Genomic DNA, 49,795 nt, shown 5'->3' with positions numbered 1-49,795 from the left:
GTACACGCAACTCTTCTTCTGATGCCTGCAACATTTCTGTTTTGTTCATCAGCTCTTCGTTGGTAACACGCATTTCTTCCTGTTGAGCTTCCAGCTCTTCGGCCTGTTGCTGTGTTTCCTCAAACAGATCATGCATAATCGTACGCGCCTGGGCAGTGTTAATGGCAATGCCAATATCATTGGCTACAGTGCGGATATAATCTGTACTGGTAACGGCCAGTTCACCTGCATAAGCTACCTCCATTACGCCTTTCAATTTTTTATCAAAAAAGAAAGGAACTATAAAAGTTTCGGCAAGCACTTCTTTTACTACAGATGATTCCAGATCAAAGCGATCATTCAGTTTTCCCTTAACAACTGTAGCTTTTTGGTCGCGGGCCACCTGCCCTACCCAGCCTTCTGCAAGCTGAATGGTTTTCTTTAAAAAGTCGGGGTTATGAAAAGCATAGGAAGCGTAAAGCTCCAGCACATGTTTGGTATCGTTATATAAATAAAATGTTCCGGCAGCCGCTTTGGTGTAGGTACAAACCTCAGCTAAAATATTGGCCGAAAGTTCTTTTTCACTTTGCTGGCCCTGCATTTTTTCGTTAAGCAAGCCAGTACCGGTAAGCAACCAGTTTTTAGCTTCATTTTCGGCCAGTACCTTGCCCAGTTCAATATTGGCAACCTTAATTTCTTCCTCAATTTTTTTCTGCTTATCAAAAGTGGTTTGTATGTAAAAGAACAAAACCAGAATAATGATCAGGAATATTAACGAACCGCCTATAAGGATAATAACAGTTGTATTTGATGCCGATTGCGAACTTTGCTTACGTACCTGAAGAATGCTGCTTTCTGAATCAATGATACGGGTAACCAGGGTTCTGATCATGTCCATATTTTGCTTGCCGTCAAAAAACATGCGGTTGGCAAGCATAAAATCAAGACCCTTAGCCTCTCGACTATCGATATCGTTTTTAAGGATGATACGCTGAGCGGCAACATAGGTTGTTAACGAATCTATACGTTTTTGCTGTGCCAGGTTATCCTGGGTAAGATCACGTAAAGATTGCAGATCGACACTGATACGAGGTAGCGCCTCATTGTAAGGATCAAGAAACACCTTGTTGTTGGTGGCTCCGTAACCACGCATGCCCGTTTCGGCATCTATCATGTGCTGCAGCAGGTTATTTGATGACCTGATAACATTCTGGGTATGATCAACCCATACATTATCTTCTTCAAACTGGCGAATACTATTGTATGATAATATACCCACCACCAAAACAAGAATAATGGATACAACAAAGCCCGCTAAAACCTGCTGACGAAACGAAAATTTAAACATGCAGACGTATTATATTTGTTAGGGTACAAATATGTTCAAAAAAAACCTTTTTACTATGTAAAAAGGTCAATAAACATTTGAGGAATAATTTTTTAGCTGTTCGGCTCCGTGTTTTGAATGAAATTTTTAGGTTTACTTTTCAGTGCCCCACCAAGTGCAAACGCTACTCCGGAAAACAGCACATACCATCCCCATTTGAATTTAACCTGCTTAGCCAAAAAGGCTTCAAACTTATGAAAAGGAATAAAGCTAAAGGTAAAATGGATTTTCAGGAAAGCCGCAATAAGCAGCATAACCACCAAACCTGCGGAAATCCATGCGGAGGTACGTACAATTTTTGCCTGGTTTAAAAATGATGCCGCAATACCTATAATGGCTGTTAACAACATCACCAATCCATAAGGCTGGTTAAGCTGGTATACATTCCAGTTAAACAACCCAAACGGGCGCAACAAGGGGCAGTACGTGCCCGCAAAGATCAATACAAAGCCAACAAACGATAAAATAGAACTGATACGCATAGGGAGTTATTAGTAGTGAGTTTTGAGTGGTGAGTAATTAGTCTGATGACGAAATACTCAAAACTGAAAACTCAGAACCCAGAACTGAAATTTAATTATTGTTTTATCTCCATTTTATCGGCAAAGTGGGCACAGTAGTCGCGCAGGTCTTCTACAATATTTTTTTCGCCGGTGGCGCGTAAAAAGCTATCGCCCATAGTTTGCAGGGTTTCATAAAAAAAGCGTTTCATTTCATCAACCGGCATATCTTTAGTCCAAAGGTCAATACGCAGGGTGTTTTTATAGCTCGGATCCCAAAGGGCCAGCATAAATGATTTTACCGGTAACGCTTCTTTATTAGCAGCATCGGTTGATTCCCACATAATGGTTTCCGGAACGTTATTATCGTCAAGGTTAACAGTCAGTTTTATTTCAGCAGTTTTCATTATTGAATTTTCTTTTTTATCTAAATTATTTCAGCCCGCAAGTATCTCATTTTTAGTCGAGCGAGTTTATAATGCTTTTGTAATTTTTAACACAGCCTCGTGCAGGCAGTAAGCTTAGGAAGTTTTATCTAACAATCAAAAATATGATAACCACCAGGGCAATAAAGCAAAGCTCCACTATCCATAGTTTTTTCAGCTCGGCAAAAAAGTTGCGGAATATCAGATCCAGAAAAAACACCACAAAAGCAAACAGTATAAATATCCAGCCAATGGTGCCGCTCCAGTTTTCGAGCGGCCTACCCACAGAGTGAGCACCATATATCCAAATGTAAGCTGCAACTATAATAAAAAAGGTAGTAGCAAAATTTAAAGGAGTAATGCGGAGTTTCATCCGGAATAATTATTGATTTAATGATTTATTGAACTATTGTTTTTTATAAGGCAACTTCATCCGCACATCTGAAATCCGCACATCCGCACATTTGCCTGTTACCGCTTTTTTCTTGATGATGATCTGCCTTTAGAAGCGCTTTTCGACCCCGGTTTACCTGCTTTGCCGTAGCGCGCTTTTTCTTTAGCGGCATCAAATTTTTTACGCTGGTTCAGAGTCTTTTTTTCGTGAAAGGCACCCTTAAAATCAGGATCTTCCTTTCGCTTCTGCATATCTATTTCCTTGTTCTGCTCCTGCCTTTCATCGTACCCGGTCTCTTCAATAAACACATCGTCAGGTATTACAGATACGGGTATGCTTTGCTTGATCAGCTTCTCGATTTTTTTCAGGTAATATTCCTCAGCAGGGCCGCAAAAGGTAATGGCCTCGCCAGATTGCAGCGCCCTACCTGTACGACCAATCCGGTGCACGTAATCTTCAATAACCACGGGCACATCAAAGTTGATCACATGGCTTACATCGCTCACATCAATACCCCGGGATGCCACATCGGTAGCCACCAACATTTTCACTTCATCATTCTTAAACGAATTAATAGAGTTGATACGGGTGTTTTGCCCTTTATTGGCGTGCAGCACGCGCACTTCATTTTCGCCAAATTTACGCAGCAAAAATTTGTACACATCTTCGGCCACTATGCGGGTTTTACAAAATACAATAAGCTTGGTAATATCGCCTTCCTGGTCAAGCAGCTTTTTGAGCAGGTTTATTTTGGTTTTATTATTAGGCACATGGTACAAATGCTGATTCACAGTTTGCGCCGGGGTAGCCTGCGGAGTTACCTCAATAATGGTTGGATACTCCAAAAAATTAGTAGACAGCTCATACACCTTATCGCTCATGGTAGCAGAAAACAGCAGGTTTTGCCTTTTAACAGGTACAACCTCGAGTATACGGTTTATCTGGGGCATAAAGCCCATATCCATCATTTTATCGGCCTCGTCCAACACCAATACCTGTAGGGTTTTAGTTACAATATGGCCCGCCAGGTAAATATCCATAAAGCGGCCCGGAGTGGCTACAATAATATCAACCCCTTTATTAATTTGCTCTATTTGTGTTTTGGGGCCTAATCCGCCATAAAGCACCACCACGCGCAAATCGGTATTTGCGGCAAAGGTTTTTACATTTTCCTCGATCTGCATGGCCAGCTCGCGCGTTGGCGAAACAATGAGTGCCCGCGGATTTTCGCCCTGGGCATACTTTAGCTTCATGATAATAGGCAATACATAAGCGGCCGTTTTACCGGTACCTGTTTGCGCTATACCCATCACATCCTGCCCGTTTAAAATTGGCGGGATGGCCTTTTGTTGTATCGGAGTGGCTTCGGTATAACCGGCATCGGCTATAGCGTTCAGTATTTGCCGGTTAAAATTAAAATCTTCAAAAGTTACAGCCATGCCGCAAAGATAGGCTTTTTGTTGAAAGAGATTTGAGATTGGGATATGGGACGTGGGATTTTGTCTGAACCACGATTTTAAGGATTCAAGGATTACCATGATTTTGTATGAAAAAGATTATCAGAATCCTGTAATCCGATCATCTGTTTAATCCTGGTTCAGACAAAATCGCATCGACTCACCCTGGCATCGCTGCGCTTGCCATCCCTCTCTTCGCCTGCGGCGGAAAGAGGGAGCTTGAAAAACTGATTAAGGATAAAAGACAAAGGAGCAAAGAAAGTATTTTTTTCACTCTTTTTACTGCGAAGCTGAAGAGAGGGTGCCCGAGCGAAGCAAAGGGCAGGTGAGTCTTAACTGCCAGATCAATTCTCATTTTTATATCCTAAATTTGCCCCATTACTAAATCGAACATCCGAAATCCAAAATCAACCCTATGTCAACAATACTCATCAAATCAGCAACCGTAGTTAACGAGAATAAACAATATGTTACCGATATTTTGATCAAAGATGGGCTTATTGAACAGATTGATAGCAGTATTGACGCACATGCCGATGAGGTGATCAACGCTGAAGGTCTGCACCTGTTGCCGGGCTGTATTGACGATCAGGTTCACTTTCGCGAACCGGGTTTAACCCATAAGGCCAACATCCATTCAGAATCGCGCGCGGCCGTGGCCGGGGGTATCACCACTTTTATGGAAATGCCCAACACCGTACCCAATACCCTCACCCAGCAATTGCTGCAGGATAAATATGACATAGCGGCCCGCACTTCGCTGGCCAACTACTCGTTTTTTATGGGCGCATCAAACGATAACCTTGATGAGGTACTGCGTACCGATACCGCCAATGTTTGCGGCATTAAAGTGTTCATGGGTTCATCAACCGGGAACATGCTGGTTGATAATCCGCGCACGCTGGATAACCTGTTTGCACAGTCGCCCATGTTGATCGCGGTACATTGTGAGGATGAAGCAACCATTCAAAGTAACCTTGCCCATTACAAACAGTTACTGGGCGATAACATACCGGTAAAGCTGCATCCTAAAATCAGGAGCGCGGAAGCTTGTTATTTGTCATCATCACTGGCGGTTGAACTGGCTAAAAAGCACAATACAAGGTTGCATATTCTGCACATATCAACCGCGCTTGAGCCGCACCTTTTTGACAACAAAACCCCGCTAAAAGATAAGCGTATTACCGCCGAAGCCTGCGTACATCATTTATGGTTTTCTGATGTCGATTATGATACTAAAGGCAACTTTATTAAATGGAACCCGGCAGTGAAAACTGCCGACGATCGCGACGCCGTTTTGCAGGCTGTATTGGATGGCCGCATTGATGTTATTGCCACAGATCATGCCCCCCATACCCTGGCCGAAAAAGAGCAGCCTTACCTGCAGGCACCTTCCGGCGGGCCATTGGTTCAGCACGCGCTGCCGGCCATACTGGAGCTGCATCATCAGGGTAAAATAAGCCTGGAACAAATTGCCGAAAAGATGGCGCATAACGTAGCCACCTGTTTCCAGATAGACAAGCGCGGCTACATCCGTGAAGGCTACTGGGCCGACCTTGTACTGGTGAATTTGAACAAACCCTGGAGCGTAAATAAGAGCAATATTTTATACCACTGTGGCTGGAGCCCGTTTGAAGGAACTACCTTCCGTTCACAAATAGCCTACACTTTGGTATCCGGAAATATCGCCTACGCTAACGGAAGCTTAATTGAAGGTAAAGCTGGCAAACGATTGAATTTTAACAGGTAATAAATTTTTAATTTTCCAATTACAGAAATTTCTGTAAAGAAAAAAAACCGTTTTGTCATTGCTGTAAGGAGGAACGACGAAGCAATCGCGAACTATGCAAATTTCCCTGTAAAGTTCGCGATTGCCACGCTACGCTCGCAATGACAGAATTCCACTTGTCATTGCTGTAAGGAGGAACGACGAAGCAATCGCGAACAATATAGATTCCCTATAAAGTTCGCGATTGCCGCGCTACGTTCGCAATGACAAAAGTTTCAGAGTCTCTATCGAGCCACCCCTACATATATCTCCACCCGGGCACTCTCGGGATTGTGGGCTTTAATTCCATACACATCAAAATCGGCAATGTATTGGCGGTTGCGGCAGGTATCCCAAATGTGCTGCCATGTTTGGCCAACCCGGTTGGGCAGCCAGCTTTTGGCTGTGTATTTAACGTAAGTTCCGGGCGATACCACATGACTTACCAACCCGACCGGAATGTTATCAAGCGAGTTTACCCGGCAGCCCAGTATAGCCGTATAAGGGCCTGTATGGTCTGTTTCATAATCGGTATATACGCAGTACACCTCGTCGCCAGTCCTATCCACAATCCGTGTTAAAATATTGTTATCCATAAAGCGGCACCAAAGCTCTTCAATATCTTTTGCCGCCTGACCATCTTGGTTGGTGGTACGTACAGAGATTCCCAGCAAAAAGAAACCATTTATATGCATTCTGTTCATCATTCTAAAGTTATCACTTTTTGTTATATTGATTTTTAAATAGTTTTATACCAAAAATTTATAACCTTTATATAAATAAATTATTTAGTACAATAATTACTCTATCATTTTTCTTAAGCCAGCAAAAACACCCTGCCAATTTTGTTCCGAATGTTGTTTGGCTTCCTCATTTTTAATGTTATCCTGGGTTATAATCAGGCTGGTTTCTCCCTTATTTTCGGTAAGCGAATAAGTAATGGTTGCATAGTTTTCAGGCTTATCATCCGTTCCCGACATGCTGCTCCAATAGCTATATTTCAAAAATTTTCCCGGATCAATCTCCTGTATCGTGCCATGATCTTCATACTTCTTGCCGTCCCATTCACCGCTGAAAACAATGGGCTCCCCTACCCTCCAGCTTGATTGTAAATTGGTGCCAAAAAAGTACGCTTTTACCATTTCCGGATCAGTAAGGCCTTGCCATACTTTTGAAATCGGGGCTTTAAATTTTAATTCGGTAGTTAATTTGAGCTTTTCCATAGTGCAGTTTATTTGATGGTTTAATTACTAAAACACGAGCAAAAACATGGCCACAAAACCATGCTCTGTTATTCATGTTTAGCAAAGTAAATGCAGGAGAATGACAGCCCTATGTCAGCAGGAAAACCGGGGGTTAATTATTTCTTTGGGTTATGGCTGCGGCTATGGTTTTAACACGGTTTGCCAATTCTTGCGGTTGTTGAATTTCGGCCTGATCGCCAAACATCATGAACCACCGTGCAAACCCTTCTATCGAGGCGCTCAAGAAAGTCATTTCAATTTTATTACCGATAACTTTTTCAGACACAAAACCGCAGTAATATTTTTGATAATCGAGGTGATGGGCTATCTCCTTATCAATCCGGATCACTACTGTTTCCAGTTGTTTTTCCTGGGCTGTTTGGGCTATGTAAGCTTTTAAGGTAGGGTGTTTACTGCCGTTATAAGTTATGTCGCTGATAACGGCTTTTCGCATACGGTCAACCCTGAAATCGCGGTAATCGTTACGCAAACGGCAAAAAGCTATCAGGTGCCAAAAGCTGTCCAGGAAAAACACGCCAACGGGCTCTACATCGCGCTTGGTAAATTCCTGGCTATGGCCTGCGAAATAGTCAATACATAGCAACCGTTTTTGCACTATACTATCCAGTATGGTTTGGATATGATCCGTATTGTTGCCTGCCCGTTTCTGGCTATGGCTTTTTAAAACCTCAATACTGCTGTCCAGGTCTTCCAGGGCATCCTTTTCAGCAGTTTTCAGAATAGCCCGCACCTTATACATGGCCGACTGGTGATGCTTCATCGTGGTGGTATCGGTAAGCTTCTCCACAAACTTTTCAGCGGTTAAAAAGGCCGTGGCTTCCTCACGGGTAAACATTACCGGTGGCAAACGGTAGCCATCCATAATAGAATAACCTACACCGGCCTCGCCTATAAGGGGAATACCGGCCTCCTCAAGTGTTTTTACATCGCGGTATACGGTGCGTAAGCTGATATTAAAACGCTCGGCAATGTCAGAGGCTTTTACTACCCTGCGCGACTGGAGCTGTATCAAAATAGCCGAAATACGGTCGATGCGGTTCATACCATCAAATTAAGTAAAAAACAAGCTACATTTGGTGAAATATTTCATTTACACTATGGCTACCGAAAACAATGACAAGATCATCACATTAGAGACTTACTATGATGTGATGCTGGCCCATATTATGCGCACCAAACTGGAAGACAGTGGTATACCCTGCTTTATTGCCGACGAGAATACCATAGGCGCTAACCCTTTGTATAACCAGGCGGTGGGTGGTGTTAAACTGAAAATATTTGAACGCGATCTGGAAAAATGCCGTGAGATACTGGCCACCCAGGGTGATCTGCACGATCAGGATCATGTAGAAATTGATGAAGAACTGGACCAGGTTGTTATATGCCCATACTGCGCCTCAACCAATATTGGCCCCGCCGATCCGGGCAAATTCTCTATTTTTCTGTCAACCGTTTTTCCTTTTCATAACACCAAAGCCTGGCACTGTTTCAACTGTTTGCAGGATTTTGAATAAACCACTTACTAAATCAGCTTTTATAGCTGATTTTTTTATATTAGCCGTATGTATAACCGCCGTAAGTTCATTAAACTATCAGCCGCCGGGGCCTCGCTGGCAGCACTATCCAATTCAGCTTTAGCCAAAACAATTGCAGCAAAACCCGAAGCCACTTTACCCATCGTGATATCTACATGGGATTTTGGCATGATAGCCAATAAAGGTGCCTGGAAAGTACTTTCGGCCGGTGGTCGTGCGCTTGATGCTATTGAAGCTGGTGCAAGGATACCCGAAGCTGAGGATATCAGCAACCATACTGTTGGCCGCACAGGCCTGCCCGACCGGGATGGCCGGGTAACTTTAGACTCCTGCATTATGGACGAACTGGGCAATTGCGGTTCGGTTGCCGCTATGGAAGATATAGCTCACCCTATATCTGTAGCCCGCCTGGTGATGGAAAAAACCCCGCACGTAATGCTGGTTGGCGATGGCGCTACACAGTTTGCTGTTGAACAGGGCATGAAAAAAGAAAAACTGCTTACCCCCGAATCGGAAAAAATATGGAAAGAATGGCTTAAAAAGGCCAAATACAGTCCGGTTATGAACATTGAAAACGGCGGTAAACCAGGCGACAAATACAATCACGATACTATTGGTATGCTGGCCATTGACGCCAAAGGCAATATCTCGGGCGGGTGTACTACCAGCGGTATGGCTTTTAAACTGCATGGCCGCGTGGGCGATAGCCCTATCATTGGTGCCGGTTTATATGTTGATAATGAAGTTGGGGGCGCCACATCAACCGGTGTAGGAGAAGAGGTGATTCGCAATGTAGGCAGCTTTCTGGTGGTTGAATTGATGCGTCAGGGCTTATCACCAGAGGATGCCTGTAAAGAAGCCGTAAACCGGATCATCAAAAAGAAACCCGAAACCGCTAAACAAATCCAGGTAGGATTCTTAGCCATCAATAAAAAAGGCGAATACGGCGCTTATGCCATACAAAGCGGCTTTTCTTTCGCGGTTTGTAACGAACATCAACAGGACTTACTGATCAAAGGAAAGAGTTTTTATAAATAGAGCGGGGTGTGGGGTGCGGGGAGCGTTAATCCTGAATAGGTATGAAACGGAACTTTTAAGCCATCAAAATAAACCTAAATCAATAAAAAATTAATACTGAATATTTTAAGACTATGACAAACCCTGTTTCTCTTGAAGTTTGCGCCAACTCATTAGCATCCGCACTGGCAGCCCAGGAAGGCGGGGCTGTACGCGTTGAGCTGTGCGAAAATTTGAAAGAAGGCGGTACCACCCCCTCGGCCGGGCAAATATTGCTGGCCCGCAAGCTACTCCACATCAAATTGTATGTACTGATACGCCCACGGGAAGGCGACTTTTTATATAACGATCTGGAATACCAGATCATGCTGGCCGATATACGCTATTGCATTGAGGCTGGCTGCGATGGCGTGGTCATAGGTATGCTTAATGCCGATGGTACCATTGACAAGGAACGTTGCCTTGAGATGGTACGCCTTGCCAAACAATGGGGCTTAGGGGTAACCTTTCACCGGGCATTTGACATGTGTGCCGATCAATTACGGGCCCTTGAAGACATTATTGAGATAGGCTGCGAGCGTATACTCACCTCGGGCGGTAAAAGTACTGCTATGGAGGGCGCTACTACGATTAACCACCTGGTTGAACAAGCGGCAGGCCGCATCAGCATTATGCCCGGTAGTGGCGTGAGCGAAGCCAACGTGGCTGATCTGGTACATTTTACCGGCGTAACCGAAGTACACTCCTCGGCTCGCGGGCATGTAAAAAGCAAAATGGAATATCATAATGATCATATCGTGATGAGCACCGTTCCAGGTGATGAATACAGCATTGATGTAACTGACACCGGCCGGGTAATTGAATTGATCAGGCTGGCAAATAGTTAAAATATAATACCTGCCTTTGCGAAAAGAAGAGAATACTTACGAAGTTTTGAAAACTTCGTAAGTATTAATACAAGCTATGCAAATCTTCTCTGTACAGTTCGCGATTGCCACGCTACGCTCGCAATGACAAGTTTTTCCTTTCCCTTTTAAAAAATCGTAACCGGCAACACCAGCTCAATCCTATTTCGTCCGGTGCCACCGAAAAAGTCATTATCCAACAGGCGGCTGTATCTTATGCCAAAGGAAATGCTATTCTGGTTAAAAAACTTGGTATCAAAAAATACTGCTGCCCCGGTTGAACGGAAGTTTTGCTTAAAGCTGCCGCCGTTGGTAAAAAAGTTATCGGCCGTGGCGTGAGTGTAGTCAAAAAATAAAGCCCCGCGCAAACGCAATAAATAAACCAGGTTACCGAAACCTGCATCGGGATAGGCAAAGGGGAAATGGTAGTTTACACCTATCTTATTCATATCATCCAAATTTTCGGCAGTATAGCCCTTACTGAACGGGAAATTGTTAGAGAAACTGATCACATTGTTTTTCCCCTTTTCCTGATGGGCCACATTGATCACCAGGCTATGGTTGGTTACCAATCCCGGGAAATAAAAAGTACCGGATGCCAGGAATTGGGTAGAACCAACCCCGGTAATAGACGACTTATAATTTAAACTGATGCTTTGCGCCAGCTGGGGATATATATTTTGCTTAGCAGCCTGCGTTTGGTTACTAAACGAAATGTAATTATTGAGATAGGTGTAACTCCGGTCGGCAATTTTCAATGCGTTCCTTTGTTGAAAGCTGGTGCTGTTAAAATAAATATCAGAGCCAAAAGTTAAACCGGTTAAATGTTTGCCTGCACTAAAGCTGAGTGGCACCTGCAAACCGCCATGTACCGAAGTTTCGTTCCAATACACATAGCTTCCCCGGTAAAACTGCCGGCGATCCAAAGTATAATCAGCACCTGCGGATATGTAGGGGAACAGGGAACCATAAATAGCATCAAAACTAAATTGCTTATACCTTTCGTTGGTATTATAATCAAATGCTAACTGCGACTGGAAGGTATTCAGCACGTTTTCGCCGGTAATGGCAAAGGAATAGTTAGGATCGCTGATATTGGGGATGATGCTATGAAAGTTAAAGAGCCCATGTGCCTTGGAGTACGGGGTAACAGGCAGCGGTTTATTAACTACATCGGCCAGCATATTGGCGGATGAATCACGTGCCAATGCCGATATCTTCATATCCGGTAAGCCATGGGGGTACTGCTCGCCTCCATCTATCCATTTCAGTTCTTTTTTATCGGCCTCCGTTATTTGGTAACCAAACGCGGTAAAGCCAACCCATGCCATCTTATTATCGCTTATAGCAGGCTCATAATGCCCTATACCGGCATCATTGCCCGTGGGCAGTAATTCGTAAAAGCGATTATCAGCTTGCTTCAACACAAACAAGCGATCGTTAACGTCTTCAGCTTGCGAAAAGTAAATATCCTGATTTTTAACCTTTGTAAAACCAATAGGCCGGTAGCTAAAAGGGATTAAATATTGGGTACTCCCGCTTGCTATATCTATCAGCGCCAATGTCATTTTACCTTCGTGGTTACGCACAGCAGCTACCAGCTTATCATCGCCATAAAACTGCGGGTAAGTGTAAAACAGTTTTAGCGGGTTAGGCAGCATTTTAATTACCTTACCCTCCAGGTTTAATATGTGTAGCTGGCTTGCTCCTGATGAGGCCACTTGTACAACCACAATACTTTTACCATCGGCGCTAAAGGCGGGCGAAAAATATTTAGTTTTGCGGGTGATGCCGTGTTCTTTACCCGTATTTACATCCAGCAACATTAGTTCACTGTAGTTGCGGTAGCTCCACCTAAGGTCGGGCCGGTAAGCGGCATAAATCACTTTGCCGTCATGATAGTTAAAATAATTATCAAGCGATGATGAACGCGTGCTGATGCGGCGTTCGTGATTGCCAGATTTGATCACAAAAGCCGGGATATGATCATAGGTACTCTTCATGTAAATGAGCGTACTATCATTGATATACTCGGGATATTCCCTATCAGCATCAAAGTGACCGGCCGTTTTCGGAGTAGCCTTTACGTTGGCATCGGTTCCGCTAAACTGGTCTTTGAAATGATCGAGCCCTTCGTTTTTAAAAGTATTAAAATCGGTACCGGTATATTTTTTTATGGCCCTCTGAAAAGGATAAAAACCACCCTTAAAAGCAGCCGCGTCATGCGTAACCTTTTTCCAGAAATCGTCGCCGTATTGCTGCCTGCCATAAGCAACCAGCATATAGCCCAGCGGATAATGATCAGGTGTAAAATCCAGGTACGACCCGTTGCGCAGCTTCATATAGCTGTAGTTTCTGTCGGCTGCCCACAATGCTCTGTAACCATTGAAAAAATAAGGTAACCGCCCCCTGCCCTGTTCGCTTACATGTGTTTCGTTAAATACGGCATCGCCCTCAAAAAACCAGTTAGGTACCGATAAGTCGTTACCCAACGCCTGTCCTCCTTCGCCAAACAGAATCCGTAAAGCACGCGAAAGGCCTACATTAAAGTTATTGTACTGTTGTACGTGCCTAAACTCGTGAATGGCCAATTGCTGTGGCCAGGGCAAGCTGCCAATATCAAAACTATTCTGTTCGGGTGTTAAAAAAAACTCACTTCTGAAGGGTGCCAAACCCACATAGCCATTGGCAACAGTGGTTTGGTTTTGCAAAACAATGTTCACCTGCCTTTGCTTTAAACCGATGGTTGGCTTTATTAACCCGTTCATTTGCTGCACAATGTTGGCCACCCTGATACCGGCAGAATCCATCCCGGCCGGGAAAATAATACGCGCCGGTGGCGTATTTACCTGTTTCCATTTTAATGATGGCGGGTTGCCCCCAAATTCCTGTCCTTTGGCTATGCCAGCGGTTAGGATCAATGCCGGCAGCAGCAGTTTTTTCAGCGTTTTATTAACAAAGGGGTACTTGTTCATTGAGGGCTCAAAATAAGTATAATTTGGGGACTTTTGGATTATAGGACTTTTGGACAAAGGATTAAAAGATAATGGATAAAGGACATAGGAAAAGTTCTTCTTAGGTGTAGTCATATAAGAAGCTTTGTTATCTTTTGTCCTTACTCCAATAGTCCTTTGTCCAAAAGTCCAATAGTCCCAAAAAAATCTCAAAATAATTTAAAATGTTTTAAAAGCTCAATCGTCTATATCTTTATAAGAAGCAAAAAATTGATCACCGCACTAATGCCCGAAGATAAGAACAGTCACATTATACATACTATTAAAGCGTATGGTAAAAGCCTGTTGGGTTTTATTAGGCGGAGGGTAAAAAGCGATGCCGATGCCGAAGACATACTGCAGGATGTTTGGTACCAGTTTAGCTCGGTGATCAACTCGGAGCCTATTGAACAAACCAGCGCCTGGCTTTACCGCGTGGCCCGCAATAAAATAACCGATAAGCATAAAAAGAAAACAGAAACACTGCTTGATGATATGCTTGCTGCTGATACTGACGAGGATGATACCGCCGACCTGAAAGACCTGCTGTTCACCGAAACCAGCACGCCCGAAACCGAATATGTGCGCAACCTGTTTTGGGACCAGTTATTTATTGCACTTGATGAACTGCCCTGTGAACAAAAGGACGTATTTGTGTGGCATGAGCTGGATGATCTGTCGTTCCAGGAAATAGCAGACCTTACCGGCGAAAAGATGCAAACGCTGGTATCGCGTAAAAGATACGCGGTGCTGCACCTGCGTAAACGATTACAACAATTGTATAAAGAAATAACAGAATATTAAAAATTGGTCTCGCCTGAAATCGGGACCACACATTAAAAAATTAGAAAAATGAGAAGGATATTTTTTGAAAGGCCATACAGGTTCATATTCATCCCTGTAATAGCCGTTGCCGTATTATCACTGGTGAGTTTTGTGGTGATGCAGTTATGGAACAATTTGCTGCCCGATATTTTGCATGTAAGCACCATTACTTTTTGGCAGGCAGCGGGCATATTTATTTTATGCAAAATACTGTTTGGTTTTGGCAAAGGCGGCAGGCCCGGATGGGGCGGCGGTGGCGCACCCTGGATGCGCAAACGCATGGAAGAACGCTTCAAAAACCTGAGCCCGGAAGAACAGGAAAAATTCAAAGCCAAAATGCGCGACCGCATGTGCCATTGGGAAAACCGGGGTGGCTTTGGCAAATTTGGCCGTCAGTGGGAAAACGACTTTAAAACCGAGCAGGAAGACAAAGACAAATAACCTATAAAACTATATAACAATGGAAGTGCTGGTATTTTCAACAAGCGTTAAGGAACCACGGCAGATAAACAAGGTAACTGCCCTGCTTACCAAAGTTCCGGCTATTGCACAATGGAACTTTGACCTGGAAGATTGTGATAATATATTACGGATAGTAGCCAAAGGACTCTCGCCACGATATGTAGAAACACTGTTGGGAAAAGCCGGCATCCATTGCCAGGAGCTCAAGTATTAGGAGACAAATAACATTACTTGGCAAAAACCCAGGGATTGGTGCCAGGGTCTGTACCAAACCTAACCGTATTGTTCCGGTTCCAGTCATCAATGTCAATTAATCCCGCGCGGGTTTGATAATGGCCATTATCATTAGGGCATTTAACCACATACAACCCTGTTCTATCTGCCTGAATAACAGGCCGCGCCCCACATATTTTACAAAATTTGCAAAATATAGTTTTCGGTATACTTAAAGAGCTGCTCATTAAATGATTTATACGAATAAAATTCAGATATTGTTACTTAGGTATCGAAATTTAATAAATAAATATAGATTTTGTTTAGTGCAGTTTATTCATTTAATAAGTGATATTATTATCTTTATTAAAAAGATGATATGCTAAAAACACCAATCCAAAACCCTGGCAGATTATCAACTACCATTTTATTTTTTTCGATAGTAACAATATGGTTTGGGTTGATATTGCAGTTTTGTATTTCAATGCCCGACCTGCTTCATAAAGGCTGGAGCCTGCCCGGCGCATTGGTGCAATTTTTTAGCTTTTTTACCATCCAGTGTAATATTTTGGCAGGCTTAAGCTTGATTGCCTTATTGTTAAAACCGCAAAGCTGGCTTCATAACTTTTTCTCCCGCGGATATGTATTTACCGGAATTATACTTTACATTATTATTGTAGGGTTGGTTTACAATATTATCCTGCGTGGCATATGGCAGCCCACCGGTTTATTAAAACTGGCCGATGAATTACTACATGTGGTAAACCCTTTGCTTTTTATTGTTTACTGGCTAATCTTCGTCAGAAAACAAAAACTAAAATGGAGTCAGGCATTAAACTGGCTATGGTATCCTTTCCTGTATCTGTTGTATGTGCTCATCCGCGGAGCGCTTACAAACCTTTACCCATATCCCTTTATTGATGCAGGTAAGTTAGGCTACAACGTTATTATCATCAACTCGCTGGGATTATTGGCGGTTTTCCTCTTACTGGGCCTGTTACTTGTATTTATTACACGGAAGCTGAGCTCAAAAACATCATAAACATCTATACATAAAACAGAGAAGCCTTGCTTTTTACAGCAAGGCTTCTCCTTTATGGTGTATTAACAGTTTTTTTAATTATTATTTATTGCTTAATCATTCCATAAGTAATTATTATGGAGTGATTGACCTAATTTGCTTTTGATAAAAAAATCTTCTTTTTGAAGGCATTCGTTAGTATGAATATCTTCGTCTGCGTTAACTTTTATTACACTGCCTGCTACCTGTTCAATAATGCTTGATAAGGTGTGTACTTCACTGTCCGGGATCTGAATTGTTAATATTGCCATAATGATAGATGTTTTAATAATGATGATAATTCAAAATTACGCAATTACAATAAGTACAATGTTTTAAAAAAGTAAAATTTGGACTATCCAAACATTATATTTTTGCGTTTTTTGCATTTTATAAATCTTAAACGCAAACTTATAGCAGGTATTATTAACCGTATTTAGTTGTTACCCTTCTTTAACAAACTTTAACAGTTATTGCTGCTTTTCATTTTTAGTTACCAGTACCCAATCAACAAGTACCTTGGCGTTACCGGCCTTTATTTTATTCACTGTATTTTCCGATAAACCAAAGTAAGGCTGCTTAATTTTATTATATCCACCGGGATAGCCTCCACCTAAAGCAAAATTCAGGATAATGAATTTTTTATTGTCAAATGCCCACCGGCCATATTTTTCAACCATAGGTTTGGTTACGGTATAAGTTACCTTGCCATCAACTTTAAAAATAAGGCTGGCCGGGCTCCAGTCAACCGAGTAAATATGCCATTGGCTAACATCAATACCTGCAGTAAAATGCGCCCGATAAACGAGTGGTGTATCACCAAAATAATTTGGCCCGTGCAGTGCATGGCTCACCCAGCTCGAGTCGCCAATGGTTTCCATAATATCTATTTCACCGCAATCGGGCCAGTTGCCATTTCCAAGAGCCCAAAACGCTGGCCATAGGCCAGCTCCTGCTGCCATTTTCATGCGTGCCGAAGCCGTGCCATAAGTAAACTCCATTTTAGCGCGGGTATTTATACGGCCCGATATAAAATCGTACTTCTTTTGCTCCTTACTGGTGAAACCAGGTTTATACAGTGCCTTCAAAACCAATGCGCCATTTTTTGCTCCTTCTGCAGCTTTACCTTTTACCATATATATAGTAGCGGCCGAATCAACGTAGGCCTGCTGTTCATCATTGACGGTGTTGCCGGTCACTTCCACATTCCACTTGCTGCGGTCAATGTTTTGCTCGTTAAAATCCTCAAAAAATACGGTATCTGCTTTAGCCCGGTGTTGTGCATTTGCGTGCACGGCTGTTAATAATGCGACTGATAATAAAATGGAATATGGTTTCATGGATATGATAATAAGCTACTAAAATAGTGAATAACGGTTAATAGATCTTCGTCCCCTAATTTTTACATTGATTTTACTACAGCTTTTATAAATTGCAGACTCATAAATCATTATATGCACAACAGCGGTTTTTTCAGGGTGTTCTTAATTATCTCGGCAATAAGTTTACTGTTTGACTGGTACGTATTTTCGGGACTAAAAACCTTAAGTGCCGACTGGCCACAGTTGTGGCGCAACCTGACGCTGTTTGGATACTTACTGGTATCTGTTGGTATAGTCGCCTTATTTTTGATCGGTTTTGGCAGCTTTAGCACTGCCACCGGCATGCGGCCATTTCATGAATGGGTTTTAAGCCTGTTCCTTACCTTTTTTATTACCAAGTTATTTTTCGTGATCATTTTATCACTGGGTGATCTGGGCAGGTTTGTAATAGGCCTGTTTAATATGGCCAGTGGTAACCATAGCCAGCCCGCATTTCCGGGGCGAAGAAAATTTATCAGCGAAATTGCCGTGCTGGTAGCTTCGGTTCCGTTTACGTCGTTAATTTATGCCATGACTAAGGGCAAGTATTCCTATAAATTGCATACCAAAACAATATATTTTAATGATCTGCCCGATGCTTTTGATGGCTTTACCATTACCCAGTTATCAGACATCCACTCAGGAAGTTTTGACAATACCGGAGCCATGCAGCGCGGGATTGATCTGGCTAAAGCGCAGAAAAGTGACCTGTTTGTTTTTACCGGCGACCTGGTCAATAACGTAGCCACTGAAATTGAACCATATATTGATCGCTTTAAACAGATCAAAGCACCTTATGGCCAATTTTCGATATTAGGCAATCATGATTACGGGGATTATATACAATGGAACAGCGAACAGGAAAAAGCTGCAAACCTTGACCTATTAAAACAACACCATCAAGATCTGGGTTACCGGCTGTTACTTGACGAAAACGTGACCATCGAAAAAAACGGTCAAAAAATTTCACTCATAGGCGTACAAAACTGGGGACGCGGCTTTATCCAGATTGGCAATTTGAATAAGGCATTGCAGGGAGTGCCTAAAGATGCCTTTAAGATCCTACTATCACATGATCCTACACATTGGGAAGAGCAGGTGCGCTATCATGATACCACAGTGCACCTTACTTTATCGGGACATACGCATGGCGCGCAATTTGGCGTGGAGGCCGCGGGCATTAAATGGAGTCCGGTAAAATACCGATACCTGGATTGGGCCGGTCTTGTTAATGAAAAAAACCGATACCTATATGTAAACCGCGGTTTCGGCTTCTTGGCTTTTTCAGGCCGTTTAGGTATTTGGCCAGAGGTTACTGTAATTACACTCCGGAAAAAAGCGTAACGGGTAACACGCCTGATTTTGATTTTTGGCAAGGTTTTTATCTTATTAGTATTGAGCAAAAATTTGATACATCACCTAAAAATCAAAATATGGTACCTCATGAATTAAAAAGGGCAGGCAAAACCAATGCAGATGCGCAAACCACGCATAGTAATGTCTGGCAAGTAATGAAACCTTTTGTAAATTTCGGCATAAAAGCAACCGGGCTTATAGCCGGTGCTTTAGTAACTGTTATCAAACACATCCCCAAACCTGAAACAAAAAGTACACATCACCGTAAAAATGATAGTATCATCAAAATTTGAAAAGTTTGTGAACCAATACAATTAGCAGGAACAATCCGTGAAAACACTGTTTTTATACAATTAAAAATACGGTGTTTTCACGGATTGACACGCTATTGTATAATTCAGACTTTAGGCCTCGAATCCCTGATGTACTAACTATGCCCTTACGAATAACAGGAGTAAACAGCAATAATGGCGAGTATGACAACCCATACCTGGCTATTAACTCATTAGTGTGGATTGATGACTACACTCAAAATCGCGGTATTACCACCAGAGATGTCCTTTTTGATTGGATAAACGACAACGGAACAGCGTACGTTTTAGACGAAGAAGGAAACAAAGCCAAATTACTTACCGCAACCACTAAAAACGGCTACAAATATGTTAAAACGGCTTTTGATGAAACAAAGCCCGATAAATTATTAAACCTTTTGGTGATAGGATAACAAAGAAACCTAAACCTTATCTGCTTGCACCTGTCATAATTTTGATGGGTGTTTGTTTTTTATAGCCTTTTTATAATTTCGAACTCAATCGGCCTGATCAATTCTGTCGCCACCTTCCCGTCTATTTTTATTGATTAAACTCATCAGGCCATCGTCTTGCTTGCCTCTTACTTGCTTTTTCTATAACAATAAAAAAATAGATGTTTAAACATAATAAATGCAGTTTTGTCGAATTAAATTCATTTAATTAAATAATCATTGAATTAAATTCACAAAAATCTTAATATTACAGTATGATAAATGAGCCGGAAATAATTTTAGATAAGATAGACCTCCATATTTTACGCCTGATGCAGGAGAATGCCCGTATATCAAATGCCGACCTTGCCCGTGAACTCGGAATGGCACCATCTGGTATATTGGAGCGCGTAAAAAAACTGGAACAGAAAAAAGTGATACAACAGTACACTACCCGCATAAACCCGGTTGCATTACAACAAAAATTATTGGCCTTTATATTCATGAAAGCATCTGACGGGCCGGGCAGCAGCAACGCTACCATTGAGCTGGCCAAGATACCCGAAGTACAGGAAGTACACCATGTTGCCGGCGACGATTGTTACCTGGTGAAAGTACGCACCTACGATTCAGCCTCGTTAATGCATATTATGCGTACACAGTTTAGTAAAATACCTAATATTTTGAGCACCCGCACCACCATCGTGCTTGAAACCGTGAAAGAACAACAACAATTGGTTATACCCGAAAAATAAATAGCATCATGACCTTAACACCTCAAAAATCCGCATCGCCCCTGTTAGTTATCATCGCCTTTGCCACTGTTTACCTGGTTTGGGGCTCTACTTATTTTTTCATAAAAATAGCTGTGGTAGGCTTTCCGCCGCTGTTGCTGGGCGGTCTTCGTTTTATCACAGCCGGTATACTATTATTCATATGGTGTATGATCAAAGGCGAAAAGATCTTTATCAGGCGTAACATGATCCATGCAGCGGTCAGTGGTTTTTTCCTGCTGGTTATTGGTAACGGTGCTGTGATCTGGGCCGAGCAAACGCTACCGAGCGCTATGGTGGCTATTATGGTATCATCTCCCCCTATCTGGTTTGTACTGCTCGACAGACAAAACTGGAGTGTAAACCTGAAAAGCACATCAACCGTGATAGGGCTTATTATTGGCTTTGTTGGAGTAATACTATTATTTAGCGAACAATTAGAGGGCTTGTTCGGAGCATCAACCGGTAATTCAAAACTGCCGGGTATGTTGTTATTGCTTGTAGGTTCGGTATCATGGGCAGGCGGGTCTTTATATTCTAAATATTTTAACACACAGGGTTCGGCATCGGTAAATACAGCCTGGCAAATGTTGTCGGCGGGTTTTATATTTCTACCATCGGCCTTTTTACATCATGAGGTGCAAAGCTTGCAATGGCAAAACATTCCGGCAAGCAGTTGGTACGCTTTACTTTATTTGATAGTTTTTGGTTCCATAGCCGCCTTTAGCGCTTATGTATGGCTTTTGCAGGTGCGCCCGGCAACCCAGGTAAGTACTTATGCTTATGTTAATCCGGTTATCGCGGTTATATTGGGCGTGTTGTTTGCAGGCGAAAACATCAGCATTTTGCAAATAGCAGGACTTGTGATTATATTAGGTAGTGTGCTGCTGATAAACCTGAGCAAGTATCGCAAAGAGAAACAAGCTAAAATGGCGTTGGTTGCAGTTAAGTAAAACCAGCTTTATTCTAAATAGAACACTTACGAAGTTTTAAAAACTTCGTAAGTGTTGCATATTTATTTCAAGTCCTCCCCCTTGGAGAGGATTTAGGTGAGGCCTTCCCATTTACCAAACTCAAAATATTTACCAATACTGATACTGATCTTGCTGCCTTTTGGGTATTTGCCACGTTGGTAATTGGTAACGCGCAGGGTAACATCATCGCGCTCAATGATCAGTTCTTCATAAAAGCCTTTAAACAACACTTGCTTTACCAGCCATTTTAGGCCAAGTCTGTTAATTTTGATATGCTCGGCATAAATAACAACTATCCCCCGCTTGCTTTTTATACCGCATACCCGTGCCTGCGCCGAGGTAAGCCGGCTGCAACTGGCCAGTATTTGCGAGGTGTACAGCAACTTAGGCGAGTGATAAAGCTCCTCCGGGCTGCCATTCTCTACTATTTCGCCTTCCTTTAAAACAATCAACTCATCAGCCATTGATAGTATTTCAGCCGGATCATGCGATACCAGCACCACCGTAACGCCCCACTCCTGCACTATATACCTGATATCCTGCTGCAAGCCTTCACGGTAAGTGGCGTCAACCTGGTTAAAGGGCTCGTCAAGCAGCAGCACTTCGGGACGGCTTATCAGGGCTTTAGCAATGGTTACCCGCTGTTTTTCGCCCCCGCTCAGCTTGCCAAACGGTTGCTCTTTAAGCTGATATATATGAAGCATATTTAATGCTTCGGTCACTTTTTGGATGGTCAGGCTTTTATCTTCTTCGGGTAGCCCATCACTTACGGTATCCCAAACAGATAACTGATTATCTATATCGCTGCCATTCTGGGTAACCATGCGCATTACTTTGTGCGCGTGCTGTATCCCCAGCTCCCGGCTTAAAACCTGTTCTTCCTTAAAAAAAACCTCACCATGATCGGGTTGTAAATTACCATATAACAAATTAAGCAGCGTGGTTTTGCCGCTGCCGCTTTCGCCTACAATGGCTGTTATTTTACCCTTTGGTATAAATATGGTTATGTTATTAACACCGGAAGATTTATCGCCAAAAAAATTCTTGGTTACCGATATGGTTTCCAGTATCAGACTATCATTCATGCAATAAAAAAGTTAATTACCCCAAAAGGCATATGCAGGTACTTTAAACGAGCAAACAAATGATAATGTTAACCCTTATTATATTAATACACTTAAACCACAGACTATGAACAAAACAATTGGAATAGTACTCATTATTATAGGGGCCATTATGCTGGCATGGACCGGCTTTACCTACACCAAAAAAGAAAAAATTATTGATGCCGGCCCCATACAGGTATCGGCCGACAGACAAAAAACCATTAGCTGGCCACCATATTTGGGCGGCATATTACTCGTTGGTGGTATTGTAATTGTGATCACCTCCAAAAAATAAGCTGTTGCTTAATATAGCCTACTTATCCGAAGTTTTAAGTACGCTGATATCTTTGGTTGCCAACAATTGCTGATAATTAATCAGCTTGAATTTTTTACCGATCATGCTTTTAAACTCCGGCGACAGCAGCGCAGCCAGTTCAGTTTGGCGGTGCAGGCTGGTTAGTGGTTTACCATCCTTACCGTTCATCATGTTACTGTTCATATCAACCAGCACATCCATTTCGGGGCTTGGGGTAGCAACGTGCAGCACCATGAGGTTGGGACGTTTAGCATCAAGCTTAGTATTCAGGTAATCTAAAAATGCCGATTTTTTGGTAGCGATAGGTTCGCCCCACATTTCCTTGTAAGTTTCACCAAAGTAGTTAACACTGCTTAATATGGATATGCCTAATTTATACTTATGCGCCAGTTTTTCGGTTAATGCCCGCAGTTCGGGAGTTGATAAGGCAATGCCCATATGCGGATCAATATAGCTGATCTTTAAGCCCGAGGCTAAAGCGCGTTCAATTTGTGCAGATAGTTCTTTTTCAACCTCATCGAGCTTGTAGCCACTTTTGGCAAACGCCCGGGTTGATTGCGGGAAGTATCCGTTATTATCAACCAGGCTCGGTACAGCAGTGCGACCCAATACCGGGCCCCAGCGATAATTTTTCCACTCAGATGTAAGGGTTAAATGCACACCTACGCTTACCTGTGGGTATTTTTTCAGTATTTCTACCGCTTCCTGGTACCAGGGACAGGCAAACTGCAGCGATACGGAAAACGGCATCCCGGTTTCGGCTACTTTTTGGGCCGCCATGTTTACCGAATGGTTCATGCCGATATCATCAAGCCTGATGAGTAATTCAGGAAGTTTGTTTGACGATTGCGCATTGGCCTGCAACGAAACCATAGCCAATAAAAACATACACAAATAAAGGGCAGTAACTTTTTTCATACGTTTTAAATAATTTCAGGATATGTTTTGGTAAATACTTGAGTGGCAAATATTCTGGAGGTTAATATAATAAATTTCCAAAATACAAAAGGCCGGTTATTGTGTAACCGGCCTTTTGTATTAAAAATTATACAATGAAGATTATTTATTAATTCCCTCTCCGAGACAGGATAATAGTCCATGAAAAAACATAATTTTAGAATTTGTATGGCCTACAAGTGACTCACCCGGTCTACGCTTCGCTGGACCACCCTTTCTTCGCCGGTGGCGGAAAGAGGGTAGGAAAAGGGATGATAGATAAAAGACAAAAAGATAATGGAAATTATTGCTTCACCCTCTTTCCAGCGAAGCTGAAGAGAGGGTCGACAAGCGTAGCGATGTCGGGGTGAGTATATCAACAGGGTGAATTGATTAAACCACCTTCATGAGCTATTACCCTCCCAAGGAAGGGAATCGCACAGTCCCGCGCTTTTTACTTTTATTCTTATTGAAACATTAACTATTCCAATAGCAAAGCATCTTCATCATCTGTCAGACTCAACTGTATGGTATCATTGCCCGCGATGCCTTCAATGCTGCCTTTAATATGAGCCGCATTCAACAGTACCTTTTCCAGTTGTTTTTCGCGGGCCTTCCACATTTTCTCCATCGCGTCGCGTTCTTTTTGTATGGACAGGCGCATACTCATGTATCCCTCACGGATGGCTTTCCATTGTTCAGAAAATTCGCTACTGGTTAAATAATCGTACAGCAAGTGCATTTTATCGCCTTTATTTTCCTGCGACCGAGCCTGGTTGGACAGTTTGATCACCCCATCGCGCAAAATATAGGATACCGCCTTTACCTCATCAAAACTGCAAATCCATACCCCGTCTTTTTCGCCAAAGCAATCCATCCCTTTTGGGTAACACTGGGTAACTATCACGGCCACGTCAACGCCAACACCGCGCATATCTTTCTTGAGTTTCTCAATCCAGTCGGCACCAAAGGTCGCGGTGCGCTTACTTTCATATATAATACGACCGCATTCCTGGCCAAACTGGTTACGTACGGTTTGTATACAATCGGCACCGCGTACGCCTTTGCCTACCTCACTGATCACATCAAACGGGAAGTAATTGCGTAGCAGTTCTTCCAGTATCAATTCCTGTGCTTCGCCTTGCAATTGCATGGAGCCCTGCTCGGCTTTACGCTTCATCTCTTCGGCCAATTTTTTCTGGTCGTCAAGCTGTTTTTCAAGCTCCTTAACTTTTAGCTGGTATTCTGTATCTTTTATGCTGTGGCGTTCGTTTTCCTGCTTACGGATCTGCTCGCTCAGCTCGTTACGCTGCTCCTGCAGTTTGCGCTGCACGTCGAGCTCAATTTCTTCTTCCCGCTGCTTTAGTGCCTTTTCGCGTTGTAAACTTTCCAATTCCTTTTGGCGGGCTATCTTCAGTTTCTCCTCATTTTCCTGAGCGGATGTTTTGAGCATGTGTAACTGGTTCTCATAATCCTGGCTGATAGATTTGCGCAGGTTTTGCTCCATCGCCAACTGCAATTGTTTTTTTTCGTCGGTAAGGCGTTGCTCAAAAGCTTCCTTTTGCTGACGTTGTTGAGAAGCAAACTCCTCATCCTTTTTACGGTACTCCTCCTCTTTTTGGCGGGTATAATCCTGCATTTTAACCCGGAGTTCTTTTTTATACTCCTCGGCCATCACCTCCTCTATCGGAAAACCGAAACCACAACTTGGGCACTTAACTTCTGTAGCCATAATGTAAAATATCGCGAAAAAATAGTTCCGCTGACCAAATATAGCTAAATTACTTAGTGTGTATAATACTATAACCTTCGTGGTTGCAGTTATCAATTATATTAGCGAGATTTAAACGATGCAAATTTTACAAATAGGTAAAGCGCTCTGGAGCTTCGATTATGAAATTGCAGGCTACACATTAGCTGATGGGACAGGTGCCTTGTTTTCACTCACCCCACCACCGCATCACCGTGAAGGCGAAATTATTTTAACGGCAGATAGCCTGGTTATTGATGGCTATAACTACCTGCATATTCCCCTTGATAAATTGGAACAGATATATTTGGGTTTCGACGATGTGTATAAACGATCATTCATAAAAAACAACGGTTTGTTTTGCCAGCCCCTAAGGCTCAGGTACAAAACTAAAGAAGGTACAAATACCATATACCTGATTGTTGATCATAAATTTTTTGGCACCAACAACCAGCTGTGGTTTGATACCATTAAACAGCTCCTTTCTGACGAATAAGAAAAGACAAACGATTTAAAAAATAAGCGGCCTGCCCATTTACATGAGCAGGCCGCTTGCATTAATATGTTAATTATAATTATTTAGCTTTAGCAAATTCGCCGTTTGCTTTGATCGCGATTTCATCGCTAACTACGGCAGCAGGAATTGAAGAACCAAAAGTAAAATCAGAACGTTTGATAGTACCTGTTAACTGGAAGCCTGCGTCATCAGCTTTGCTCATTGGGTTAACAATTGTACCGCGGTACCATAAATCAAAAGTAGCCGGTTTAGTTACGCCATGTAGGGTAAGGTTACCGGTAAGTTTGTAGTGTTTGTCAGATGTTTTAGTGATACCGGTGCTGGTGAAAGTAAGGGTTCCGAATTTTGCCACATCGAAAAAGGCATCGCTTTTAAGGTGAGCGTCGCGTTGATCCTGATCAGTAGTTAATGATGCAGTTTGAATGCTGATTTGGAATTTAGCATCGCTAAAATCAGGTTTTGAAGCTACGATAGTTGCATCATAATTTTTGAAAGTACCATCAACGTCTGATACCATTAAGTGAGTAGCAGTAAATTTAACGTTTGAGTGAGCTTTGTCAACAGTCCAGGTAGTTTGTGCTGATGCTGCCGTGTACAAAAATGCAGATGCCAACAGGATAAAGATCTTTTTCATTGTGCTTAAAATTTTTAAATTTCTTTTTGTTTATGGCCCAAAAGTAGAAAATGATTTTGATCTTTTTCAAAAATACATGTTTAAACATCTTTTTATTAAAATCGCATGACAAAGTACTACTATTTTAATAGACTTAAAGAAATAATTGCATAAAAATCACTGATCTTCAGCCGTCCGCTCGTCGATTGCACTACCTATTTGTTCAAGAGGAATTACCGCCGATGATGGCTCATGCTTGATATAAACCCAGTTACCTGCATCTGTTTTACCTATGGTATAATTAATATCACGGTTATAAACATCAAACAGTTTAGGAAATCCGGAATGAAGGCTTACCTGGTAATCTACTTCATTAATGGTTACAGTAAAAGGTTCCACGGTAATATTTTTTATACTAAGCTAAGCAATTGCTAAACAATTTGTGCATGTAAAGAACATGAACCCGACCTATCTTCCTTCCAAATTATCGCGGTATTGTTTTAGGGCTCTGAGTATTGATCGGGCTATTTCATTCTGGCCCGCGCTGGAATTAAGATACGCCTCATCAGACGCGTTGTTGATAAAACCGGTTTCAACCAAAACAGCCGGCATGCCACTTTGGGCCAACACCAGTACTCCCTGTTCTTTAACACCGTGACTGCGGCGGCCATCGGTCTTTTTAAATTCGTTGGCAACCAGGTCGCCAAACTGGATACTTTGTTTACGGTATTTTTGCTGAAACGCATTTAGCACAATGGTATTTACAATGGCATCATCACCATAGCCATTGTATTTATCCTTGTAGTCTTTTTCTATATAGATAGAAGCATTCTCACGTAAAGCCTCGCGTTGTTCCTGGCTGCGGTGAAAACCATATACCAGCAATAAAGGCCCCCGCTCAGTACCACGGCGCTGCGGTGAGGAGTTACAATGGATGGATATGAACAGGTTACCGTGGTTATCATTAGCGATATCGGCACGTTTGTGCAGCTCAACAAAAACATCGGTACTGCGCGTCATCACTACTTTGACACTACCCATTTCATCATTGATCATATCCCTTAGTTTTTTGGCTACACCGAGGGCAACGCTCTTTTCATTAGAATAAGCTCCATGAGCGCCAGGATCTTTACCGCCATGCCCCGCATCAATAATTACTGTTTTAAACTTAAAGGTACTTGAAATGCTTTTGGCTGCGGCATCCTGCTGGGCGATGCAAATAGTAGAGCTAAACAAGCCGGCGATAAAAAAAAGAAATGAAATGAGGTTATTACTTTTTAGGCAAATAGCAGGCATGCAAAATATATTGATACGGATAGCAAAACATATATCTATAATTCCTTTTATGATGATATTGTTTTACGTATGTAGTTAAAAGTGTTTAAGTTAATAACGCAAAGGTAATATTAGTTAGCGTGTTAGTATAAGATTTTTCAAATACGCTTACATTTAACCGTAGCCCGAATTTGAATGCGACTATAACTGTACAATGTTAAAACCATATATTAGCCTTCAATTATCTGCCAGCACGCTTAACCTTTATGCAAATTCAAAAGCTAATATTACCACTTATCATGTTTATGGGGGTTATGATAACCTCATGCAGCCGGCACTCCAAAATTGATTATGGTAATAACCCGGCAGCCGGTAAATATTATAATGTAAGGGGTATTAAATTATATACTGAGGTTTATGGAACCGGTAAACCCTTATTGCTGATACATGGCAATGGCGGCAGCATGAGTGCTTTTAGTAATAATATCCCTTATTTTTCTGAAAAGTATAAAGTTATTGCTGTAGATAGCCGCGCGCATGGTAAATCGGTAGATAACCGCGATTCATTAAGTTTTGAGATGATGGCCGATGACTTTGCCGCCCTGCTGGATACCATGCATATTGATTCGGCCTACGTTATTGGCTGGAGTGATGGCGGTATCAATGCCCTTGAACTGGCTATGCGCCATCCGGAAAAGGTGATCAAACTTGCTTCAACCGGAGCCAACTTATGGCCCGACTCAACAGGCCTTGTTCCGTCATACTGGAAAGACGAGCAAAAAGAATACAATGCCAAAAAGAATACCGTACTTAAAACAGCAAAAGAAAAAAACGACTGGAAGATATTTCTGCTTGATTGGTTTCAGCCTAATATTAAGCTTTCAGAAATAAAAACCATTAAATGCCCATCGCTTATAATCGGTGGCGATCATGACCTGATCCCTACTCCGCACACTATCCTTATTTCGCAAAATATTCCGCTTGCCAAATTATGGATAGTCCCCAATTCGGGTCACGCAACCCTTATTGAACACAGCGCTGAGTTTAACCAAAAAGTGAATGACTTTTTTGAACAGCCTTTTAGGAAAAAATAATAAAATCGCGAAATGGACTTGTAAGCAAATTTAAAACCATTTGTAAGGTTTTTTAAAGCAATTTTAAAGAATTTCGATTGATTGACGGGCCTAAAAATGGCCTTTTTTTGTGCCTAAAAACTGCTTTTTACCTGTCTGGTTTCAAAAATATGATTAAAATGCCTTTAAATATCTGCTGTAAGGCATTATTTTTTTCCCACCTTGCTTAAGTAGCAGAAACCCGCAAAAAACTTTAATAACTATCTATTTAAAAAAGTAATTAACCGTTTCCCTACAGCTTGCAAAGGCAATTCGATTATTCGATAAAAGAGACTGGAAACCATGAAAGAAACGAGCGCAACCATAACGAAACGTACTATAAGATTTACTATCGCGGTAAAAGCTCCAGTCACGTTCAAAAGGCTGATTATATTTAATTTTTCAAACCAATACAGCACAGCGAAGTGCGTTAAATACATACTGTAGCTAACCTTGCCAATATTGGTAACAACTGGATTTAAAAGCAATAAAACATTAAACCTGCTTAAAAAAAGGGCCAGAATAACGAATGCTACACCGAATAGAAACTCCGCTGGAAAAACCGTATTAGGGCTTGCGCAGAGCTGCACAAACATAAGCGCAGTTGCTGTAGCTATAATGCGCGGGTAATTATCAATGTGACCGCGCTCCTTAACTAAGAAAAACAGCACAATGCCTAAAGCGAAAATCGGGAGCTGATTTATAAAATAGTAATACAAAAACTCATTCCAAACATTACTATCATTTACTAAGGGATAATGGCGCAACAAAGTGTTAGCAATAATCCTAATCACTAAGCATATTAGAGCAAAATTGTAAGCCTGCTTTAAACTTTTGATTTTTGCATATAAAAGGGGCACAAAGCAATAAAATATCATTTCTACGCTAGTCGTCCAGCCACCGGGCACCATTGTGGCAATCCAATTAGGGTTTAAACCGTGCACAAAAAATAGATTTGCGACTACATCCTGTGTATGAACATTACTGGAGTTTTGAAAATGATAGTAGAGCATCGCAATGTAGTACATTGGAGCTATCCGAAAAAAACGGCGTATAAAAAAATACAAAGCTCTGTGCTTATCAGTAATAGATCGCGCTTCAAAAGACAAAAACAAAGTGAATGCACTTGCAACAAAAAACAGCTGTACACCGAATGCGCCCTGCCGAACGATGTTGCTAACGGTGGCTGGAATAAAAAGAGGGCTTCCAGCATAGCCGCAATGCACTAACATTACGGCTAATATGGCAAGCCCTCTTAAAGCGTCTATATAGGCTAATTTTCTAATTATCATTGCTTCACAATAATAATCAAAATTTAGCTACACGTTACTTACAAGCAAATAATAGGTGACACCGTTCCAAACAACGGGTATCTTATGAGTAGATTCAACAGCAGCCCCGGCCACTGGAGCTGCACCATTATCAGCAGCCACCTCGAAACCAGCATCAGTGATTTTAATTCTGCGATCACCTTCACCAGTTTGAATAAGAATACTGTCGTTGTTATTACCTAAACTTGCTCCTGAACCTATACAAACGTTACTGTATCCCGTTCCGCCGTAACCCGCATGTCAACCTATGTAAGTATTATTGTTACGTATCGTGTTAGTACCCCCAATAAGTTGTTTATTAAAGAATAAGTCTTTGAACTTAAGCTACCAAATCTATAAACAGCATCCCAGCTTATTCTCAAAGAACCCAGAATAGACTTATTTTGAGAAAGTGCTTGTGCTAAACTATTGATTCCAGATTTTCAAAATATAAATTTATTAACTCTCTCGCGGTTCTGACGATTTCTTTTCTATCCTCCCTTGATTGTCCTTTTATGTCAAAAAGCCGTTCTTTCAATTCCAGTTGAAGTTTTTCACTAAAACTATCATCGGCGGATTTAATATGAAGTTTAGGTATAGATTTAATATGACTTAAACCAACTTGAATAATTTGATTATGCAATAATCTGTCAAATTGTTTATTAAAGAAATCAAGACCGTAATTCTTAAGATCCTTAAACATTTCTTCAACAACCATTGCTGTTGTTTCAAATTTTCCATCATGAAAGTAATAAGCTTCGAGGATATTTATTGCTCCGGTTCCTTTTTTTAAGGAGATTAAATCTACATGTGGGTTGATCATCCCTCCATTATAACTATTATCGTTAATTAGGGCTTTATTGAGTCTGGATGCTACTGAACAGGATAAATTACGGTTACTCAAAGAAAAGTTGATATGGAAAAGCTCATGAACAATTACATCTCCAATATGCCTTTCCCGTTGGTAAGTGTAACAGTGTTTTTTGTAAACTAAGAAGGTAAATTCTGGAATAAATTCGGCAACCCCATCGCTTAAAATCTGTTTTATTTCACCTCTTTTCAGATCGCGCATCTATAAAATATTAATTGCAGCAGCGAAAATTATTGTTGAACCATTTCAAAATTTTCAGAGGCAACTTAAAGTTTAACCACTACCCCAGCCTGCACGGCCATAGACGTATAAAACGTGCCGGAACCTGTATCATACTGAGATTTTGTCATTGGGGTAAAAAAGTTGTATTTGCCATCCAAGGTTAAAGCAATCTGATCACTCAGCATAAAAACAGCACCAAGGCGTGGGGCTACATAAAAATTGCGTAAATGTTGCTCAAGCGGAACAACTGTTTCATCAGAAGTAAAGTACGGGATAATATTTTCAGTATAATAGCCGCCTAAGTTTAAACCACAATTAATTTTTACGCCATCGGCTACATCCACATTATAAACTGCGCTGGCATAACCTTCAAAAACTTTAAACTTGCTAAAAATGCCTGTATAGTCAATCGTCTGCTGATCTACATTTTGGCCGTTATCAACCTCAACACTAATTAATCCATCCTTGGGTTTGTAAGCATGATAACCTACATTCAGGCCTACAGTAAAATCCCCTAAAAAACGCGATACCCCTAAATTATAAGATACCGCAGGTTTATAAATATCTTTTAAATAGCCAAGCGGCAAATCATACCCCAAGCCAAATGTAATACCATAACCTGACTCAAAATCGCCGCCGCCGTTGCTTCCGCCGCCATAAGTTAATGCAGCGGTTGAACGGTGCTGGGCCATTGCAGTGTTAAAAAAACAGGCGAATATTAAAATTAAGATACTTTTTGTATAAAGCTTTTGTTTAGCGAAACAGGCTTTAGAGTAGATAGCAACTAAGTTGCCGGGAGTAAATTGATTAAGGCTCATTTGCGGTAAAAATATAAAAAAACCTTAACTCACAATCATATATTGAATAATATGCCTGTTATATACTATAGGTTAAAGACTAAAATTTAGTGCAATAAAAAGCCTGGTTCTCGCAAACCAGGCATTGGGCATAGGGGTATTAAATATAGGTTTATAAAATTGGACTAAAATGAAAAATATGATATTTATAAGTTTAATTAGTACCCGCCATTTGTATACTACTATTACTACTTTTTCCTTGTTTTTGATGATACCATATACCTCCGGTACAAATAGATACAGCTACCAACAAAAAGCCTTCAATATACAGGTGAGTTGCTGATATACTTTTTGCAGGATAGATAAAGAGAGATGAAATATCTGGTAGCAAAAGGCCAAACAGAGGAAAACTTGCAAAAATTCTAAAAATTACTAATTCTTCCATGTGTTTAACTAAATATAGGCCTAATCTACACCTTTTAGGAATACAATGCAAGTATTTTTTTTCTTTAAAAGTAAAACAATATTTCAATCAGGTTAATTATATTAAGACACACCAAAAAAAATTAAACCATAAAATTGATTTAACAAATCACCAAAACTAAAACGTTTTATCAAAAATATAAGTAAACAACTATATATCATATACTTATAAATAAATTATTAAAAAATTTCTTTTCTTCAAAACAATATTACTTGATGTGGTTATGATAAACCGACACGTTTATCATGATATAAAATAATTTTGATTTTGTGCAAAACTTATTATTACATGATTGAATGATCGAAGTCGAAAACCCGCTGTTAAGTCCCCCCTCCCGGAGGGTTTCTCCTCTTGAAAAAACAAACTCGAAAAAGCCGAAACAATTACCCTCCTCCGTTTGTAGTACCACAGCAGGAACGCCATTTTATTTAAATAGTAAAAAAATCATGCGCGCCTTAGTATTATCATACTAAATGTTAATAATTATGGAAAAATTAACAATATTAAGAATGTTTTTTTGTTTTCCCCTATTTGGTTTATTATTGCCGGATGCCGGTGTTTTACTCTCAAAAAGCCCGGAACACATCCCTATGATCCACTTTTTTATAGAGGTAGCTCTTATTTTTTGTGTGCTTATTTGCACAGCAGCTATTGCCTATAAAAAGCGCCACCAAAGTCAGGTGAGTAAAACCGTTGAAGCTACGCTTTACTAAGCCGTAACATTTTCAATTGTCTATTACATTGTCAAAACATAATAATTGTGGGGTATAAAAGTCCCACAATTAAATTCTCCATAACGGCTAATTATTGTTTTAGTATAAATTTCAATACTTTCACTTTCGGTATAACCTTTGCTGTAATTGATTGATTTTTTGCCGATATTAAAACAACCGTTATTCTTAAATGAAAAAACTCTTATTTTTTATCTTTTTCCCTTTATCCGCGTTTGCTCAAACAGCCGATACGTATATTCAAAACGGGAATGCAAGAGCTGATGCAAAAGATTATAAAGGCGCTATTCAACTTTTTTCCCGGGCCATTGAACTAAACGGTAACAATAGCGAGGCTTATTATTACCGTGCAAATGCATACGGAAACCTTAAAGATTATAATGCCGCTATTGATGATTATGCCAAAACCATCAATCTGAAACCTGATTTCACCAATGCTTACTATTATAAGGCTAATGCCGAAAGCAACATTGGCAACTACAACGATGCCATTAATGATTTTAATAAAGCAATAACCCTTGAGCCCGGCAATCTAAAAATGTATCAATACCGGGGCAATGCCAAATCAAACATAAAGGATTACGCGGGAGCTATTGCTGATTTCACCTTCGCGCTAAAAATAGCGCCAAATAACGCCGAGTTATATGAATACAGGGGCCTGGCTAAAAACGGCCAGGGCAATTTTACAGGTGCCATCAACGATTATAATATGGCTATAAAGCTAAACCCGCAAAAGGCCGATCTGTACCGATACAGGGCTGATACCAAAACAAGCACCAATGACCTGAAAGGCGGCATTGCCGATTATACCATCGCCATAAATTATAACCCACAAAATGCAGAAGCTTATTTTTACCGGGCCAACAACAAAAGTAATTTAGGTGATTATAAAAGCGCGGTAGAAGATTTCAAAAAAGCCGCGGCACTTAATCCCGATCTTAAAAACCTGTTTCTGTACCTGGCCAATGCTCAAAAAAACATGGGCGATAATAAAGGGGCACTTGATTATTTTAATATAGCAGTTACCAAATACCCTGCAAAGGCCAATGTTTACTTATACCGTGGATTGGTAAAAAGCAACCTGAAAGACTATAAAGGAGCAATGGATGATTTAAACCATGCCATTGCGCTTGATGCAGGCAACGCTGAAGCTTACCAAAATCGCTCGGCAGTTAAATTAGAACTAAAAGATTTTCAGGGAGCCAAGCTCGATGCCGACTCGGCTATTATATTAAACCCAAAAGATCTGAAGGGATATGTAAGCCGCAGTAAAGCCAAAATGGAACTGAAAGATACCGCCGGAATTATAGCCGACATGACCCTTGCCATTAACCTCAATAACAACAGCGATGAGGCTTACCTGGTTCGGGGGGATGCTCACCGTAACCTTGGCGACCGGCAAGCCGCCATCCGCGATTATAATACAGCTATACAGATAAACCCCAATTATACTTATGCCTATTTAAACCGCGGCATCGAGAAAGATAAAATAAACGACAAAGCCGGGGCGGTAAAAGATCTGGAAAAACTGATAGCGCTTGCCCCTCAGCGCCAGGATGCTTATGAGCGCCTGGGTAAGGTTGATAAGTTTTATACATACACCAATAAAGGCGTGCAATTATTCACCAGCGCTATTGCGTTAAATCCCACTAATGCCAATTTTTATCTTTTCAGGGGCGAGGCAAAAGCAGCAGCCGGCGATTATAGAGGAGCCACTGCAGATTATGATAGCGGCATTGCCAAAAATCCTAAAAACACTGCGTTGCTGTTAAAGCGCGGTCTTTTCCGGGCTGGTACGGAGGATATCAATGGCGCCCTTGCTGATTTTACTGCGGCCATTAAAGTGGATTCCACTTCAGATAGTTCGGCCGTGTTTTATCAGAACCGGGGGCATATTCAAGCCAGGCTAAAAAATTATAAGGCGGCAATGACCGATCTGGATAAAGCGGTCTCTATCTTCTCAAACGATGAAACCTTTTTATTCAGGGGCGATGTTAAACTTGCCTTGAAAGATTATGCCGGCGCTGCCGATGACTATCATAACGCCACCTATATCAATGCTAATAACGGCAAAGCATACGCGCACAGCAGCATTGCCAAAAAGAAACTGGGCGACGAACAGGGAGCAACAGAAGATATGGATAACGCGCTGAAAGTAAATAACGGTTCGGATATTTACATTGATCTGGCTGCCCTGAAACTTACCCTAAGCGATGCTGGCGGCGCATTAAATGATTGTGTAACGGCTATCTCTTTAAATCCGCAAAATGGCGAAGCCTATCTGCAACGCGGACTGGTAAAAATCACCTTTAATGAAACTACAGGAGCCTGTGCCGATTTTAACAAAGCTATAGAGTTAGGATCAAAAACAGCTGCAGCCATTGCTGCCCATTATTGTAAATAAATTTAAACAGAAACTCATCTTATAAAAAAGGTCATCTTTATAAAGATGACCTTTTTGGTAAAATATTTATCCTGCCTTTTTTTCCAGGTGTAATTGATCGCGCAACTCTTTGATCTCCATTTCATAAGCCCGCATACGGGCATGCAAAATATCCACTTCGGTACGCATCATTTGTATTTCGGTAATTAGTTTAGCCGATTCCGGTTTATCTATCTTTTTTTCGCCGGTTCCTAAAATTAGCCACTCGGGCGAATATTTAAGCTGAAAACAAAGCTTACGGATAAGGTAGTAGCTAATGTCCTGCTTTTGATTGATCACTTTGCTGATAAAGCCCTGGTCAACACCAATTGCTCCGGCAAGGCCCAATTGGCCTCCGTGCTCCTTTACAACCACCTTTAACCGTTTTATTATTGCTTCGTCAGACATATATGACTGCAATAATAAACAATTTGTTCATTTGGCAAATATTTATTTATTTTTTACGATTGTTATTGAACGTCCAGTTAAATATTGATTTTCATTTAAAATGCTATTTACATCGTCTGCAAATCTGTTATATATTCACATACTGCAAATGATTTTTAATTTCCGGTTAAAAAATCGGAAATTTGCATTGTATAAGGCTGGCCATAGCAACCCTCAGCTTTTAGTATTATGAAACCAGGAGATAAAGTAATTTGCATAAATGACAGGATTGACCCTGAAAAAAGCGAAGAAATAAGACGGGATTTTGAGATCTGGATAACTAAAGATAAAGAATATACTATCCGCGAAATATTAGACAACAACGGCATAGTAACCGGTGTGTTACTGGAAGAGGTGCATAATTTTCCGAAGTTTTTTAAGTTGATAAACCGCTTTCAGGAACCGGCATTTGCCCAGTGGCGTTTCCGCAAACTTAACTATGCCAGCCAACCGGCCGAGGCCATTAGTGAAGTTGAAGAATTGGTTGAAGTTGAACATGAAGAAAAACAGCAGGTAAGGGTAAAATAGTTCAGCACAGTATTATCTCCTTCCCTTTTTTAGCCAGCATATGGTAAATAAAACGGCCTGAATAAATTAACCCGTTATTATTTACCATATGCCCAAGTGAAATACAATTCATAATCCTCTATCTTTTTAATAACAACAATCAGAAGTTTCCTGCAAGAGATTCAATAGATAGATTATGCCAATTGGCATAATTGAGATTATAAAAAATGTTGCTCATATATGCCGGCGGCCTCTGTTTCAACAAGTTGGGTAAGTATTGTTCGCAATACAGCTTCACGGGCCCATTGTTGCTCAATAACAGCGGCATCGTTTTGATACCATTTTAAGGGTGTATTTATTTCTATCCTTGCTTTATACACAAAGTTTTTTGTGGGGTGCACTTTGCTGCCTTCATAACTGTTTAAATTCTCTGCTTTGATCACTTTGGCAAATTCACGGGCTTTAATATCCAGTTGCAGGCATTCATCAAGCGAGTTTTTAAAATCGTGTTTATCTTCCAGCCAAAGCGTAAGTATATCATCTGTAAGGTCATGGTCGGCAATAGCTATCCGGCTATAATCATAATCAACAGATATAATAAGCCACCATAGCTGCTGTTTTAATTTTTGAGTAATCTTTATCATTTTATTGGTTTTTAATTTACTTGACTAAGTTTTTATTGAGGAGAGAAAATATTAAGCTATTACCTGAAGTCAGGCATCCAGCCGGGGATGTATTTCTGTATATCAGCAATTTCTTTAGTGTATTTGGCGCATGCTGCCAGATAGGCCTGGTAACGCAAGAGGGGTTCATGCTCTGTTTGAATTTTGATATTTTCCTGATTATCAATACTTGACAATTGCAGGGCGGAATAGGCGATGTACATGATATAAATAAATTTCTGTATTAATAATTCTTAAATTCTGTATTGCAAATTTGTTATTATTAAAATTTACACTACCTTAGCAGAATCAACAGAATAAATATACAGAAATATCTTTATTTATTTCAAGAAATATCTTTAATATTTATCAACAATGGAGAATAATTCAAAACCCGGTAAAATAAAAACCATTCGCCCAGAAACCCTGGAATTTATTATTCTTTATAATCAACTTAAAGGAAAGGCATTTGTAGGAAACGCGCAATTAGCCGAAGCACTTGGTTTCAATTCGCCCAGCTCAATTACCGAAATAGTAAAGAGTCGTCAAAACATCGATCTTGAAAAACTCAGAATTTTCAAAGAAAAATACAGAGATTTCATTAACAACACTCAGTCACCTATTAATACAGAAAATAATCCTGTAAACAGACCAGACGGTATCCCAATGTATGAAATTTCAGCCACTGCTTCGGGCGTAGAAGTTTACAATGATATTAATGATTCGATGCCTGTTGGTCGTATGAACTTTCCGGGTATTGAAGATTGTGATTTCGCGTTACCGGTTTGGGGACATTCCATGTATCCTTATCTTGAAAACGGCTGCTGGGTGGCCGTAAAGGTTATACATGATAAAAAGATATTGCCTGGCGAAGTATATTATATTGAGTGGGGAGAATACAGAATGTATAAACGATTGCTTGCCGGCGACAACCAGGACGAGGTGATAGCCCATTCAGACAATACTACTGAAATGATTGGCAACAGGCTCAAATACGCCCCCTTTGTTATTAAAATTGCCGAGATAAAAAAGTTGTGCATTGTAAAAGACATCCATAAAAAGCATAATCATTAATATACTTAATTACAGCACCGATTTCACAAGCCATCGGTATAACTACACCAATGGTTTGTGAATACAAGCTTACTTATACCACAAAGAAAGAAAATTTAGATATTTATAATATTTAATACATAACTGTTAAATATTGATAAAACAACGACAATAGTCATAATAAATTCATGTTAAAATAAACCTATAACATTATAGTGCTCGTTTTTATATTTTAGAGTTTACTTCATTTGATATGCTTATACGCCAGGCCACAGTAGCCGACATCCCTAATATATTAAATCTCATTGCCGAGGTAGTACCTGCAATGATAGCTTCAGGTAATTTACAATGGGATAATAACTACCCTAATGCTACTGTGTTTACCAACGATATTGAACAAAACCAGCTTTGGGTAGCTGAGGTAAATCATCAAATTGCTGGCGTTAGTGCCATTACAACCGATCAGGATGCCGAATATGCGGAAGTGGGCTGGGATATTTCAGAACCGGCCATTGTTACGCATCGCCTGGCGGTAAGCCCTCGCTTTAGGGGACTGGGCATAGCTGCAGCCTTACTCCAGGAAGCTGAAAAAGAGGCAATTCGCCGAAATATTAAAACCTTACGAATTGATACTAATATTAAAAACCTGGCCACACAAAAACTATTCCCTAAGCTTGGTTATGTTTTAGCCGGCGAAATTGGCCTCGGCTTCCGCCCGGGATTAAGGTTTTATTGTTACGAAAAGCGCCTTTAACTCTCAAAAAGGCCATTTTTATCAAAAAGTTAACATAACTGCAGCCTTCATGGATTCACTTCGTTAAATAGTTATCAACATTTATGGGTTTTATTAACACTGCGCTAAAAAATAAAAAATAATACTCATATATTTAGTTTAATAAAGCGCACAAGCAATCCCCTGGCTGGTGTTTACCTAAGTTACAAATTAAACTATTAAGAAGATGGAACCTATCATGATGCTCGTAATCGCTACCATTTTGGCTGCTATATTTTTAGTTGCCTTTAACAAACAGCAAGAAAACAAAATAAGCAACAACCTGTATACCAATGATGTACAACATCTTTATTTACTTACAGCGGCCGAATATAAAATCAAAGCTTTAGAAAATCAGGAACAGTTTAATGCTAACAGTAACATGAACAGAGCCGATATGCCGAGTATTAACTGCGAGCTAAGCCAGCTTACAACGGCTTTTGAAAAGAATGACATCTCGCTTCATGAACTAAATACAAAGCTTGATTACTTATTAAATACTTTCAATATAAACAATGTCACCGCTCAGTCGTACCAAGTAGTTTAAAGTTCGGAAACTTATATCACAAAAAAGCCGGTCGTGAGGCCGGCTTATATTTTGAAAAGAGTAATCTTATCCCCTATTAGTTACGTCTGAAGTTTCCTTTACCTCCGCCGTTGCCATTAAAGCCCGGCCCTTTGTCTTCGGCCACGTTAACTGTAATCCTACGGCCATAGTAACTCGCGCCGTTCATACATCTTATCGCTTCTTTAGCCTCATCATCATTAACCATCTCCACAAATCCGAAACCCTTACTCTCTTTTGTTTCGCGATCTTTGATAATTCTGAGCGATTTAACCGGCCCAAAGTCACCAAAAACAGCTGTTAATTCGGCCTCACTTACTTCTAAAGGAAGCCCTGCAATAAATACCTTCATCAATGTCCTTAAAATTTGCGTAAAGGTACTAAAAATTAAGCGCTTTTGGGTAAGCTATTCAAATGGTAATGTCTTTTTTACCTTTAAATTACGCAGTCGGAATAATTATTTAAGCTGGAGTTCAAAGCTGCCTTCCACCCTGTAAAATGGAGAGTCGGCCTTATCATCTTTTGCCAGAAAGGTAAAGAAGGTTCCCTTGGCAATAAGGTTATCATTATTATATTTTTCGATACTTATTTTACCGGAATCGTCCTGACCAACGTATTGAGTAAGGGTGTATTGGAGTTCCGGCTTTTTATCATCGGCCTTAAACAAAAACTGGCTTCCTGCCACCTTACTTGTTGTATTAGCTGAGGCAAACCCAATAGAACTAATGCCAAAGCTCATGCTGTGAGCTTTATTAATGGCCGTGATTCCAAAATATTTACTATCACCACTACGCACATTAATAAAAGCCACTGAATCTGTAGATGCATCAAATGTATAGGTAGAATCTTTAATAGTTATTTTTAATGTGCCCTTGCCCGCCAGAAAATTATCGGGATTATTAACAACGTTTGCAGCAGACGCACTATCAATAACAGTATTTAACTGAGGCTTAACCGTATCCATATCCTTTACGCTCTCATCCTTCTGGCATGATGATATCATCGCCATAAGTAGTAAAAGACTGGAAACGAATAATTTATTAAACCGCATATTATCAAAGGCCTATTGATGGTTAAAGCTAATAATAAAAATTCTAAAATCTTATCATCGCAATCGATTTAAATAAAAGTTTAACATTTTTTTACATATGAGAAACACGGTTCAAGCATTAAATGTTCACTTTTTCATGAAAATTGGTAATTTATGTGATAATGTAAAAATACCAGGAATTGGAACCTATATATTTTCAATATTTTCCAGGAAATGAAATATTTTGATGATAATTAAAAAACTTCACCAACATTAATAAACAATCCTCTTGAACCTTGATTGCCAAAGCCATAATCAATAGCAATGTTGGTTTTTGAAACTTTATTAAGCTTAATACGTAACCCCGGACCAAAACCGGGTTGTATACTTTGTAAATGAGTGCCAGGAGCTGCCGAAAAAGATTCGGCATTGATAAATGCAACACCTCCCAGCAAGCCGTTGCGTGTTATTTTAAAACGATATTCGCTTTCCAGGTAAACCATTTGCGCACCTCTAAACCTGCCCTGAATATATCCGCGCCCGGTAGTATTACCAGGATCATGACCCGTTGCCGGTAAATCAAGATAGGCTGGTTTTCCGTTAATTACCAACCAGTTGTATGACCAAAAAGCTAATACATTATCAGATCCCTGCGGAAATTTATAATACTTGCGCACATCAATAATTAAGGAACGCCAGGCGGTTGTACTTCCCAAAAAAGTATAATTATCCCGGTATTGTAAAGAGCTATAAAAACCTCGCGAGGCGTTTATGGAATTGTCGCGGCTATCAAACAAGGCATTAAAAGTAAACCCTGTAGAAATAGATCGTGAGCCGGAACCATATTTTTCAAAATCCGATACTTGGCCGTTTGCCTGGCCTTTTTCAGACATGTTCCACCTGTCGTCAAAAATATAGCCGATACCTGCATAAAAATTGCCTGCAATTTGCTTCAGCACTGTTTCATAAAACCGAAAAAATGTATAATCAAGCGGATTTTCATTAGCCAGCTTAGAATCGCTTCCCAAACCAAAACTACTTTGTGGGTATTTATAAAATCTAAAATCGCCTATAAAATCATACTTGTTATCCTTTGTCCAGATGTTTGACTGCAAAGGTATGATCACCTGCTTTTTTTGAGTATATGCAGGGTTAACAGTAATTGTTGATATACGGGTGTTAGGCGCTGTCCGGAAAACCACATTACCTGATAATGTACCTGCCAGGTCTGTCTGCAGTGTGTACCCTACCGCAGGCACAATAGATATTACCGGCTTGGTAGTTACCGAATCGGCCTTACCCTGCTTATAGTTTTTAACAAACATTGATCTGATCACATCAAACAGATCTTTTTCAAAAGTAGTATCAGGATGCGCGACAGCTAAGGTATCTTTAAACTTTGTACGCCCTATGGGAATGTACCTTTTATCTTGCGCATAAAGATTTGTATTACTAAATAATAAAGTAGTCAATACAAAACTTAAAATAGCTATTTTTTTCCTGCGCATTAATAATTGTTACCTGGATACAAAACCACTTATGGTTTGCAATTATAAATAATATACCTGAATAGTTGTTTGAGCACACCAATTACCGTGCCTTTAAACGAGGGTCGAAAGTAAATTTATTCACACTGGTTATTTTTATCTTTTCAAAATCGGGATGTGCCGGATTAAACAAGTAATTATATTCCAGGTCAATAATGGCCGAGGGTACTTTTAAAACGGCTGTCTCCATTTTGCGCAACCAGGTATCGCCCATAAGCTGGGTAATAGGGTAATTAATTACCTTATGCCAATTTGCATTAAGCTTAGTGAGTCGCGCTGCGGTGATCTCAAAAACCGGTACGGTATCAGGTATGTGCCATATCGCGACCGAAAAATCACCGCTATATAATGATGTTCCTGGCGTATGTGCCAGTTTTTCAAGGCATGATAGAGCAAGCGAGCCGCCTGTATAAATAAGGTATTGCCCCAGTGAGTTCCACCGGCCGTCAATTCCTGATCCCTTACGGTCGTTGGCATATTTAGTTTGGCTTATGCGGAATACGTTCAAATCAGTTTAGAATACTAAGTTGCAGTAATGGGTTATAATGATTTCAGCAAGCTTTATCAGGCCAGTACACCGTAATCTATACGAATAAGCTGATTGAGCACTATACTTATGCCTGTTAAGGTATCAAGCAAATCAAATGGTATGGCATCAATGCCAGGGTTATAGTGTTTTAACCAGCTTTTAAATTCATCAAGAGAACCAAAAGTATCAAGGCCTTTATCAAAAAGTTCAAAAAGCTGTATAATGTGCTCGCTAAGCCCCCGGTTTAACTCACGTGAGCCCTGAATATGCTTACGCAAGGTAGGCTCTGTAATATCAAGCCACCTGGCTATATCAATTTGTGTAGCACCGGTAACCTGTAACAGATCGGTAATAGCGTCAGAACGCAGGCCTTGCTTAATGGCACCCAATTTAGCCAGGGGCGATTTAAAGTAAGCTTCATAAGGCATTAACAAGTCATTTACCATTGATGCTGTTTCTGTTTCTGGCATAGTATAAGGCCTTGACACCGCACGTTTAGCCTCAATACCTGTTTCGTGACTTTTTATTGCTTTGTTCATATACAAATGTAATTATTTTCTATTTAAAACAGAAATATTTTGCTTTAAATATCATTAAAGATGACTTTAGATTTAATTTAAATGAAAGCCCAGTCAAGGAAATATTAAAATGCCAAAAAAATTAGCAATTGTAAAATAATCATTGTACCTTTGATATAAATTATGCCAATAATCATTTAAATCATAATGAAACCACTATCCTATTATTCTAAGTCAGCTCTGATTTTGGCTACCCGTATTGATGAGTATTTTGTTTATATCGAAGGGGAACCCCTGGCAGATCAACCTCCTGTCAAAGAAAATTCTAAATCCGTAACAGCACAAAAAGCTTGGGAACGTGAACCTGAATTTGCCACCATATCGGGCATGGCGCTATTTTTAGGCTTTACCAGCAAGCAGGAATTTGAAGCCTATGAACAAAACGGTAAATATGCCCAAGTATTGAAACGCGGGCGCCTGCGTGTAGAAGCGGCCTACGAGGCCCGCTTACACCAAACACCAACCGGGGTAATATTTGCCCTTAAAACCCTGGGTTGGAATGATAAACCCGAAACCATCAAACCAACAACTAAAACAGATGATACACTAAAAATAGAAATCATCAATAGTGGCCCCTTACCTGCCGGGAGCGAAAAAGAGGTGACTTTATAACATCAGTTTGGCCTAACAAGCAATACCTATTTAATAATTAAAAAATTTATTTCTATTCTAACTAATTTTATTAGTATATTTGAATCAATGCTATTCCAAATAGCATTAAAAGCATAAATTCACTACACTGCTTTTCAGTTCTAACCATATTAATTATATTATGACAAATGATATCAATGCTCCACCATTTAATGGCCTGGGGGGCTCTGTCCTTTTCAGGCAAAATTATTTTTCAAATGCCCATGTAGTTGTTAACCAGGGCGGCACCAGCTCAGGCAAAACATACGCTATTGAACAGGTACTATTTTGTTTAGCATGTACTCATCCTAAATCGGTTATCACCGTAGTAGCCCAGGATATCCCTAACCTTAAAGCTGGTGCCCTGCGCGATGCGCAACATATTTATGACAACTCAGTAGTATTACAAACCCTGATAAAAAGTTATAATAAAACCGACCGTGTGTTTCAATTTAACAATGGCAGTATCCTGGAATTTAAAAGCTATGATAATGCCCAGGATGCCAAATCGGGCAAGCGCGATTACCTTTTCATCAACGAAGCCAACGGTATTACCTGGGATGTATACACCGAACTGGCCTTACGAACCAAACAGCGCATATTTATTGATTATAACCCCAATACAGGCTTTTGGGTTCATGAGCGGCTAATTGGGCAGCCAAACGTACAGCTTATTATATCTGATCACCGGCACAACCCTTTTCTGGATCAAAAGGTAAGGGACAAAATAGAATCGCTGAAAAAAGAGGATATCGAACTCTGGAAAGTATACGCTCGGGGCGTTACCGGAAAAATTACCGGCCTGATATTTAACAATTGGTACATCTGTAGCCAGATACCCGAAAATGCAAAGCTTATAGCATCCGGACTCGATTTTGGTTTTACCAACGATCAAACCGGCTGTCTGCAAGTGTATCAACAAAACGGCGAGCTCTGGGTTAATGAGTTATTTTATGAAACCGGCCTCACCAATACCGATATAGCGCATAAGCTTAATGAATACGGCGTAAGCAAAAAAACAGAGATCATTGCCGATAGTGCAGAGCCTAAATCGATAGAAGATCTGAAACGTATGGGCTGGTATATTACCGGTGCTAAAAAAGGAGCAGATAGTATTAAAAACTCTATTGATATCCTTAAGCGCTACAAAATAAATGTAACCCGCAACAGTATTAATTTACGCAACGAACTTAACCGTTACAAATGGCGGGTTGACCGCAGCGGCAAAACCATTAACGAACCTATTGATGCCTGGAACCACCTGATTGATCCTCTGAGATATGTTGCCTTAAACAAATTAAGCGCCAATAATCAAGCACGATTAAGATCACGTTTGCCCTTCAATCCCAGACCGCAATTAATCAATGGCTTGATGGGTTTGTAAGCTATCTCCGCTTACATATACTGATATCTTAAAATTACTAATAATCCGCTTTTGCGGATATCACACATTCCGCAAAGGCGGATACTCAAAAATTATGATCGAAAAAACACTGCAAACTACCGATGGCAAATTACGGGTAAAAATACCTGATCAATTAAACGAGCTAACCTTGGGACAAATGATGGCCTTGCAAGAGAAACCTGAGCTAAACGATATAGAAGCGATCAGCATACTTTCGTGTATAGCCGTCGAGACTCTGAACAATGTAAAAATGCTAATGACTTTCAAGTTTTTAGCGATGCTGTACTATCCCTATCGTACCAGATCAAATACCTCTACAATAGCGAAACAACACCGAAAGAGGTTACTTTTATTTTGGATCATGACCGTAGCAAACCAGTTACCAAGGTAGTTAAAGTAACTCATAACCTTTCGGTAGAGCCGGCCGGCGCTTTTATGGCGGCAAAAGAAGTCATTTCCGATGAAATTAACGACCACATTAAAAAATATGGCGATGATGACTGGCAGGAGAATTTCAATCCTTCATTAAATGCCTGTTGCCATGTGCTAGCCCATTACTTTTTTTGCAGGGTAACCGGTAAACAATACAATGAGTACCAGGCCGAAGAGTTTTGCGCCGAAATAAAAAAGATGCGGGTAACGGAGGCACTGCCCATAGCCAAACATTTTTTTACCTGTTATCCCAGCTTATTAACGAGGAAAACCAGCTACTGGCATCGGCTCCTACAGCGTTTGAAAAACGGGCGGGTATTCAGGCCTTTGAAAAGTTTAAGTATATCAACACCGTAAATGCCCTTGCCAGTGGAGATATCACCAAATGGGATGCCGTAATGAACATGCCTTACGAGCGGGTGCTTACCAAACTCCTGCTCAACAAAACCGAAGCCGATTATCAGAAAAGATATAGTGAACTCAATCGTGAATAAGGTATTTTAAATATTGTCATTTCGATTGAGCATGGGGGCCTGAGCGTTGTGCGAAAGAGAAATCTTATACAATATAGAAAGCTAATATTTCCAAACTTACGAAGTTTTAAAAACTTCGTAAGTTTTCAATCCGCCTAAACCTAAAGGTGGAAATATCATACAAACAATTCAAACACCCAATCCCTGTTAGGTAAATCATTAAAACGAAAACTCCCCCTTCAGGGGCGGGGGGCTAAATTTTTATGCGCAATCAAATAGAAGCCATTGTACAAACACTTACCGGTAACCCGGCATTTGCTTATGGCACCCAAGCTGAACTAAATACACTTGCCGACGACGCCGCATTCCCTTGCGTATTCATGTATCCGTTGCAACCGATTGAGGTATCTCCACAGGTTAACGGTTCGGTAGATAATACGTTTACTGCCTACATCGAATTTCTGTATAAAACAGAATTTGGCCAGTATACCGTCGATAACGAAACTTATGTGAACCAGGCCTTGCAATTGGCCAACGAGTTTATTGTGAAAGCATCCAAATACCGAGATGGCGATGGCAGGTACTTCCGCATTAAAGCGGGCATCAAAGCAAAGGCACAACCCGTTTATAATAAATATGATAGCAATACCACTGGTATAGGTTTAACTATAACGCTGGCCACCATGTACTATGATTCTTTTTGATCTGGCCAAATGAAACACCTAAACCTTAATCTGCAACCTAAATTCAAAAAATCACATGAGTCTCATAGCCAAAATAGAACAAGTTAACTGGGTTAGCACCTACCCCGATCAAAATGGCGGCGAAATTGACAGCGCTGATGTACTGATATCCATTATTGATACCGCTACCGGCAATTATGCCAACGGAAATAACTGCGTGGTTACCTACCAGATAGATGATAACGGCTCCATAAGTACCAGCAGCGTTATAATTCCCGGGCAATCAGTAAAAATAGATAGCGGCATAGTACGTGAAAGCCATTATAATGAGCATGGCGAACAAACCTTCAGCAGCTATAAAAACTATTCCATTGTATCCATGCAGCCTGGCAGCAGTACGCCTCCTGCCAACCCGGGCATCTGCAATTTGAAAATTAATTTTATAACGGTTGATAAGCCTGAATCGGCTATTGGCGCTGCTGATGCACAGATCACCATTAATGCCACATCAAGCTACTCTCCTATTCAGTACAGTATTGATTTTGGGGCTACCTGGCAATTTTCGCCCACTTTTACAGGGTTAAGCGGTGGTCTGGAACAACCTTTAGTGAAGGATAGTAACCCTTTAGGCTGCGCCGATCAAGCTTTTGTTACTATACCAACTTTACCAAATCTACTTATTGATGATCCTTCCGTAACGCTTTCGGGCGGTAATGTCTCCCGCTGGAACGCGGCTTTTAACCCTATCGTATTTACCTACCAGCGTAAGGATTTTGGCGTTATAAACATAACTGAGGATACTGCAACCGGTTATGCCAAAATAGCGGTAAATGCTACCCTGCTTAATACCACTACTGCCAGGTACAAGGTTAATAAAGGTGACAAGATTTACTTAAACGCATCTCCGTATATCGGCATTTATGATGTTGTTAGTGCGGGCAACTCCAACCAGATCGTTATCCAAACTCCTTTTAGCGGCAATGCAAGCGGATATGTCAATATCAACAGTATGCGGCCTTATTATAATGTAATTACCCGTATTACCTATCAGGATAAACTAACTGGCCGGCAAAGCATCATCACATCAAGTAATAGCCCTAACAATGAAGGAATTATCAAAGCCGACCTTTCTAACTTCTTGCAAAGTCAGCTTCGTCCAAATGATGAAAGCGATTACACACAGCTCTGCTTCAAGGATGACAACCTCTGTACAAGCTATCAGATAGCTTATGCCGAACATTATGATGATGGAACGACAGAAGGTTTCACATCAGCTTTTACCACTATCCTCTACACATACTATGTGGTTTATGCTGCCAAACAATTGGGCGAGCGTTATGGTGGTAACCTGGCAGCCTACGTACCTTTCCGGATCATGAATAACCCCGCACTATTGGCCCGCTGGGTAACAGATTTTGCCGAGCCTGCCTACTCCATAGGTTACCCTTTCGATATCGGTTTTATTTACAGCGAAGACTTAATAGGCTTACAGCTTTATTGCGACCTTATACTGCTGGATATTAACCGCAATCCGCTTGCTGGAGGCCTACAAACCACTTACCTGCTTAATGAGGATACTTCCTTTTTGTTAAAGCAGGATAGCGGTAAATTCATCATCACCGATCAAACCCAGGCAAACATGCCCCTATCACCGCAGCCTGGTTTAAACCGCCTGCTGATCAATAGCAGCTTTCCGCGCCAAGCTTATTACATCAACATCGCCTTAAAATACGATGATCAGGGCATTACTCACCAGGTTACGCAAACCCAAACTATCCGGATAGATGATGCGGTGGATGATAATTCCGTTTACCTGCGTTGGATAGGTTTAAGCGGAGCTAAACCCAGGCAAGAGTAAATGAGCTTAGATTGAAAATATTAGAAGGACAAGTTGCTGTATTACAACAGGAAGTTAACAAACTTAAAGATCACAATAAATCATGAGCTTAAAAACTTTTTTACAAAAAATATTAGACCATATTAAAGATCTGTTTACTAACATACCTAATGAAACAGCCATAGCGTTAAAAATTGGGATCACCATAACAGAAAATATCAAAAATTTTGTCAATTCAACTGCTGCTGATATCCTGACAACCATTATTCCTGGCGATATAGATGATAAAATCAAAGAAAAACTTCAGCTTTCACTTCCTGTTATTTTAACAGAATTGAAACTGGTAGAAAACTCTTTAAACTTATCTCAACCCAACGCTATTATGATTTCGGCAGTAGATACTATAAAAGCGATGGACAAAAACATCAAATCTGGAGTACTACATCAAATGTCCATCCTGATAACGCAATTAGTAGCCGATGGAAAGTTAAGCTGGAGTGATGGCGTTTATTTATCTCAATGGTATTATGAGCATAAATTTAAAACAACCGATATTAATTAAATAATTAATACTGTTTTTGTGAAGTGCCCAGGAGCAGATTCGAACTGCCACACCCTTACGAGTGCCACCCCCTCAAGATGGTGCGTCTACCAATTTCGCCACCTGGGCTTTTGTTTACAAAAGTAAGGTCATAAGTCAACAATAATCGACTTATGACCTCTTTTTCAAATTCGGCGTGCCCGAAGAGAGACTCGAACTCTCAAGAGACAATTCTCAACGGCTTCTGAGAC

The 49,795-nt window shown here is 40.7% G+C and carries 60 protein-coding genes and 1 tRNA gene; 30 read left to right on the top strand and 31 right to left on the bottom strand.

The window, feature by feature from the left end; translation table 11 throughout:
- The 5 genes from AAGC65_RS08480 to AAGC65_RS08460 all read right to left on the bottom strand — a co-directional run.
- On the bottom strand, nt 1–1,327 hold a 1,327-nt coding region (locus AAGC65_RS08480), incomplete at its 3' end, for a CHASE3 domain-containing protein (RefSeq protein ID WP_343112005.1).
- 92 nt (nt 1,328–1,419) lie between these two features.
- Nucleotides 1,420–1,848 carry a hypothetical protein gene (locus AAGC65_RS08475; protein ID WP_343112004.1) on the bottom strand — a complete coding sequence of 143 codons (429 nt, stop codon included), beginning with the start codon at nt 1,846–1,848 and terminating at the stop codon, nt 1,420–1,422.
- A 95-nt stretch (nt 1,849–1,943) separates the two neighbouring features.
- Nucleotides 1,944–2,273, bottom strand: a complete 330-nt coding sequence (gene gldC, locus AAGC65_RS08470; protein WP_343112003.1) for a gliding motility protein GldC — start codon at nt 2,271–2,273, stop codon at nt 1,944–1,946.
- Between the two features lie 124 nt (nt 2,274–2,397).
- Nucleotides 2,398–2,664, bottom strand: a complete 267-nt coding sequence (locus AAGC65_RS08465) for a hypothetical protein (protein ID WP_343112002.1) — start codon at nt 2,662–2,664, stop codon at nt 2,398–2,400.
- 98 nt (nt 2,665–2,762) lie between these two features.
- Nucleotides 2,763–4,124, bottom strand: a complete 1,362-nt coding sequence (locus AAGC65_RS08460; RefSeq protein ID WP_343112001.1) for a DEAD/DEAH box helicase — start codon at nt 4,122–4,124, stop codon at nt 2,763–2,765.
- A gap of 433 nt (nt 4,125–4,557) precedes the next feature.
- Here AAGC65_RS08460 and AAGC65_RS08455 point away from each other — a divergent pair, with 433 nt between their 5' ends.
- Complete coding sequence (locus AAGC65_RS08455; RefSeq protein ID WP_343112000.1) at nt 4,558–5,892, top strand: dihydroorotase; 1,335 nt, start codon at nt 4,558–4,560, stop codon at nt 5,890–5,892.
- 263 nt (nt 5,893–6,155) lie between these two features.
- On the opposite strand, the gene AAGC65_RS08450 is transcribed toward AAGC65_RS08455, so the two are convergent.
- The 3 genes from AAGC65_RS08450 to AAGC65_RS08440 form a co-directional block, all read right to left on the bottom strand.
- Nucleotides 6,156–6,617, bottom strand: coding sequence for an effector binding domain-containing protein (locus tag AAGC65_RS08450; RefSeq protein ID WP_343111999.1), 462 nt, complete (start codon nt 6,615–6,617; stop codon nt 6,156–6,158).
- 93 nt (nt 6,618–6,710) lie between these two features.
- The gene (locus AAGC65_RS08445) at nt 6,711–7,133 is read right to left on the bottom strand and encodes an SRPBCC family protein (RefSeq protein WP_343111998.1); all 423 of its coding nucleotides are present in this window, start codon (nt 7,131–7,133) and stop codon (nt 6,711–6,713) included.
- Between the two features lie 133 nt (nt 7,134–7,266).
- Nucleotides 7,267–8,217 carry a YafY family protein gene (locus AAGC65_RS08440; protein WP_343111997.1) on the bottom strand — a complete coding sequence of 317 codons (951 nt, stop codon included), beginning with the start codon at nt 8,215–8,217 and terminating at the stop codon, nt 7,267–7,269.
- 55 nt (nt 8,218–8,272) lie between these two features.
- Between AAGC65_RS08440 and AAGC65_RS08435 the strand changes: the two genes are divergently transcribed.
- From AAGC65_RS08435 to AAGC65_RS08425, 3 genes are all read left to right on the top strand, one after another.
- The gene (locus AAGC65_RS08435) at nt 8,273–8,689 is read left to right on the top strand and encodes a DUF2007 domain-containing protein (RefSeq protein WP_343111996.1); all 417 of its coding nucleotides are present in this window, start codon (nt 8,273–8,275) and stop codon (nt 8,687–8,689) included.
- A 48-nt stretch (nt 8,690–8,737) separates the two neighbouring features.
- Entirely contained in the window at nt 8,738–9,748 is a 1,011-nt protein-coding gene (locus AAGC65_RS08430; RefSeq protein ID WP_343111995.1) for a N(4)-(beta-N-acetylglucosaminyl)-L-asparaginase, read from the top strand.
- 113 nt (nt 9,749–9,861) lie between these two features.
- Nucleotides 9,862–10,614, top strand: a complete 753-nt coding sequence (locus AAGC65_RS08425; protein WP_343111994.1) for a copper homeostasis protein CutC — start codon at nt 9,862–9,864, stop codon at nt 10,612–10,614.
- A gap of 146 nt (nt 10,615–10,760) precedes the next feature.
- On the opposite strand, the gene AAGC65_RS08420 is transcribed toward AAGC65_RS08425, so the two are convergent.
- On the bottom strand, nt 10,761–13,607 hold the full coding sequence (locus tag AAGC65_RS08420) for a hypothetical protein (protein ID WP_343111993.1): 2,847 nt from the start codon (nt 13,605–13,607) through the stop codon (nt 10,761–10,763).
- A gap of 249 nt (nt 13,608–13,856) precedes the next feature.
- Between AAGC65_RS08420 and AAGC65_RS08415 the strand changes: the two genes are divergently transcribed.
- From AAGC65_RS08415 to AAGC65_RS08405, 3 genes are read left to right on the top strand one after another with little or no spacing between them, the layout of a single operon-like run.
- Nucleotides 13,857–14,429 (top strand): sigma-70 family RNA polymerase sigma factor, encoded by a 573-nt coding sequence (locus AAGC65_RS08415; protein WP_343111992.1) that lies wholly within the window; start codon nt 13,857–13,859, stop codon nt 14,427–14,429.
- A gap of 48 nt (nt 14,430–14,477) precedes the next feature.
- A complete protein-coding gene (locus AAGC65_RS08410) occupies nt 14,478–14,891 on the top strand; it encodes a hypothetical protein (protein ID WP_343111991.1) in 414 nt (137 codons plus the stop codon).
- 19 nt (nt 14,892–14,910) lie between these two features.
- Nucleotides 14,911–15,126, top strand: a complete 216-nt coding sequence (locus tag AAGC65_RS08405) for a hypothetical protein (RefSeq protein WP_343111990.1) — start codon at nt 14,911–14,913, stop codon at nt 15,124–15,126.
- Between the two features lie 13 nt (nt 15,127–15,139).
- Here AAGC65_RS08405 and AAGC65_RS08400 read toward each other — a convergent pair whose 3' ends face one another.
- Nucleotides 15,140–15,373 carry a hypothetical protein gene (locus AAGC65_RS08400; protein WP_343111989.1) on the bottom strand — a complete coding sequence of 78 codons (234 nt, stop codon included), beginning with the start codon at nt 15,371–15,373 and terminating at the stop codon, nt 15,140–15,142.
- A gap of 131 nt (nt 15,374–15,504) precedes the next feature.
- Here AAGC65_RS08400 and AAGC65_RS08395 point away from each other — a divergent pair, with 131 nt between their 5' ends.
- The gene (locus tag AAGC65_RS08395) at nt 15,505–16,167 is read left to right on the top strand and encodes a Pr6Pr family membrane protein (RefSeq protein WP_343111988.1); all 663 of its coding nucleotides are present in this window, start codon (nt 15,505–15,507) and stop codon (nt 16,165–16,167) included.
- Nucleotides 16,168–16,259: 92 nt separating this feature from the next.
- Here AAGC65_RS08395 and AAGC65_RS08390 read toward each other — a convergent pair whose 3' ends face one another.
- Together AAGC65_RS08390 and AAGC65_RS08385 are read right to left on the bottom strand one after the other, a co-directional pair.
- A complete protein-coding gene (locus AAGC65_RS08390; RefSeq protein ID WP_343111987.1) occupies nt 16,260–16,457 on the bottom strand; it encodes a hypothetical protein in 198 nt (65 codons plus the stop codon).
- A gap of 198 nt (nt 16,458–16,655) precedes the next feature.
- Complete coding sequence (locus AAGC65_RS08385) at nt 16,656–17,525, bottom strand: glycoside hydrolase family 16 protein (RefSeq protein WP_343111986.1); 870 nt, start codon at nt 17,523–17,525, stop codon at nt 16,656–16,658.
- A 114-nt stretch (nt 17,526–17,639) separates the two neighbouring features.
- On the opposite strand from AAGC65_RS08385, the gene AAGC65_RS08380 reads away from it, so the two are divergent.
- From AAGC65_RS08380 to AAGC65_RS08360, 5 genes are all read left to right on the top strand, one after another.
- On the top strand, nt 17,640–18,890 hold the full coding sequence (locus AAGC65_RS08380) for a metallophosphoesterase (protein WP_343111985.1): 1,251 nt from the start codon (nt 17,640–17,642) through the stop codon (nt 18,888–18,890).
- Nucleotides 18,891–18,979: 89 nt separating this feature from the next.
- Nucleotides 18,980–19,195: a hypothetical protein gene (locus tag AAGC65_RS08375; protein WP_343111984.1), complete on the top strand. Its 216-nt coding sequence runs from the start codon at nt 18,980–18,982 to the stop codon at nt 19,193–19,195.
- Nucleotides 19,196–19,335: 140 nt separating this feature from the next.
- A complete protein-coding gene (locus AAGC65_RS08370) occupies nt 19,336–19,626 on the top strand; it encodes a DUF3892 domain-containing protein (RefSeq protein ID WP_343111983.1) in 291 nt (96 codons plus the stop codon).
- Between the two features lie 293 nt (nt 19,627–19,919).
- Nucleotides 19,920–20,399, top strand: coding sequence for an Lrp/AsnC family transcriptional regulator (locus tag AAGC65_RS08365; RefSeq protein WP_343111982.1), 480 nt, complete (start codon nt 19,920–19,922; stop codon nt 20,397–20,399).
- Nucleotides 20,400–20,407: 8 nt separating this feature from the next.
- Complete coding sequence (locus tag AAGC65_RS08360; RefSeq protein WP_343111981.1) at nt 20,408–21,370, top strand: EamA family transporter; 963 nt, start codon at nt 20,408–20,410, stop codon at nt 21,368–21,370.
- Between the two features lie 92 nt (nt 21,371–21,462).
- On the opposite strand, the gene AAGC65_RS08355 is transcribed toward AAGC65_RS08360, so the two are convergent.
- Nucleotides 21,463–22,476, bottom strand: a complete 1,014-nt coding sequence (locus AAGC65_RS08355) for an ABC transporter ATP-binding protein (RefSeq protein WP_343111980.1) — start codon at nt 22,474–22,476, stop codon at nt 21,463–21,465.
- A gap of 106 nt (nt 22,477–22,582) precedes the next feature.
- Between AAGC65_RS08355 and AAGC65_RS08350 the strand changes: the two genes are divergently transcribed.
- Nucleotides 22,583–22,792: a hypothetical protein gene (locus AAGC65_RS08350; RefSeq protein ID WP_343111979.1), complete on the top strand. Its 210-nt coding sequence runs from the start codon at nt 22,583–22,585 to the stop codon at nt 22,790–22,792.
- An 18-nt stretch (nt 22,793–22,810) separates the two neighbouring features.
- Here AAGC65_RS08350 and AAGC65_RS08345 read toward each other — a convergent pair whose 3' ends face one another.
- Both AAGC65_RS08345 and AAGC65_RS08340 read right to left on the bottom strand, forming a co-directional pair.
- Nucleotides 22,811–23,731 carry a ChbG/HpnK family deacetylase gene (locus AAGC65_RS08345; protein WP_343111978.1) on the bottom strand — a complete coding sequence of 307 codons (921 nt, stop codon included), beginning with the start codon at nt 23,729–23,731 and terminating at the stop codon, nt 22,811–22,813.
- A gap of 499 nt (nt 23,732–24,230) precedes the next feature.
- Nucleotides 24,231–25,481, bottom strand: a complete 1,251-nt coding sequence (locus AAGC65_RS08340) for a DUF2130 domain-containing protein (protein WP_343111977.1) — start codon at nt 25,479–25,481, stop codon at nt 24,231–24,233.
- A gap of 118 nt (nt 25,482–25,599) precedes the next feature.
- On the opposite strand from AAGC65_RS08340, the gene AAGC65_RS08335 reads away from it, so the two are divergent.
- Complete coding sequence (locus AAGC65_RS08335; protein ID WP_343111976.1) at nt 25,600–25,995, top strand: hypothetical protein; 396 nt, start codon at nt 25,600–25,602, stop codon at nt 25,993–25,995.
- A gap of 79 nt (nt 25,996–26,074) precedes the next feature.
- On the opposite strand, the gene AAGC65_RS08330 is transcribed toward AAGC65_RS08335, so the two are convergent.
- The 3 genes from AAGC65_RS08330 to AAGC65_RS08320 form a co-directional block, all read right to left on the bottom strand.
- A complete protein-coding gene (locus tag AAGC65_RS08330) occupies nt 26,075–26,650 on the bottom strand; it encodes a YceI family protein (RefSeq protein WP_343111975.1) in 576 nt (191 codons plus the stop codon).
- Nucleotides 26,651–26,806: 156 nt separating this feature from the next.
- Nucleotides 26,807–27,028 carry a hypothetical protein gene (locus AAGC65_RS08325; RefSeq protein WP_343111974.1) on the bottom strand — a complete coding sequence of 74 codons (222 nt, stop codon included), beginning with the start codon at nt 27,026–27,028 and terminating at the stop codon, nt 26,807–26,809.
- A gap of 69 nt (nt 27,029–27,097) precedes the next feature.
- Nucleotides 27,098–27,925, bottom strand: coding sequence for an N-acetylmuramoyl-L-alanine amidase (locus tag AAGC65_RS08320; protein ID WP_343111973.1), 828 nt, complete (start codon nt 27,923–27,925; stop codon nt 27,098–27,100).
- A 245-nt stretch (nt 27,926–28,170) separates the two neighbouring features.
- Between AAGC65_RS08320 and AAGC65_RS08315 the strand changes: the two genes are divergently transcribed.
- Nucleotides 28,171–28,998 (top strand): alpha/beta hydrolase, encoded by an 828-nt coding sequence (locus AAGC65_RS08315; RefSeq protein ID WP_343111972.1) that lies wholly within the window; start codon nt 28,171–28,173, stop codon nt 28,996–28,998.
- 239 nt (nt 28,999–29,237) lie between these two features.
- Here the strand turns inward: AAGC65_RS08315 and AAGC65_RS08310 are convergent, their stop codons facing one another.
- Nucleotides 29,238–30,308 (bottom strand): acyltransferase, encoded by a 1,071-nt coding sequence (locus tag AAGC65_RS08310; protein WP_343111971.1) that lies wholly within the window; start codon nt 30,306–30,308, stop codon nt 29,238–29,240.
- A gap of 84 nt (nt 30,309–30,392) precedes the next feature.
- On the opposite strand from AAGC65_RS08310, the gene AAGC65_RS08305 reads away from it, so the two are divergent.
- The gene (locus AAGC65_RS08305) at nt 30,393–30,530 is read left to right on the top strand and encodes a hypothetical protein (RefSeq protein ID WP_343111970.1); all 138 of its coding nucleotides are present in this window, start codon (nt 30,393–30,395) and stop codon (nt 30,528–30,530) included.
- Nucleotides 30,531–30,747: 217 nt separating this feature from the next.
- Here AAGC65_RS08305 and AAGC65_RS08300 read toward each other — a convergent pair whose 3' ends face one another.
- The 3 genes from AAGC65_RS08300 to AAGC65_RS08290 all read right to left on the bottom strand — a co-directional run bounded on the left by AAGC65_RS08300 (nt 30,748) and on the right by AAGC65_RS08290 (nt 32,661).
- On the bottom strand, nt 30,748–31,398 hold the full coding sequence (locus tag AAGC65_RS08300; protein ID WP_343111969.1) for a hypothetical protein: 651 nt from the start codon (nt 31,396–31,398) through the stop codon (nt 30,748–30,750).
- A gap of 65 nt (nt 31,399–31,463) precedes the next feature.
- Nucleotides 31,464–32,111 carry a hypothetical protein gene (locus AAGC65_RS08295; RefSeq protein ID WP_343111968.1) on the bottom strand — a complete coding sequence of 216 codons (648 nt, stop codon included), beginning with the start codon at nt 32,109–32,111 and terminating at the stop codon, nt 31,464–31,466.
- Between the two features lie 319 nt (nt 32,112–32,430).
- Nucleotides 32,431–32,661 carry a hypothetical protein gene (locus AAGC65_RS08290; RefSeq protein WP_343111967.1) on the bottom strand — a complete coding sequence of 77 codons (231 nt, stop codon included), beginning with the start codon at nt 32,659–32,661 and terminating at the stop codon, nt 32,431–32,433.
- Between the two features lie 524 nt (nt 32,662–33,185).
- Between AAGC65_RS08290 and AAGC65_RS08285 the strand changes: the two genes are divergently transcribed.
- Both AAGC65_RS08285 and AAGC65_RS08280 read left to right on the top strand, forming a co-directional pair.
- Entirely contained in the window at nt 33,186–33,413 is a 228-nt protein-coding gene (locus AAGC65_RS08285; protein WP_343111966.1) for a hypothetical protein, read from the top strand.
- Nucleotides 33,414–33,603: 190 nt separating this feature from the next.
- Nucleotides 33,604–35,835 (top strand): tetratricopeptide repeat protein, encoded by a 2,232-nt coding sequence (locus AAGC65_RS08280; protein ID WP_343111965.1) that lies wholly within the window; start codon nt 33,604–33,606, stop codon nt 35,833–35,835.
- A 66-nt stretch (nt 35,836–35,901) separates the two neighbouring features.
- On the opposite strand, the gene AAGC65_RS08275 is transcribed toward AAGC65_RS08280, so the two are convergent.
- Entirely contained in the window at nt 35,902–36,261 is a 360-nt protein-coding gene (locus tag AAGC65_RS08275) for a hypothetical protein (RefSeq protein ID WP_343111964.1), read from the bottom strand.
- 228 nt (nt 36,262–36,489) lie between these two features.
- Here AAGC65_RS08275 and AAGC65_RS08270 point away from each other — a divergent pair, with 228 nt between their 5' ends.
- Nucleotides 36,490–36,828 (top strand): hypothetical protein, encoded by a 339-nt coding sequence (locus tag AAGC65_RS08270; protein ID WP_343111963.1) that lies wholly within the window; start codon nt 36,490–36,492, stop codon nt 36,826–36,828.
- A gap of 197 nt (nt 36,829–37,025) precedes the next feature.
- On the opposite strand, the gene AAGC65_RS08265 is transcribed toward AAGC65_RS08270, so the two are convergent.
- A complete protein-coding gene (locus AAGC65_RS08265; RefSeq protein ID WP_343111962.1) occupies nt 37,026–37,451 on the bottom strand; it encodes a hypothetical protein in 426 nt (141 codons plus the stop codon).
- 59 nt (nt 37,452–37,510) lie between these two features.
- Nucleotides 37,511–37,693 carry a hypothetical protein gene (locus AAGC65_RS08260; RefSeq protein ID WP_343111961.1) on the bottom strand — a complete coding sequence of 61 codons (183 nt, stop codon included), beginning with the start codon at nt 37,691–37,693 and terminating at the stop codon, nt 37,511–37,513.
- Between the two features lie 151 nt (nt 37,694–37,844).
- Between AAGC65_RS08260 and AAGC65_RS08255 the strand changes: the two genes are divergently transcribed.
- The 3 genes from AAGC65_RS08255 to AAGC65_RS08245 all read left to right on the top strand — a co-directional run bounded on the left by AAGC65_RS08255 (nt 37,845) and on the right by AAGC65_RS08245 (nt 39,841).
- The gene (locus AAGC65_RS08255; RefSeq protein WP_343111960.1) at nt 37,845–38,543 is read left to right on the top strand and encodes a S24 family peptidase; all 699 of its coding nucleotides are present in this window, start codon (nt 37,845–37,847) and stop codon (nt 38,541–38,543) included.
- A 232-nt stretch (nt 38,544–38,775) separates the two neighbouring features.
- Nucleotides 38,776–39,276 carry a GNAT family N-acetyltransferase gene (locus AAGC65_RS08250; protein WP_343111959.1) on the top strand — a complete coding sequence of 167 codons (501 nt, stop codon included), beginning with the start codon at nt 38,776–38,778 and terminating at the stop codon, nt 39,274–39,276.
- Nucleotides 39,277–39,481: 205 nt separating this feature from the next.
- Nucleotides 39,482–39,841 carry a hypothetical protein gene (locus AAGC65_RS08245; RefSeq protein WP_343111958.1) on the top strand — a complete coding sequence of 120 codons (360 nt, stop codon included), beginning with the start codon at nt 39,482–39,484 and terminating at the stop codon, nt 39,839–39,841.
- Nucleotides 39,842–39,917: 76 nt separating this feature from the next.
- On the opposite strand, the gene AAGC65_RS08240 is transcribed toward AAGC65_RS08245, so the two are convergent.
- From AAGC65_RS08240 to AAGC65_RS08220, 5 genes are all read right to left on the bottom strand, one after another.
- Nucleotides 39,918–40,211 carry an RNA-binding protein gene (locus AAGC65_RS08240; protein WP_343111957.1) on the bottom strand — a complete coding sequence of 98 codons (294 nt, stop codon included), beginning with the start codon at nt 40,209–40,211 and terminating at the stop codon, nt 39,918–39,920.
- A gap of 105 nt (nt 40,212–40,316) precedes the next feature.
- Nucleotides 40,317–40,868, bottom strand: a complete 552-nt coding sequence (locus AAGC65_RS08235; protein WP_343111956.1) for a hypothetical protein — start codon at nt 40,866–40,868, stop codon at nt 40,317–40,319.
- Nucleotides 40,869–41,143: 275 nt separating this feature from the next.
- On the bottom strand, nt 41,144–42,397 hold the full coding sequence (locus AAGC65_RS08230; RefSeq protein WP_343111955.1) for a hypothetical protein: 1,254 nt from the start codon (nt 42,395–42,397) through the stop codon (nt 41,144–41,146).
- Nucleotides 42,398–42,479: 82 nt separating this feature from the next.
- Nucleotides 42,480–42,944 (bottom strand): RES family NAD+ phosphorylase, encoded by a 465-nt coding sequence (locus AAGC65_RS08225; RefSeq protein ID WP_343111954.1) that lies wholly within the window; start codon nt 42,942–42,944, stop codon nt 42,480–42,482.
- A 56-nt stretch (nt 42,945–43,000) separates the two neighbouring features.
- Nucleotides 43,001–43,504, bottom strand: coding sequence for an antitoxin Xre/MbcA/ParS toxin-binding domain-containing protein (locus tag AAGC65_RS08220; RefSeq protein WP_343111953.1), 504 nt, complete (start codon nt 43,502–43,504; stop codon nt 43,001–43,003).
- Between the two features lie 186 nt (nt 43,505–43,690).
- On the opposite strand from AAGC65_RS08220, the gene AAGC65_RS08215 reads away from it, so the two are divergent.
- The 7 genes from AAGC65_RS08215 to AAGC65_RS08185 all read left to right on the top strand — a co-directional run bounded on the left by AAGC65_RS08215 (nt 43,691) and on the right by AAGC65_RS08185 (nt 49,565).
- Nucleotides 43,691–44,155 (top strand): terminase small subunit, encoded by a 465-nt coding sequence (locus tag AAGC65_RS08215; protein WP_343111952.1) that lies wholly within the window; start codon nt 43,691–43,693, stop codon nt 44,153–44,155.
- A gap of 160 nt (nt 44,156–44,315) precedes the next feature.
- Nucleotides 44,316–45,557, top strand: coding sequence for a terminase large subunit (locus AAGC65_RS08210; protein WP_343111951.1), 1,242 nt, complete (start codon nt 44,316–44,318; stop codon nt 45,555–45,557).
- A 94-nt stretch (nt 45,558–45,651) separates the two neighbouring features.
- The gene (locus tag AAGC65_RS08205; RefSeq protein ID WP_343111950.1) at nt 45,652–45,969 is read left to right on the top strand and encodes a hypothetical protein; all 318 of its coding nucleotides are present in this window, start codon (nt 45,652–45,654) and stop codon (nt 45,967–45,969) included.
- Nucleotides 45,970–46,189: 220 nt separating this feature from the next.
- Nucleotides 46,190–46,504 (top strand): hypothetical protein, encoded by a 315-nt coding sequence (locus tag AAGC65_RS08200; RefSeq protein WP_343111949.1) that lies wholly within the window; start codon nt 46,190–46,192, stop codon nt 46,502–46,504.
- A 242-nt stretch (nt 46,505–46,746) separates the two neighbouring features.
- Nucleotides 46,747–47,187: a hypothetical protein gene (locus tag AAGC65_RS08195; RefSeq protein ID WP_343111948.1), complete on the top strand. Its 441-nt coding sequence runs from the start codon at nt 46,747–46,749 to the stop codon at nt 47,185–47,187.
- 55 nt (nt 47,188–47,242) lie between these two features.
- Complete coding sequence (locus AAGC65_RS08190; RefSeq protein ID WP_343111947.1) at nt 47,243–49,024, top strand: hypothetical protein; 1,782 nt, start codon at nt 47,243–47,245, stop codon at nt 49,022–49,024.
- An 82-nt stretch (nt 49,025–49,106) separates the two neighbouring features.
- Nucleotides 49,107–49,565, top strand: a complete 459-nt coding sequence (locus AAGC65_RS08185) for a hypothetical protein (protein ID WP_343111946.1) — start codon at nt 49,107–49,109, stop codon at nt 49,563–49,565.
- A gap of 24 nt (nt 49,566–49,589) precedes the next feature.
- Here the strand turns inward: AAGC65_RS08185 and AAGC65_RS08180 are convergent.
- Nucleotides 49,590–49,673, bottom strand: a tRNA-Leu gene (locus AAGC65_RS08180).
- Nucleotides 49,674–49,795: the final 122 nt, after the last annotated feature.

It is taken from the genome of Mucilaginibacter sp., from assembly GCF_039207105.1.
Taxonomy (GTDB): domain Bacteria; phylum Bacteroidota; class Bacteroidia; order Sphingobacteriales; family Sphingobacteriaceae; genus Mucilaginibacter.
The sequence above is the reverse complement of the archived record's forward strand: the minus strand, read 5'-3'. Positions and strand labels throughout refer to the sequence as shown.

What these genes read in the sequence shown, in the direction of transcription:
- AAGC65_RS08235 (WP_343111956.1), bottom strand. Translation starts at nt 40,868, where the DNA reads ATGGCGATGATATCATCATGCCAGAAGGATGAGAGCGTAAAGGATATG.
- AAGC65_RS08410 (WP_343111991.1), top strand. Translation starts at nt 14,478, where the DNA reads ATGAGAAGGATATTTTTTGAAAGGCCATACAGGTTCATATTCATCCCT.
- AAGC65_RS08195 (WP_343111948.1), top strand. Translation starts at nt 46,747, where the DNA reads ATGCGCAATCAAATAGAAGCCATTGTACAAACACTTACCGGTAACCCG.
- AAGC65_RS08375 (WP_343111984.1), top strand. Translation starts at nt 18,980, where the DNA reads ATGGTACCTCATGAATTAAAAAGGGCAGGCAAAACCAATGCAGATGCG.
- AAGC65_RS08215 (WP_343111952.1), top strand. Translation starts at nt 43,691, where the DNA reads ATGAAACCACTATCCTATTATTCTAAGTCAGCTCTGATTTTGGCTACC.
- AAGC65_RS08405 (WP_343111990.1), top strand. Translation starts at nt 14,911, where the DNA reads ATGGAAGTGCTGGTATTTTCAACAAGCGTTAAGGAACCACGGCAGATA.
- AAGC65_RS08440 (WP_343111997.1), bottom strand. Translation starts at nt 8,217, where the DNA reads ATGAACCGCATCGACCGTATTTCGGCTATTTTGATACAGCTCCAGTCG.
- AAGC65_RS08475 (WP_343112004.1), bottom strand. Translation starts at nt 1,848, where the DNA reads ATGCGTATCAGTTCTATTTTATCGTTTGTTGGCTTTGTATTGATCTTT.
- AAGC65_RS08420 (WP_343111993.1), bottom strand. Translation starts at nt 13,607, where the DNA reads ATGAACAAGTACCCCTTTGTTAATAAAACGCTGAAAAAACTGCTGCTG.
- AAGC65_RS08385 (WP_343111986.1), bottom strand. Translation starts at nt 17,525, where the DNA reads ATGAAACCATATTCCATTTTATTATCAGTCGCATTATTAACAGCCGTG.
- gldC (WP_343112003.1), bottom strand. Translation starts at nt 2,273, where the DNA reads ATGAAAACTGCTGAAATAAAACTGACTGTTAACCTTGACGATAATAAC.
- AAGC65_RS08465 (WP_343112002.1), bottom strand. Translation starts at nt 2,664, where the DNA reads ATGAAACTCCGCATTACTCCTTTAAATTTTGCTACTACCTTTTTTATT.
- AAGC65_RS08390 (WP_343111987.1), bottom strand. Translation starts at nt 16,457, where the DNA reads ATGGCAATATTAACAATTCAGATCCCGGACAGTGAAGTACACACCTTA.
- AAGC65_RS08295 (WP_343111968.1), bottom strand. Translation starts at nt 32,111, where the DNA reads ATGGCCCAGCACCGTTCAACCGCTGCATTAACTTATGGCGGCGGAAGC.
- AAGC65_RS08290 (WP_343111967.1), bottom strand. Translation starts at nt 32,661, where the DNA reads ATGGAAGAATTAGTAATTTTTAGAATTTTTGCAAGTTTTCCTCTGTTT.
- AAGC65_RS08310 (WP_343111971.1), bottom strand. Translation starts at nt 30,308, where the DNA reads ATGATAATTAGAAAATTAGCCTATATAGACGCTTTAAGAGGGCTTGCC.
- AAGC65_RS08255 (WP_343111960.1), top strand. Translation starts at nt 37,845, where the DNA reads ATGGAGAATAATTCAAAACCCGGTAAAATAAAAACCATTCGCCCAGAA.
- AAGC65_RS08265 (WP_343111962.1), bottom strand. Translation starts at nt 37,451, where the DNA reads ATGATAAAGATTACTCAAAAATTAAAACAGCAGCTATGGTGGCTTATT.
- AAGC65_RS08435 (WP_343111996.1), top strand. Translation starts at nt 8,273, where the DNA reads ATGGCTACCGAAAACAATGACAAGATCATCACATTAGAGACTTACTAT.
- AAGC65_RS08305 (WP_343111970.1), top strand. Translation starts at nt 30,393, where the DNA reads ATGAGTAGATTCAACAGCAGCCCCGGCCACTGGAGCTGCACCATTATC.
- AAGC65_RS08315 (WP_343111972.1), top strand. Translation starts at nt 28,171, where the DNA reads ATGCAAATTCAAAAGCTAATATTACCACTTATCATGTTTATGGGGGTT.
- AAGC65_RS08280 (WP_343111965.1), top strand. Translation starts at nt 33,604, where the DNA reads ATGAAAAAACTCTTATTTTTTATCTTTTTCCCTTTATCCGCGTTTGCT.
- AAGC65_RS08270 (WP_343111963.1), top strand. Translation starts at nt 36,490, where the DNA reads ATGAAACCAGGAGATAAAGTAATTTGCATAAATGACAGGATTGACCCT.
- AAGC65_RS08395 (WP_343111988.1), top strand. Translation starts at nt 15,505, where the DNA reads ATGCTAAAAACACCAATCCAAAACCCTGGCAGATTATCAACTACCATT.
- AAGC65_RS08350 (WP_343111979.1), top strand. Translation starts at nt 22,583, where the DNA reads ATGAACAAAACAATTGGAATAGTACTCATTATTATAGGGGCCATTATG.
- AAGC65_RS08190 (WP_343111947.1), top strand. Translation starts at nt 47,243, where the DNA reads ATGAGTCTCATAGCCAAAATAGAACAAGTTAACTGGGTTAGCACCTAC.
- AAGC65_RS08285 (WP_343111966.1), top strand. Translation starts at nt 33,186, where the DNA reads ATGGAAAAATTAACAATATTAAGAATGTTTTTTTGTTTTCCCCTATTT.
- AAGC65_RS08240 (WP_343111957.1), bottom strand. Translation starts at nt 40,211, where the DNA reads ATGAAGGTATTTATTGCAGGGCTTCCTTTAGAAGTAAGTGAGGCCGAA.
- AAGC65_RS08335 (WP_343111976.1), top strand. Translation starts at nt 25,600, where the DNA reads ATGCAAATTTTACAAATAGGTAAAGCGCTCTGGAGCTTCGATTATGAA.
- AAGC65_RS08455 (WP_343112000.1), top strand. Translation starts at nt 4,558, where the DNA reads ATGTCAACAATACTCATCAAATCAGCAACCGTAGTTAACGAGAATAAA.
- AAGC65_RS08430 (WP_343111995.1), top strand. Translation starts at nt 8,738, where the DNA reads ATGTATAACCGCCGTAAGTTCATTAAACTATCAGCCGCCGGGGCCTCG.
- AAGC65_RS08205 (WP_343111950.1), top strand. Translation starts at nt 45,652, where the DNA reads ATGATCGAAAAAACACTGCAAACTACCGATGGCAAATTACGGGTAAAA.
- AAGC65_RS08330 (WP_343111975.1), bottom strand. Translation starts at nt 26,650, where the DNA reads ATGAAAAAGATCTTTATCCTGTTGGCATCTGCATTTTTGTACACGGCA.
- AAGC65_RS08340 (WP_343111977.1), bottom strand. Translation starts at nt 25,481, where the DNA reads ATGGCTACAGAAGTTAAGTGCCCAAGTTGTGGTTTCGGTTTTCCGATA.
- AAGC65_RS08425 (WP_343111994.1), top strand. Translation starts at nt 9,862, where the DNA reads ATGACAAACCCTGTTTCTCTTGAAGTTTGCGCCAACTCATTAGCATCC.
- AAGC65_RS08450 (WP_343111999.1), bottom strand. Translation starts at nt 6,617, where the DNA reads ATGATGAACAGAATGCATATAAATGGTTTCTTTTTGCTGGGAATCTCT.
- AAGC65_RS08210 (WP_343111951.1), top strand. Translation starts at nt 44,316, where the DNA reads ATGACAAATGATATCAATGCTCCACCATTTAATGGCCTGGGGGGCTCT.
- AAGC65_RS08245 (WP_343111958.1), top strand. Translation starts at nt 39,482, where the DNA reads ATGGAACCTATCATGATGCTCGTAATCGCTACCATTTTGGCTGCTATA.
- AAGC65_RS08355 (WP_343111980.1), bottom strand. Translation starts at nt 22,476, where the DNA reads ATGAATGATAGTCTGATACTGGAAACCATATCGGTAACCAAGAATTTT.
- AAGC65_RS08365 (WP_343111982.1), top strand. Translation starts at nt 19,920, where the DNA reads ATGATAAATGAGCCGGAAATAATTTTAGATAAGATAGACCTCCATATT.
- AAGC65_RS08445 (WP_343111998.1), bottom strand. Translation starts at nt 7,133, where the DNA reads ATGGAAAAGCTCAAATTAACTACCGAATTAAAATTTAAAGCCCCGATT.
- AAGC65_RS08220 (WP_343111953.1), bottom strand. Translation starts at nt 43,504, where the DNA reads ATGAACAAAGCAATAAAAAGTCACGAAACAGGTATTGAGGCTAAACGT.
- AAGC65_RS08230 (WP_343111955.1), bottom strand. Translation starts at nt 42,397, where the DNA reads ATGCGCAGGAAAAAAATAGCTATTTTAAGTTTTGTATTGACTACTTTA.
- AAGC65_RS08250 (WP_343111959.1), top strand. Translation starts at nt 38,776, where the DNA reads ATGCTTATACGCCAGGCCACAGTAGCCGACATCCCTAATATATTAAAT.
- AAGC65_RS08185 (WP_343111946.1), top strand. Translation starts at nt 49,107, where the DNA reads ATGAGCTTAAAAACTTTTTTACAAAAAATATTAGACCATATTAAAGAT.
- AAGC65_RS08260 (WP_343111961.1), bottom strand. Translation starts at nt 37,693, where the DNA reads ATGTACATCGCCTATTCCGCCCTGCAATTGTCAAGTATTGATAATCAG.
- AAGC65_RS08370 (WP_343111983.1), top strand. Translation starts at nt 19,336, where the DNA reads ATGCCCTTACGAATAACAGGAGTAAACAGCAATAATGGCGAGTATGAC.
- AAGC65_RS08460 (WP_343112001.1), bottom strand. Translation starts at nt 4,124, where the DNA reads ATGGCTGTAACTTTTGAAGATTTTAATTTTAACCGGCAAATACTGAAC.
- AAGC65_RS08360 (WP_343111981.1), top strand. Translation starts at nt 20,408, where the DNA reads ATGACCTTAACACCTCAAAAATCCGCATCGCCCCTGTTAGTTATCATC.
- AAGC65_RS08275 (WP_343111964.1), bottom strand. Translation starts at nt 36,261, where the DNA reads ATGTCTGACGAAGCAATAATAAAACGGTTAAAGGTGGTTGTAAAGGAG.
- AAGC65_RS08380 (WP_343111985.1), top strand. Translation starts at nt 17,640, where the DNA reads ATGCACAACAGCGGTTTTTTCAGGGTGTTCTTAATTATCTCGGCAATA.
- AAGC65_RS08320 (WP_343111973.1), bottom strand. Translation starts at nt 27,925, where the DNA reads ATGCCTGCTATTTGCCTAAAAAGTAATAACCTCATTTCATTTCTTTTT.
- AAGC65_RS08300 (WP_343111969.1), bottom strand. Translation starts at nt 31,398, where the DNA reads ATGCGCGATCTGAAAAGAGGTGAAATAAAACAGATTTTAAGCGATGGG.
- AAGC65_RS08400 (WP_343111989.1), bottom strand. Translation starts at nt 15,373, where the DNA reads ATGAGCAGCTCTTTAAGTATACCGAAAACTATATTTTGCAAATTTTGT.
- AAGC65_RS08345 (WP_343111978.1), bottom strand. Translation starts at nt 23,731, where the DNA reads ATGAAAAAAGTTACTGCCCTTTATTTGTGTATGTTTTTATTGGCTATG.